The 57,671-nt window shown below is 63.7% G+C and carries 46 protein-coding genes, 3 tRNA genes and 1 pseudogene (1 of these 50 running past the window's edge); 34 read left to right on the top strand and 16 right to left on the bottom strand.

Features of this window, described 5'->3' with window-relative positions; genetic code table 11:
* The 7 genes from LHU53_RS14750 to priA all read left to right on the top strand — a co-directional run.
* Positions 1–307: the 3' portion of a DUF1924 domain-containing protein gene (locus LHU53_RS14750; protein ID WP_227333416.1), read on the top strand. 110 nt of this gene lie to the left of the window's left edge; the window shows 307 of its 417 coding nt (coding positions 111–417); its start codon lies beyond the left edge, outside the window; the stop codon is at positions 305–307.
* Between the two features lie 9 nt (positions 308–316).
* Entirely contained in the window at positions 317–808 is a 492-nt protein-coding gene (locus LHU53_RS14745) for a diheme cytochrome c (protein ID WP_227333415.1), read from the top strand.
* Positions 805–2,001: a cytochrome b/b6 domain-containing protein gene (locus tag LHU53_RS14740; RefSeq protein WP_227333414.1), complete on the top strand. Its 1,197-nt coding sequence runs from the start codon at positions 805–807 to the stop codon at positions 1,999–2,001. The genes LHU53_RS14745 and LHU53_RS14740 overlap by 4 nt, the downstream gene beginning before the upstream one ends.
* Before the next feature lie 77 nt (positions 2,002–2,078).
* The gene (locus tag LHU53_RS14735) at positions 2,079–2,765 is read left to right on the top strand and encodes a response regulator transcription factor (RefSeq protein ID WP_227333413.1); all 687 of its coding nucleotides are present in this window, start codon (positions 2,079–2,081) and stop codon (positions 2,763–2,765) included.
* Positions 2,762–4,177: an ATP-binding protein gene (locus LHU53_RS14730; protein ID WP_227333412.1), complete on the top strand. Its 1,416-nt coding sequence runs from the start codon at positions 2,762–2,764 to the stop codon at positions 4,175–4,177. The genes LHU53_RS14735 and LHU53_RS14730 overlap by 4 nt, the downstream gene beginning before the upstream one ends.
* A 45-nt stretch (positions 4,178–4,222) precedes the next feature.
* On the top strand, positions 4,223–5,335 hold the full coding sequence (hemE, locus tag LHU53_RS14725; protein WP_227333411.1) for a uroporphyrinogen decarboxylase: 1,113 nt from the start codon (positions 4,223–4,225) through the stop codon (positions 5,333–5,335).
* A 570-nt stretch (positions 5,336–5,905) separates the two neighbouring features.
* Positions 5,906–8,062 carry a primosomal protein N' gene (priA, locus tag LHU53_RS14720; RefSeq protein WP_370632324.1) on the top strand — a complete coding sequence of 719 codons (2,157 nt, stop codon included), beginning with the start codon at positions 5,906–5,908 and terminating at the stop codon, positions 8,060–8,062.
* 70 nt (positions 8,063–8,132) lie between these two features.
* Here priA and LHU53_RS14715 read toward each other — a convergent pair whose 3' ends face one another.
* Positions 8,133–8,927 carry a class I SAM-dependent methyltransferase gene (locus LHU53_RS14715; protein ID WP_227333410.1) on the bottom strand — a complete coding sequence of 265 codons (795 nt, stop codon included), beginning with the start codon at positions 8,925–8,927 and terminating at the stop codon, positions 8,133–8,135.
* 187 nt (positions 8,928–9,114) lie between these two features.
* Positions 9,115–10,080 (bottom strand): AEC family transporter, encoded by a 966-nt coding sequence (locus tag LHU53_RS14710; protein WP_227333409.1) that lies wholly within the window; start codon positions 10,078–10,080, stop codon positions 9,115–9,117.
* Positions 10,081–10,217: 137 nt separating this feature from the next.
* Between LHU53_RS14710 and LHU53_RS14705 the strand changes: the two genes are divergently transcribed.
* From LHU53_RS14705 to LHU53_RS14695, 3 genes are all read left to right on the top strand, one after another.
* On the top strand, positions 10,218–11,576 hold the full coding sequence (locus LHU53_RS14705) for an HDOD domain-containing protein (protein ID WP_227333408.1): 1,359 nt from the start codon (positions 10,218–10,220) through the stop codon (positions 11,574–11,576).
* A 79-nt stretch (positions 11,577–11,655) separates the two neighbouring features.
* A complete protein-coding gene (locus LHU53_RS14700) occupies positions 11,656–13,815 on the top strand; it encodes an ATP-dependent helicase (protein WP_227333407.1) in 2,160 nt (719 codons plus the stop codon).
* Between the two features lie 214 nt (positions 13,816–14,029).
* The gene (locus LHU53_RS14695; protein WP_370632313.1) at positions 14,030–14,893 is read left to right on the top strand and encodes a transglutaminase family protein; all 864 of its coding nucleotides are present in this window, start codon (positions 14,030–14,032) and stop codon (positions 14,891–14,893) included.
* Between the two features lie 17 nt (positions 14,894–14,910).
* On the opposite strand, the gene LHU53_RS14690 is transcribed toward LHU53_RS14695, so the two are convergent.
* On the bottom strand, positions 14,911–16,797 hold the full coding sequence (locus LHU53_RS14690) for a hybrid sensor histidine kinase/response regulator (RefSeq protein ID WP_227333406.1): 1,887 nt from the start codon (positions 16,795–16,797) through the stop codon (positions 14,911–14,913).
* The gene (locus tag LHU53_RS14685; RefSeq protein WP_227333405.1) at positions 16,797–17,321 is read right to left on the bottom strand and encodes a hypothetical protein; all 525 of its coding nucleotides are present in this window, start codon (positions 17,319–17,321) and stop codon (positions 16,797–16,799) included. Before LHU53_RS14685 ends, LHU53_RS14690 begins: the two co-directional genes overlap by 1 nt.
* A 93-nt stretch (positions 17,322–17,414) precedes the next feature.
* On the opposite strand from LHU53_RS14685, the gene LHU53_RS14680 reads away from it, so the two are divergent.
* From LHU53_RS14680 to thiL, 4 genes are all read left to right on the top strand, one after another.
* Entirely contained in the window at positions 17,415–18,560 is a 1,146-nt protein-coding gene (locus tag LHU53_RS14680) for a phospholipase A (protein ID WP_227333404.1), read from the top strand.
* Between the two features lie 297 nt (positions 18,561–18,857).
* Complete coding sequence (apaG, locus tag LHU53_RS14675; protein WP_227333403.1) at positions 18,858–19,259, top strand: Co2+/Mg2+ efflux protein ApaG; 402 nt, start codon at positions 18,858–18,860, stop codon at positions 19,257–19,259.
* Between the two features lie 5 nt (positions 19,260–19,264).
* Complete coding sequence (locus tag LHU53_RS14670; RefSeq protein ID WP_227333402.1) at positions 19,265–21,349, top strand: site-specific recombinase; 2,085 nt, start codon at positions 19,265–19,267, stop codon at positions 21,347–21,349.
* The gene (thiL, locus tag LHU53_RS14665; protein WP_227333401.1) at positions 21,342–22,349 is read left to right on the top strand and encodes a thiamine-phosphate kinase; all 1,008 of its coding nucleotides are present in this window, start codon (positions 21,342–21,344) and stop codon (positions 22,347–22,349) included. Before LHU53_RS14670 ends, thiL begins: the two co-directional genes overlap by 8 nt.
* 11 nt (positions 22,350–22,360) lie before the next feature.
* On the opposite strand, the gene LHU53_RS14660 is transcribed toward thiL, so the two are convergent.
* Positions 22,361–23,092, bottom strand: coding sequence for a zf-TFIIB domain-containing protein (locus LHU53_RS14660; protein WP_227333400.1), 732 nt, complete (start codon positions 23,090–23,092; stop codon positions 22,361–22,363).
* A 66-nt stretch (positions 23,093–23,158) separates the two neighbouring features.
* Here LHU53_RS14660 and LHU53_RS14655 point away from each other — a divergent pair, with 66 nt between their 5' ends.
* From LHU53_RS14655 to LHU53_RS14645, 3 genes are read left to right on the top strand one after another with little or no spacing between them, the layout of a single operon-like run.
* Positions 23,159–23,743: a phosphatidylglycerophosphatase A gene (locus tag LHU53_RS14655; protein ID WP_370632312.1), complete on the top strand. Its 585-nt coding sequence runs from the start codon at positions 23,159–23,161 to the stop codon at positions 23,741–23,743.
* Between the two features lie 5 nt (positions 23,744–23,748).
* Entirely contained in the window at positions 23,749–24,252 is a 504-nt protein-coding gene (locus LHU53_RS14650; RefSeq protein ID WP_227333399.1) for a CinA family protein, read from the top strand.
* 40 nt (positions 24,253–24,292) lie between these two features.
* Positions 24,293–24,991 (top strand): nucleotide-binding protein, encoded by a 699-nt coding sequence (locus LHU53_RS14645; protein ID WP_227333398.1) that lies wholly within the window; start codon positions 24,293–24,295, stop codon positions 24,989–24,991.
* An 81-nt stretch (positions 24,992–25,072) separates the two neighbouring features.
* Here LHU53_RS14645 and LHU53_RS14640 read toward each other — a convergent pair whose 3' ends face one another.
* A complete protein-coding gene (locus tag LHU53_RS14640; RefSeq protein WP_227333397.1) occupies positions 25,073–27,145 on the bottom strand; it encodes a molybdopterin-dependent oxidoreductase in 2,073 nt (690 codons plus the stop codon).
* Positions 27,146–27,906: 761 nt separating this feature from the next.
* On the opposite strand from LHU53_RS14640, the gene LHU53_RS14635 reads away from it, so the two are divergent.
* Entirely contained in the window at positions 27,907–29,100 is a 1,194-nt protein-coding gene (locus LHU53_RS14635) for a M20 aminoacylase family protein (RefSeq protein WP_227333396.1), read from the top strand.
* Positions 29,101–29,120: 20 nt separating this feature from the next.
* On the opposite strand, the gene LHU53_RS14630 is transcribed toward LHU53_RS14635, so the two are convergent.
* The 3 genes and pseudogenes from LHU53_RS14630 to LHU53_RS14620 all read right to left on the bottom strand — a co-directional run.
* On the bottom strand, positions 29,121–29,885 hold the full coding sequence (locus LHU53_RS14630; protein WP_227333395.1) for a type III pantothenate kinase: 765 nt from the start codon (positions 29,883–29,885) through the stop codon (positions 29,121–29,123).
* An 89-nt stretch (positions 29,886–29,974) separates the two neighbouring features.
* Positions 29,975–30,346, bottom strand: coding sequence for a rhodanese-like domain-containing protein (locus LHU53_RS14625; protein ID WP_370632323.1), 372 nt, complete (start codon positions 30,344–30,346; stop codon positions 29,975–29,977).
* Positions 30,347–30,385: 39 nt separating this feature from the next.
* Positions 30,386–31,087 (bottom strand): annotated as a pseudogene (locus LHU53_RS14620) (MBL fold metallo-hydrolase); the annotation flags it as partial.
* A 212-nt stretch (positions 31,088–31,299) separates the two neighbouring features.
* Between LHU53_RS14620 and icmF the strand changes: the two are divergent.
* Positions 31,300–34,641, top strand: a complete 3,342-nt coding sequence (icmF, locus tag LHU53_RS14615; protein WP_227333394.1) for a fused isobutyryl-CoA mutase/GTPase IcmF — start codon at positions 31,300–31,302, stop codon at positions 34,639–34,641.
* Positions 34,642–34,870: 229 nt separating this feature from the next.
* Here the strand turns inward: icmF and LHU53_RS14610 are convergent, their stop codons facing one another.
* The 4 genes from LHU53_RS14610 to LHU53_RS14595 form a co-directional block, all read right to left on the bottom strand.
* A complete protein-coding gene (locus LHU53_RS14610) occupies positions 34,871–35,038 on the bottom strand; it encodes a hypothetical protein (RefSeq protein WP_227333393.1) in 168 nt (55 codons plus the stop codon).
* Between the two features lie 114 nt (positions 35,039–35,152).
* Positions 35,153–36,514, bottom strand: coding sequence for a PTS transporter subunit IIC (locus LHU53_RS14605; protein WP_227333392.1), 1,362 nt, complete (start codon positions 36,512–36,514; stop codon positions 35,153–35,155).
* Positions 36,515–36,667: 153 nt separating this feature from the next.
* Positions 36,668–37,744, bottom strand: coding sequence for a homocysteine S-methyltransferase family protein (locus tag LHU53_RS14600; protein ID WP_227333391.1), 1,077 nt, complete (start codon positions 37,742–37,744; stop codon positions 36,668–36,670).
* 22 nt (positions 37,745–37,766) lie between these two features.
* Positions 37,767–39,005, bottom strand: a complete 1,239-nt coding sequence (locus LHU53_RS14595; RefSeq protein WP_227333390.1) for a diguanylate phosphodiesterase — start codon at positions 39,003–39,005, stop codon at positions 37,767–37,769.
* A 312-nt stretch (positions 39,006–39,317) separates the two neighbouring features.
* On the opposite strand from LHU53_RS14595, the gene LHU53_RS14590 reads away from it, so the two are divergent.
* The 3 genes from LHU53_RS14590 (at position 39,318) to recQ (ending at position 45,521) form a co-directional block, all read left to right on the top strand.
* Positions 39,318–40,142, top strand: coding sequence for a DUF3750 domain-containing protein (locus LHU53_RS14590; RefSeq protein ID WP_227333389.1), 825 nt, complete (start codon positions 39,318–39,320; stop codon positions 40,140–40,142).
* Between the two features lie 177 nt (positions 40,143–40,319).
* On the top strand, positions 40,320–43,535 hold the full coding sequence (locus LHU53_RS14585; RefSeq protein ID WP_227333388.1) for an EAL domain-containing protein: 3,216 nt from the start codon (positions 40,320–40,322) through the stop codon (positions 43,533–43,535).
* Positions 43,536–43,667: 132 nt separating this feature from the next.
* Positions 43,668–45,521 (top strand): DNA helicase RecQ, encoded by a 1,854-nt coding sequence (recQ, locus tag LHU53_RS14580; RefSeq protein WP_227333387.1) that lies wholly within the window; start codon positions 43,668–43,670, stop codon positions 45,519–45,521.
* Positions 45,522–45,599: 78 nt separating this feature from the next.
* Here the strand turns inward: recQ and LHU53_RS19825 are convergent, their stop codons facing one another.
* The 3 genes from LHU53_RS19825 to LHU53_RS14560 all read right to left on the bottom strand — a co-directional run bounded on the left by LHU53_RS19825 (position 45,600) and on the right by LHU53_RS14560 (position 49,802).
* Positions 45,600–47,612: a methyl-accepting chemotaxis protein gene (locus tag LHU53_RS19825; RefSeq protein ID WP_304621936.1), complete on the bottom strand. Its 2,013-nt coding sequence runs from the start codon at positions 47,610–47,612 to the stop codon at positions 45,600–45,602.
* Between the two features lie 179 nt (positions 47,613–47,791).
* Complete coding sequence (locus tag LHU53_RS14565) at positions 47,792–47,989, bottom strand: hypothetical protein (RefSeq protein ID WP_227333386.1); 198 nt, start codon at positions 47,987–47,989, stop codon at positions 47,792–47,794.
* A 61-nt stretch (positions 47,990–48,050) separates the two neighbouring features.
* Positions 48,051–49,802: a methyl-accepting chemotaxis protein gene (locus tag LHU53_RS14560; protein ID WP_227333385.1), complete on the bottom strand. Its 1,752-nt coding sequence runs from the start codon at positions 49,800–49,802 to the stop codon at positions 48,051–48,053.
* 361 nt (positions 49,803–50,163) lie between these two features.
* Between LHU53_RS14560 and LHU53_RS14555 the strand changes: the two genes are divergently transcribed.
* The 12 genes from LHU53_RS14555 to LHU53_RS14500 all read left to right on the top strand — a co-directional run.
* Positions 50,164–51,705 (top strand): anthranilate synthase component I family protein, encoded by a 1,542-nt coding sequence (locus LHU53_RS14555; protein WP_255632049.1) that lies wholly within the window; start codon positions 50,164–50,166, stop codon positions 51,703–51,705.
* Positions 51,706–51,708: 3 nt separating this feature from the next.
* Entirely contained in the window at positions 51,709–52,323 is a 615-nt protein-coding gene (locus LHU53_RS14550; RefSeq protein ID WP_227333383.1) for an aminodeoxychorismate/anthranilate synthase component II, read from the top strand.
* Positions 52,324–52,399: 76 nt separating this feature from the next.
* Positions 52,400–53,512 (top strand): GntG family PLP-dependent aldolase, encoded by a 1,113-nt coding sequence (locus LHU53_RS14545; protein WP_227333382.1) that lies wholly within the window; start codon positions 52,400–52,402, stop codon positions 53,510–53,512.
* 9 nt (positions 53,513–53,521) lie between these two features.
* Entirely contained in the window at positions 53,522–54,178 is a 657-nt protein-coding gene (locus LHU53_RS14540) for a LysE family translocator (protein WP_227333381.1), read from the top strand.
* Positions 54,179–54,207: 29 nt separating this feature from the next.
* The gene (gene trpD, locus LHU53_RS14535) at positions 54,208–55,257 is read left to right on the top strand and encodes an anthranilate phosphoribosyltransferase (protein WP_227333380.1); all 1,050 of its coding nucleotides are present in this window, start codon (positions 54,208–54,210) and stop codon (positions 55,255–55,257) included.
* The gene (locus LHU53_RS14530) at positions 55,254–55,421 is read left to right on the top strand and encodes a hypothetical protein (protein ID WP_227333379.1); all 168 of its coding nucleotides are present in this window, start codon (positions 55,254–55,256) and stop codon (positions 55,419–55,421) included. The genes trpD and LHU53_RS14530 overlap by 4 nt, the downstream gene beginning before the upstream one ends.
* Positions 55,414–56,202, top strand: a complete 789-nt coding sequence (trpC, locus tag LHU53_RS14525; protein WP_227333378.1) for an indole-3-glycerol phosphate synthase TrpC — start codon at positions 55,414–55,416, stop codon at positions 56,200–56,202. Before LHU53_RS14530 ends, trpC begins: the two co-directional genes overlap by 8 nt.
* A 33-nt stretch (positions 56,203–56,235) precedes the next feature.
* Complete coding sequence (locus tag LHU53_RS14520) at positions 56,236–56,991, top strand: uracil-DNA glycosylase (RefSeq protein WP_227333377.1); 756 nt, start codon at positions 56,236–56,238, stop codon at positions 56,989–56,991.
* A gap of 78 nt (positions 56,992–57,069) precedes the next feature.
* Positions 57,070–57,155: transfer RNA gene (locus LHU53_RS14515), tRNA-Tyr, on the top strand.
* A gap of 86 nt (positions 57,156–57,241) precedes the next feature.
* Positions 57,242–57,315: transfer RNA gene (locus tag LHU53_RS14510), tRNA-Gly, on the top strand.
* A gap of 35 nt (positions 57,316–57,350) precedes the next feature.
* Positions 57,351–57,425 (top strand) — tRNA-Thr (locus tag LHU53_RS14505).
* 44 nt (positions 57,426–57,469) lie between these two features.
* On the top strand, positions 57,470–57,671 hold a 202-nt coding region (locus LHU53_RS14500), incomplete at its 3' end, for a GTP-binding protein (RefSeq protein ID WP_255631905.1).

Raw genomic sequence — 57,671 nt, 5'->3', positions numbered from 1 at the left:
GGCCAAAACCGAGAACGCCGCGTTCAAGGATTTCAGCGCCGAGGCCGGGAAAAAGTTGTACACCACCCAGGGCCCGAACCAGGTGTCGTGCGCGTCGTGTCACACCGACTCGCCCAAAAACGTCGGCAAACACGCCAAAACCAACAAAGCCATTGACCCGCTGGCGCCCAGCGTGAACGCCCAGCGCTTCACCGACGCGGCCAAGGTGGAGAAATGGTTCAAGCGCAATTGCAACGACGCCTTGGCCCGCGCCTGCACCACGCAGGAAAAGGGCGACTTCATGGCCTACGTGCTGGCGGTCAAATAAGGAGCCACCATGACATTCAGCACATTCTGGCGACTGGCCGCTACCGCAGCGCTGGCTACGATCGCCTTCACCGCGCACGCCAAATACAACGGCGAGGACCGCGGCAAGCCGGTGATGCCGGCCCAGTCGAACGCCCAATGGGCGGCCGAATGCGGCAGCTGCCACCTGGCTTTTCCGCCGGGCTTGCTGCCTGCCGCGTCCTGGAAAAAGGTCATGACCGGGCTGGACAAGCACTTTGACACCGATGCCTCCCTGTCACCCGCAGACAACCAGGCCATCACCGACTACCTGGTCAAACACGCCTCCAACCGCTGGACCGCCAACACCGCACCGATCAAGATCACCGATGGCGAATGGTTCAAGACCAAACACCGCGCCAGCGAAATCGACCCGGCGGTGTGGAAACGGGCGTCGGTCAAGAGCCCATCCAACTGCATCGCCTGCCACCGGGCTGCCGACAAAGGCGAGTTTGACGACGACACCGTGCGTATTCCGAAATGAGCGCGCCTGACCTGGACACCACCGCCAGCCACCAACAACCCACCCTGATCTGGGACCTGCCCACCCGGCTGTTCCACTGGGCGCTGGTGGCCAGCTTCGCGCTGGCCTGGTTGACCAGCGACTCGGACGAATGGCTGGCCGTGCATGTGTTTTGCGGCTACCTGATGCTGGGGCTGATCGGCTTTCGGCTGGTCTGGGGCTTTGTCGGCTCGCACTTTGCGCGTTTTGCCAGCTTCCGCTTCAGCCCCCAACAGGGCATCCAGTACCTGAAAGACGTGGCCAGCGTCAGCGCGGCGCGCTTTGTGGGGCACAACCCGACCGGCAGCCTGGCGATTTACATCCTGCTGGCACTCAGCCTGGCCGTGGGCGCGGCAGGCATCCTGACGCTGGGCGCCGAAGAACAGCACGGCCTGGCGGCGGGCTGGTTCAGCTTTGCCCAGGGCGACCTGTTCAAGGAGGTGCATGAGGTCGCCGCCACGCTGATGCTGCTGGTGGTGGGCGGCCACATTGCCGGGGTGGTAGTGGAAAGTGTGCTGCACAAGGAAAACCTGGCTCGATCCATGGTCAACGGCCTCAAGCAAGCGGCACCGAACACGCCCAAAAGCAAAGCGCGCGCAGGCGTCGCCGTGGTGATGCTGCTGGCCATGCTGGGCTTTGGCGGCTGGTGGTTTGACTACGCGATTCAGCGCCAGCTCGACACCCCGGCGCAGCAGCAAGCGCACCGCGCCGGCGAGCACCACACGCGCCATGTGCCATTTGTCGGCCCCACCCTGGCCGACAACGCGCAGTGGCGCGAGGAATGCGGCAGTTGCCACGGGGTGTTTCACCCGTCATTGCTGCCCGCACGTTCCTGGCAAAAGATGATGGCCGAACAAGACCGCCATTTTGGCGATGACCTGGGCCTGGACGCCACCACCACGGCCAGCGTGCTGGCTTTTTTGGTGACCAACACGGCAGAGGGGCACCCCACCGAGGCGGCATACAAGCTGGACCAATCCATCCCCCGCAACGCCGCGCCGCAACGCATCACCGAGGTGGCTTACTGGATCAGAAAGCACCGCGACATCGCTGCCGCCGACTGGGCCAACCCGCTGGTCAAAGCCAAGTCAAATTGCGCCGCCTGCCACCCCGATGCCGACCTCGGCACCTATGAAGACGGTGCCATGCAGATTCCCAAGCGACCCACCTTGTGAGCCCACCAGGTGGCCCCGTGGTTTTTGGCACTTTTCAGCCGCTACGATGGGGCCCCCGCAAACGCCCGACCCACACCATGCGCATCCTGCTAGCCGAAGACGACCCCCTGCTTGGCGACGGGCTACGCGCGGGCCTGCGCCAGCAGGGTTTTCTGGTGGACTGGGTGCGTGACGGCCTGGCCGCCGAGCGCGAAATCGCCTGCGGCAACCACCAGGCCGCTGTGCTCGATCTGGGCCTGCCCCTGAAAGACGGGCTGGACGTGCTGCAATCCCTGCGGCGGCAAAAAATCAACCTGCCGGTGCTGGTGCTGACCGCGCGTGACGCCGTGCCAGACCGCATCAAGGGGCTCGACCTCGGTGCCGACGACTATGTGGTCAAACCGGTGGACCTGTTTGAGCTGGGCGCGCGCCTGCGCTCGCTGGTGCGCCGCGCCCACGGGCACACGCAGGACCTGCTGACCTGTGGCGCCCTGCAGATCAACCTGGCGGCGCGTACGGTCACGCTGTCGGGGCAACCTGTGACGCTGTCGATGCGCGAGTTCGACCTGCTGCACGTGCTGATGCTCAACGCCCAGCGCGTCATGTCGCGCGAACAGCTGGAGCAGCAGCTCTACAGCTGGGGTTATGAGGTGGAAAGCAACGCGGTGGAGGTGCACATCCACCACCTGCGCAAAAAACTGCAGGCCGACCTGATCCAGACCGTGCGCGGCGTGGGCTACACCCTGGTTGCCGCCAAAGACCCGCTCTGCGGCCCCGTGGCATGAAACTGTTCACGCGCTTGCGCTCGCTGCAGGCGCGTCTGCTGGCGCTGCTATTGGTCATGATCTCGGTGGTGTGGGTATCGGCAGCGGCGCTCACCTGGGTCGATACCCGCGACGAGCTTGATGAGTTGCTCGACGCCCACCTGGCGCAGTCGGCCGCGCTGCTGGTGGCACAGCAGGAGGTTGGCGAGCACCGCGACGAGGGGGCCCGGTCCCGCGGCAGGCGTATTGACGAGGAGGAGGACGACCATCCCGGCGCACCCACCCTGCACAAATACGCCACCCGCGTGGCGTTTCAGGTGTTTCATGAAGACCAGCTGACGCTGCACTCCAGCAACGCGCCCGAGGCCCCCATGTCGACCAAGGCGCGCGGCTTTGCCACGGTGCGTTTCCCCGACGGCCAGGCGTGGCGGGTCTTTGGCGCCCAGGGCAACGAGGGCGATGTCCAGGTCTTTGTGGGTGAAAGAATCAAGTCACGCCAATCCATTTTGTGGGCCGTTTTACAAGGCGTGCTGCAGCCCTTGTTATGGGCCCTGCCGGTGTTGGCCGTGCTGGGCTGGCTGGCGGTGCGCCAGGGGCTGAAGCCGCTGCGCAGCCTGAGCCAGGCGCTGTCCCGGCGCCAGCCACAGGCGCTGGAGCCGCTGGCCATGACCGACACCCCGACCGACATCGCACCGGTGGTGCAATCGCTCAACGCGCTGTTTGAGCGCATGGGCGGTGTGCTTGACGCCGAACGGCGCTTTACCGCCGACGCCGCCCACGAGTTGCGCACCCCGATCGCTGCCATCCGCGCCCAGGCGCAAGTGGCGCTGGGCGCCGGTGACGACGACGCCCAACGCGCCCAGGCCTTGCGCCAAACGCTGGAGGGTTGCGACCGCGCCACGCACCTGGTCACGCAATTGCTGACCTTGTCCCGGCTGGAAGCTGCAGGCGGCCAAGCCGTGGCCGGTGTGGTGAACCTCACCGCCATCACCCAGCGCACCGCCGCCCAACTGGCACCGCTGGCCTTGGGACGGCGCCAGACGCTGGAGCTGGACGCCCCGCAGCCCGCGCTGATCACCGCTGACGACACCCTCACCGGCGTGCTGGTGCGCAACCTGCTCGACAACGCCTTGCGCTACAGCCCCGATGGCGCCCGCGTATCGCTCAGCGTGAGCGTTGCGAAAGGACAGGTGGTGTTGCAGGTGGACGACAGCGGCCCGGGGCTGCCAGAGGCGGAGCGGGCGCGCCTGGGCGAACGCTTTTTCCGCAGCCTGGGCACCACCCAAAGCGGCAGCGGCTTGGGCTGGTCCATCGTGCGGCGCATTGCCCAGGTCTACCAGGCGCAGGTGCACACGGGTGTTTCGGCGTTGGGCGGCCTGAGCGTCACCGTGATCTGGCCAGTTGCGCCAGATCAACGAGCTGCCCAAATTTGATGCAACAAGTGTCAACCTGACACGACAGAATGCGACAATTCGGCCATGACTACCTCCTCCACCCCCACCTTCGCCCCCCTCAAGAACGACACCTTTCTGCGCGCGTGTATGCGCCAGGCGACTGACTACACGCCCATGTGGATGATGCGTCAGGCCGGGCGCTTCCTGCCGGAATACCGGGCCACCCGCGCCAAGGCGGGCAGTTTCATGGGCCTGGCCACCAATGTGGATTACGCCACCGAGGTCACCCTGCAGCCGCTGGACCGTTTCCCGATTGACGCGGCGATTTTGTTCAGCGACATCCTGACCGTGCCCGATGCGATGGGCCTGGGTCTGTCGTTTGCGCTGGGTGAAGGCCCCAAGTTTGCGACCGCCGTGCGTGACGAAGCCGCCGTGGCCAAGCTGGAAGTGCCCGACATGGCCAAGCTGCAGTATGTGTTTGACGCAGTCACCTCGATCCGCAAGGCGCTCAATGGTCGGGTGCCGCTGATCGGTTTTTCCGGCAGCCCCTGGACCCTGGCCTGTTACATGGTCGAAGGCGCAGGCAGCGACGACTACCGTCTGGTCAAAACCATGATGTACAGCCGCCCGGACCTGATGCACCGCATTCTGGAAATCAACGCCGACGCCGTGGCGCTGTACCTCAACACCCAGATTGAAGCCGGTGCACAAGCGGTGATGGTGTTTGACAGCTGGGGTGGTGTGCTGGCCGACGGCGCCTTCCAGGAGTTCAGCCTGGCCTACACCCGCCGTGTGCTGGCCAAATTGCACAAAACCTGGGATGGCGCCACCATCCCGAGCATCGTCTTCACCAAAGGCGGCGCCTTGTGGCTCGACGAGATGGAGCAGCTTGACTGCAACGCACTCGGCCTGGACTGGACCGCCAACCTGACCAAGGCCCGCATCATTGCGGGCGGCAGCAAGGCGCTGCAAGGCAACCTGGACCCGAACGTGCTGTTTGCCCCGCCAGAGAAGATTGAAGCGGAAGTCATCAAGGTGCTCAATGCCTTTGGCGCACCCCACAGCGGCCCGGGCTTTGGACCCACCCACATCTTCAACCTGGGCCACGGCATCAGCCAGCACACCCCGCCCGAACACGTGGCTGCGCTGGTGGAAGCGGTGCACAAACACTCGCGCCTGATGCGCGGCGCCTGTTAACGGCCCTGGCTGAGCCGTCATCGCGGCGGATGCAACATGGTTGTCATGGCGGCCCCGGATCGCGTCCGGGGTGTCAGCACCTGCCATCCTGGCCGTTCGAAGTCATGGATGCCGGGTCGTGGCCCGGCATGACCAGCGGGATGACCGCATCGCGTTTCCACGTTAGGCTTGCCTGGCCGCCTAGCACTTTTCAAGCAGTTTTGACCCACCCAATTGCAAAATTTTTGCTTACTTATGCACAAATTTGGTGTAGCCAAACTGGAACCGGCGACACCGCCCCCAAAGACACTACCAAACAAATAGCAATCGCAAGTGGTTGTTTTATATAGATTTTAATTTTTGCTTCATTTTTGGGCAGGCTAACAAAGGCCTTGATTTACAAGGGCTGGCGGCCACTATTGACGACCTATCAACAAAGTTATCCACAGAAAACTTGGATGACCTTCAAAAGCCCTCAAAATCAACGACTTAAGCTCCATTCCGCAAGTTCACTTGAACAAACCACCCCAAACCGACCCGCAGGTCAACATCCAGATCGCTGTGCTGGTCCACACCCCGGCCTACAGCCAGATGGCCGGGGCACTGACCTACCTGAGCGCGCAACCGCTGCCCGCTGGTACGCTGGTGCGGGTTCCACTGGGGCAACGCGAACTGCTGGGCGTGGTGTGGGAACCGCCCGGCCAACCCGCAGCCGCCGACGCAGCCACCCCAAACACCCTCGACCCGGCCAAGCTGCGCCCGATCGCCGCCGCGCTGGACGCGCTGGCCCCGTTGAGCGCGAGCTGGCGCGCCCTGATCAGCTTTGCTGCCAGCTACTACCAGCGCTCAGCGGGTGAAGTGGCGCTGGCTGCGCTGCCACCGCAATTGCGCGACCTCAGCAGCGTGCAACTGGCCCGGCGCCTCAAAAAGAAAGCGGCGAACCTGAGCAAGGCCCAGGCCGCCAAGGTGAGCCATGGCACCACCAGCGCCGCCTGCCCAGAGGCATCACCAGCGGACCACGCGCCTCCCGACAGCCCCCTGACCACGCCTGATCTGGTCGCCCTCACCCCCGAGCAAACGCAGGCCCTCGACCAATTCCATGCCCAATCCGGGCCGTTCCTGCTGTTTGGCGCCACCGGCAGTGGCAAGACCGAGGTGTTCATGCGCTGCACGGCCGACCTGCTGGCGGGCTCGGACAGTGCCCAGGCGCTGGTGATGGTGCCCGAGATCAACCTGACGCCGCAGCTCGAAGAACGTTTCAAGGCCCGTTTTTGCGCCCAATATGGCGAGGACGCGGTGGTGTCGATGCACAGTGGTTTGACCCCGGCGCAGCGGCTGGCCAGCTGGCTGGCGGCGCACAGCGGGCAGGCGCGCATTGTGCTGGGTACCCGCATGGCGGTGTTTGCGTCGATGCCCCACCTGGCACTGATCGTCGTCGATGAGGAACACGACCCGAGCTACAAAAGCCAGGATGGCGCACGCTACTCGGCGCGCGACCTGGCCGTGTACCGCGCCCGGCTGGACGGCGCCAAGGTGCTGCTGGGCTCGGCCACGCCGTCGCTGGAGAGCTGGTACCACAGCCGCCCGGCAGCGGAGGGTGGGCGTTACCTGCGGCTGGAGATGCCCAGCCGCGTGGGTGCCAACGCCCTGCTCCCCCTGGTGCGGCGCGTGGACATGAACCACCAACCCAAAGGCTGTGTACTCTCGCCACCGCTGCTCGACGCCATTGGCCAGCGCATCACACGCGGTGAACAAAGCATGGTGTTCCTGAACCGGCGCGGTTACGCCCCGGTGCTGAGCTGCGCCGACTGCGACTGGAAAAGCAACTGCCCGCACTGCAGCGCCTTTCGCGTCTTTCACAAGATCGACCGCACGCTGCGCTGCCACCACTGTGGTTTTACCGAACGGGTGCCCCGCGCCTGCCCGGACTGCGGCAGCCTGGACATCGCGCCAGTGGGGCGCGGCACCGAACGGCTGGAGGAACAACTCGCGCTGTTGCTCAGTGACATGCGTCGCCCCGACGGCAGCGCGGTGCGCATTGCCCGCATCGACGCCGACACCACCAAACTCAAAGGTTCACTGGAGAGCCAGCTGGCACAGGTGCATGCGGGCGAGGTCGATGTGCTGGTGGGCACCCAGATGATTGCCAAGGGCCACGACTTTCGCCGCATCACCCTGGTGGCGGCCATCAACCCCGATGGCGCCTTGTTCTCGAGCGACTTCAGATCCCCCGAGCGGCTGTTTGGTCTGCTGATGCAGGCGGCCGGGCGCGCCGGGCGCGACGCCAGCAACACTAGCCGCAGCGAGATGTGGGTGCAAACCTTTCACCCGACGCACCCGCTCTACGAGACGCTCAAGCAACATGACTACCCGGCCTTTGCCGCCTCGCAGCTGGTGGAGCGCCAACAGGCGGGCATGCCGCCGTTCAGCTTCCAGGCCCTGGTGCGCGCCGACGCCCGCACACAAGAAGCCGCCCAGGCCTTTTTGAACAGCGCCAGCAGCGCCTGCGACGGCCTGCCCGAGCTGGCGCCCTGGCGCGAGCACATCACGCTCTACCCGGCGGTACCGATGAGCATCCAGCGCGTGGCCAATGTGGAGCGTGCCCAGATGCTGCTGGAAAGCCCCTCGCGCGCGGCCTTGCAACGCTTTTTGAACGCCTGGCAACCGACCCTGCACGCGATGCGCAGCCAGCCGCAGTGCAAAGGCCTGCTGCGCTGGGCCATCGATGTGGATCCGCTGCTGATTTAACGTGACATTGCGCCGCCGTCATGACTGGCGGTCATCCCGGGCTTGACCCGGGGTCCATTCGGTCGAGGCGTCAGGCCGCTTTGGTGGCCACAATCACCTGGAAATTGCCAAAAAACACGGTGTGCCGCTCGCACGTCACGCCCGGCATGGCCTGCAACTGCCGCACCGGGTCATGGGTGTCCCACAGGGCCAGGCCATAGGGCTCAAACACCTTGAAATACGTCCAGCTCAGCATCCGCAGCAGCCAAGGCCGGGGCCGGTGAAACTCGGCCAGGTACAGCTTGCCGCCCGGCTGCAGCACCCGCATGGCTTCGTTCAACGCGTCAATCTTCAGGTGGTGCGGCAACTCATGCAGCAGGAAAAAGATCACGTTGGCGCTCACCGAGCTGTCCGCCTGCTTCATGGCCACGGCGTTGTCGCGAAAGTAGTCAATCTTGCCGGTGTAGGCGGCCAGCTTGCCTTTGGCGTGGTCGAGTTCGTTCTGGATGAGGTCAGTCACCACCACCTTCGCCACCCCGGCGCTCACAGCCGCCTTAACCACGCGTGGCATCACATTGCCAAACGCGCAAGAGGTGATCAGCACCTTCTTGCCCTTGAGGTCGGTGCGTTTGAGCCCGTGGGTAATGACCGACACCAGGCTGCTGTACTGAAACAGCAGGATGGCGGCAATCACTGGCTGAAAATCCACAATCCGGATCAGCCGCATATTCGAATACAGCGGGTAAACATGGGCCGATGCGTGCTGCATGCGCCCCATGGCGGCCCGCACCAGCAGGGTGCCGCGCGTCAGCACAAAGAAGAAGAGGGCAAAACTGGCCAATGCCGCTACGACACCCAACACGGTATAGGTCATCCAGGGGAACATTTTTTTCCTTTGCGATCAACACTGATCGACGATGCTCTGCAGTTGATAAAGCGTCAGGTTACCCGCTTCTGAGGCCGGGTTACTTGAGTTGTGTCAGGTATTTGCGACATACCCGGGCCATCCAGCTGCCAATCGAGGTCATCCAGCGACCCAAATGGCGACGACGCGCGCCAGGGCGCCGATCTGGTCACTGCAACCAGGCCACCGCCAGCGAAAACGTCACGAATGCGGCCGCGGTGGAGACCAGAATGATGCGCGCCACCCGCCCGTTGTCCGCGCCAAAGCGCTCCGCCAGCAGCGACACATTGCTGGCACTGGGCAGCGCCGCCACCAGCACAATCACCGTCAGCGTCGAGGGCGCCAGCGGCAGCCCAAGATGCATCAGCAGCGACCCCAGCCCCAGCACCAACAGCGGGTGCAGCAGCAGCTTGGTCACAGCCACCGGCAGGTAGTCGCGCAGCAGCGGCACGGGCGCCTGGCCCGCCGCCGCCAGCATGTGCGAACGCGCCAGCACCGCACCGATGGTGAACAGCGCCACCGGCGACGCGGCATCGGCCAGCATGTCCACCACTTTCATCACCGGTCCAGTCAACTCAAAACCCAGCACCGGCACCAGCGCACCGAGCAGAATCGACCACGGCATCGGGTTGGTCAGCACACCTTTGAGGGCATTTTTCAGCGCCTTGGCCACACCGTTCTCGTCAGCGCCATCGAGCCGGGACAGCGCAATACACAGTGAAGTGATGACGATCATGTCAATGACCATGGTCAAAATCGCAGGCCCCGCGGCCTGCGCGCCCAGCAGCGCCACCAGCAGCGGCACCCCCATGAAGCCTGAGTTGGGAAACGCCGCCACCAGCGCGCCAAAGGCCGCGTCGTTCCAGCCGATGCGCGCGCTCAAACTGGTGGCCACGGTGACAGCCACCAACATCAGCCCGCACAGCAACCAGACCAGCGCCACCCATGGGTCCAGCAACTGGCCAATCGGCGTGTTGGCACCAAAGCGGTACAACATACACGGCAACGCAAAAAACAGCACAAACCCGTTCAGCCCGGCGATGACGTCCAAGGGCAGCAGCCGCCCACGCGCCGCCAGGTAACCGCACAGCACCAGCGCGAAAAAGGGGAAGGTGAGGGTGAAAATGTGCAGCACAGGTGAATTGTCGTCGGGCCACTGAACGCGCCCGCCAGCGCACCAGCCCGCTCGGGCAGCGGCCGCACACCGGCCGAACCCGTCAGGGGGTGTGGCACGGTCAGGCCGATATGATGGCCGCTTTTGCGCATTGACCCATGGCTTCTTTTCTTACCCAGGCATGGAACCGCCTGCGCGGCCAACCCCAAGGCGTCAGCCGTGCTGCGCCCCACCACGTTGCTGCCACAGCGCCAGTGGCCGACGCCTCTGCCGCGCCTGCCACGCAGGGCCACGGGGTATCACCGGCGGGCTTGGGCGCGCGCCGCCCAATCATCGCGGCCAGCGGCGGCGTGGTGGGTTTTGAGTTTCGCGTCCATCAGGATGTGCGCCAGCGCTTGGCGCGTGCGCCCAACCCTGGCGCACAAGCCGCTTATGCCACAGCGGTGCTGGCGTCGGCGCGCCTCACCGCGGTTGACCAGCGCCTGGGGCTGGCCCGACTGCCCGCCCACTGGCTGCAAGCCAAGATGGCGGCGCAGGTGGGCCCGGGGGTCATGGTGGCGCTGGAGTCGCCCACACCCACCCAGGCTGACAGCAGCGAATGGCTGCCCGCCATCGTGGCTTTGCGCGAGGCCGGTGCCCGCGTTGGTTGGGCAGCTGACTTGGTGCTGGCGCTCCAGCCAGACTTTGTGCTGCTGCACCAAGGCAGCCAGGACATGGACGCGGTGCTGGCACCCATCGCGCACTGGCCAGGCGATCTGCTGAACCTGCCCAAGGTGCTCACCGATGTCGGGCACCTGGAAGACCTGGAGCTGGCGCTGTCCAGTGGCATCGCGTATGTCTGCGGTGCGCTGGTCCAGCGCACGCCTGCCACCCCCAGCGACGTGCTGCCGCTGCCACCGCAGGCGCGCCGCATCGCCACGCTGCTTCAAATGATCATCAACGGCGCGTCCACACAAGCCCTGGTGGAACACATCAAGGGCGATGTCGGTTTGTCCTTCAGGCTACTCAAACGCCTGAAAGCCGCTGAGCTGTCCCACCTGCAGGACTGCGACAGTGTCGAGCAAGCCGTGCAATTGCTGGGGCGCAACGAGCTGTACCGCTGGTTGTCCATGTTGTTGCTGGGCGCCTCCAGCAAGCGCCGCACCAGCCTGGCGCTGCAAGAGGTGGCGCTGTGGCGCGCCCGGCTGCTGGAGCTGTTGGCCATTCAGCAGCAACAGCCGGCACCCGGCCAGTTGTTTGCACTTGGGCTGGCCTCCATGCTGGGACCGCTGCTGGGCATCAGCCGCCAGGAGGTGGTGGCGACCCTCAACCTGAACGCCCAGGGTCGCCAGGCACTGCTCGACAACAGCGGCCCGTGGGCGCCTTATCTGCAGGTGGTGCAAAGCCTGGAAAGCCACGCCGCCGACGCAGCCAGCCCGTTCGCACAGCCCGCTGAAGGCCAGCCCAGCGTGAGCGAAACCTCTGAACAAGCCTGGCAGTGGGCCAGCGCCAACATGGCACAGGCGCAGAAAAACTGAGTGCACTGGTGTACGCGGCCGCCAAGCCCCGCGGTTGGCATCTGGGTATGATTCGCCCCCTTCTGCGCGTTTCTCCCCCATGTCCACCTCCTTCAATACCGGTCTCAACCTCGCCCAGCAGGACGCGGTGAACTACCTGCACGGGCCCTGCCTGGTGCTGGCCGGGGCGGGCTCGGGCAAAACGCGGGTGATCACGCACAAGATTGGTCGGCTGATCCAGTCCGGCGTGGCAGCCAAACGCATTTTTGCGATCACCTTCACCAACAAGGCCGCCGCCGAAATGCGCGAGCGCGCCAAGGGGCTGATTGGTCGGGCCGCCAAAGACGTGGTGATCTGCACCTTTCACGCGCTGGGCGTGCGGCTGCTGCGTGAAGACGGCGCGGTGCTGGGGCTCAAACCGCAGTTTTCGATTTTGGACAGTGACGATGTCACCAGCATCCTCAAGGACGCTGGAGGCAGTGTTGACGCGGCCACCGCGCGCAGCTGGCAATGGACCATCAGCCTGTGGAAAAACCAGGGGCTCAACGCGGCCAGCGCTTTCGCTGCTGCCGCCAACGACAACGAGCGCATCATCGCCCGCGTGATGGCGCATTACGAAGAACGGCTCGCCGCGTTTCAGGCGGTGGACTTTGACGACCTGATTGGCCTGCCGCTCAAACTGCTACAACAACACGAGCAGGTCAGGCAGAAGTGGCAAGGGCTGGCGGGTCATTTTTTGGTGGACGAGTACCAGGACACCAATGCCACGCAGTACGAGATGCTCAAACTGCTGGTGGGTGGCAACGGCCCCGAGCAGGCGCGCTTCACCGCTGTGGGGGATGACGACCAGTCGATTTACGGCTGGCGCGGTGCCACGCTGGACAACTTGAAGAAGTTACCGATCGACTTCCCCAACCTCAAAGTCATCAAGCTCGAGCAAAACTACCGCTCCACCTCCGCCATCCTGCGCGCGGCCAACAATGTGATTGGCCCCAACCCCAAGCTGTTCCCGAAAAACCTGTGGAGTGACCTCGGCGAAGGTGAGCCGGTGCGGGTGGTCGATGCCGACAGCGAAGAACACGAGGCCGAACGCGCCGTGGCGCGTATCCAGAGCCTGCGGGCCAACGGCCTGCCCCACGCCGGGCCGCAGTTCAAGGAATGGCGCGACTTTGCCGTGTTGTACCGCGCCAACCACCAGGCCAAACCGTTTGAGAAAGCACTGCGCAAAGCGCAGATTCCGTACAAGGTATCAGGTGGCACCAGCTTCTTCGACCGCGCCGAGGTGAAAGACCTGTGCGCCTGGTTTCGGCTGTGGATCAACAACAACGACGACCCGGCGTTTTTGCGCGCGGTGACCACGCCCAAACGCGGCATTGGCCACCAGACGCTGGGGCACCTGGGCGACTTTGCGTCGCGCTACAAACTTAGCATGTTTGGTGCCTTGTTCTCGTCGAGCCTGAGCAGCGTGATCTCGGGCAAGGCGCTGGGCAGCCTGCACGAGTTTGGCCGCGAGGTCAACGACCTGGAGTTCCGCGCGCGCCACACCTTGGGTGCCGAGGCCGCCAAAAGCTTTCTGATGGACTGGCTCAAAGACATTGGCTACGAGCAATACCTGTACGACGGGGAAGACAGCGAACAGGTGGCCAACGCCCGCTGGAGCAATGTGCTCGACTTCATCGACTGGATGAGTGGGCGCTGCGGCGGGCAGATCGACGACGCCTCGGGTGTCAACGCGGTCGGAGAAGTCAAGTCGCTGCTGGAGGTGGCGCAGACCGTGTCACTGCTGTCGACCATTTCCGAGCAGGAAAAAGACCAGAACGTGGTCACACTCTCCACCCTGCACGCTTCCAAAGGACTGGAGTGGCCGCATGTGATGCTGGTCGGCGTGACCGAGGGCATGTTGCCCTTCAAGCTGCGCGACAACCCCGACGCCGAATCGGCCGGACCGACCAGCGCGCTGCAGAAAGCCCAGGCGATGGAAGCCGCCAACGCGTCGCTGACCACCCACCTGCAGGAAGAACGCCGCCTGATGTACGTGGGCATCACCCGCGCCCAGCGCAGCCTGGCGGTGAGCTGGACCCGCAAACGCAAAAAGGGCCGCGAGATGGTGCAGGCCCAACCCAGCCGGTTCATTGAAGAAATGGGCTTGGACCAGGCCACCGTCAAAGAAGACCCACGCGCCAAACTCAAGGCCCTGCGCGCCGAATTTGCCCAGAAGGCCGCCGACGGCGCAGCGGCACGGGCGCAGACGCGCCCCTGACACGCTGATGGGTCCACGCTAGCCCGCCCAACCCGCGCCCGGCGCGATAGAGGGTCAACACCGGGCGCGCGGCCCCGGTGCACCTTGGCACAGTTCTCGCGTGCATCCACCGTGACCCTGTTCGCCAGCGCACAGACCGCTGGCCGGTGCGTTTTTACAGTGTGGCGTCCTGAAAATCCGGCTCCGCCCCGGCTAACCCTTACCTGAGACGACCATGAACGACGACCTGAGCCCCCTTTTCTCGCCAGCCAGCCAGCCGCCGCCCTTGCAAATGCGCCTGGGTTTTGAGATGGTGTACGACTGCCCGGCGCCCACCCCCATGATCCTGGCGCTGCACGTGCACCATTCGCGCGCAGCCGACCTGGTGCGCCCGGACCGGCTGGTGACCCACCCGCCCGTCCCCGTGACGGCTTACCACGATATGTTTGGCAACTGGTGCAGCCGCATCGTGGCGCCGCCGGGCCGCTTTGTGGTCAGCACCGATGCGCTGATCAACGACAGCGGCTTGCCGGATGTGGTGGCGCCATGGGCGATGCAGGTGCCGGTGGAACAGTTGCCCGAAGAAACGCTGGTGTACCTGCTGGGCAGCCGCTACTGCGAGACCGATCAGCTGTCCGAGACCGCCTGGCAACTGTTTGGCCACGGCCCCACCGGCTGGGCACGGGTGCAGGCCATTTGCGATTTTGTCCACCGGCACATCGAGTTTGGCTACCACCACGCCCGGCGCACACGCACTGCCTGGGAGGCCTACAAGGAAGGCCAGGGGGTGTGCCGCGACTATGCCCACCTGGCGATTGCCTTTTGCCGCTGCATGAACATTCCGGCGCGCTACTGCACCGGCTACCTGGGCGACATCCGCATCCCGCCGATACCGGCGCCGATGGATTTTGCCGGCTGGTTCGAGGCCTATCTGGGCGACCGTTGGTACACCTTCGATGCCCGCAACAACACGCCGCGCATTGGCCGGGTGCTGATGGCACGCGGGCGTGATGCCTGTGATGTGGCGCTGGCCAGCACCTTCGGGCCCAACACCCTGATCAGTTTCACCGTCCGGGCCGAGGAAGTCAGCCCCACCTGAACCGCGACCCGGCCACGCTACCCGATCGGGGCGGGTGGTGTCTCGCGCGTCGCCATGTCGGGATGGATCAGGTGGCGCAGCAGCCCGCGTAATTTGGCCGGGCGCACTGGCTTGCTCAGCAGCACCAGCCCGGCCTCGCGCACCCGCTGGGTCACGTGGGGCTGGGTGTCGCCGCTGATCACACAGGCAGGCAGGTCGCGCCCGGACTGCACCCGCAAGGCCTGGATGACGTCCAGCCCATTCAGGTTGCCCGCCAGACGGTAGTCACTGACGATCACATCCGGCCACGGCTTGGCCTGGCACAGCGCCTGCGCCGAGGCCAGGTCTTGCGCCACCCGCACCTGGCAGCCCCAGGCGGCCAGCAACCCGGCCAGCGCATCCCGGTTCATGGCATCGTCTTCAATCACCAGCACAGTGGCATTGGCCAGATCGTTTTTTCCCGTCGCCCCTGCCAGCGGCTCAGGCGCTGCGCTGGGGCGGGGGCTGGCCAGAGGCAGGGTCAGCCGGTAGGTGGTGCCGCAGCCCAGGTTGGAGCGCAAAGTCAACGGCAAATTCAGCAGGCGGCAGCAGCGCTGCACGATGCTCAAACCCACACCCAAGCCCTGGCGCCGGTCGCGCTGCGGGTTATCCACCTGGTAAAACTCCTGAAAGACCCGCTCGTGGTCCTGCGGTGCCATGCCAATGCCGCTGTCGCGCACCTCGATGTGCAACTGCCCGGCGTTTACGGCCTGGCGGCAGGCCACCAGCACGCTGCCATGATGGGTGTAGCGGATGGCGTTGCTGACCAGGTTGCGCAGAATACGCTGCAGCAACACCGGGTCGCTCTGGACCCAGGCGTTGCACGGGCGCACCCGCAAACGCAAGCCTTTGGCGCTGGCCTCGGCGGCGTAACCGTTGCGCAGCGAGGTCAGCACGCCGTTGATGGCAAACGGCCGGATCTGGCTTTGGGTGGACTCAGCGTCCAGCCGGGACAAGTCAAACATGCCGTCCAGCATCACCTGCATGTCGCGCACCGCCTCAAAGGCGCGGTCCACCAGGTGGCGTGCAGGCGGTGCCAGCGGCATGGGCAGCAACTGCGACATGAACAGACCCAGCGCGTGGGCGGGCTGGCGCAGGTCATGGCTGGCAGCTGACAAAAAGCGCGACTTGGCCTCATTGGCCGACTCGGCCATATCCTTTTTGGCTTGCAAAAACGCGCTGTGCTGCTGCTGCAGCCGACTCGCCGTGGCCAGTCGACGCATGGTCAACCAGCCCATGCCCAGGGTCAACACAATCAGCAGCGTCGAGGTCAGCGCGTAAACCAGCGTGAAGCGGCGGATCTCCTGCAGCGAGGCGGTGGCGCGCGCGGTTTCCACATGGTAGGCGTCCAGCGCCAGGCGATGTACCTCGGTGCGCAACCCCTGGCTGTCCTGAAACAGCTGGCGTGCCACCGCGGGGTCCAAAAAGGCCGGCACCTCGGTCAGGTACAGGTCGGCCCGGTCAATGTGGGCATTGGCCGCTGCCAGCGCCGTCTGAAAACTCGGGCGCGATTGCATGACCGTGCCGATGTCAACGCTTTGCAAAAGCTGCACCTGGCTGACAAAGATGTTGTACTGGTTGCTCAGGTCTTCCAGCAACCTGGGCGTGCTGCCCTGGCCCTGCACCTCCCGCAAGGCGGCCTGGTAGTTGCCCAGTTGCAGCTCCAGCTTGGAGAAACCCCAGGCCAGATTGCCCTGGCCTTTGATGGTGGCGCGGGTGACATGGTCAATCTGCTGGTATTGGAACCAGCCCAACCCGGCCACCACCAGCAGGGTGGCAGCGGCCACCACCAGCAGCAGATAGCGGGTGGGTTTCTGAATGCCCTGTAACCAGCCCGACCAGTGTCGGCGCGGGCTCGTCACCGGCTCAGGGGGTGACAGCGACATCACTCCACCACAATGCGTTGGAGCTGCCAGACACTGCGGCTGTAATACACGTCGGTATGCAGCTCGTCGGGGTACTGGTCAAACGGGTACATCAGCAAGACCGGCCCCAGGGTGCGCACCTTGAGCGAGCGACCATCGGCGCGCAATGCAACCATCGGGTTGTAACGCCCGACATCACTCATGGGAACCCGCGCCTCAAAATAGTCCAGCGCGTGCAGATGCAGCGTGCTGCCGCGTGCCCCCACGGCCTTGAGCAGCGTTTTCAGGGCCACCCCCGAGTAGATCACCGGCTGGCTGTGCCACTGGCTGCGGGTGGTGAAGCTCAGCACCGGCAAGGCTTGCAGCATGGCAGCGTCAAACTGCGCGCCCTGGGGCGAGTTACGCTGGGTGATCTGGCCGCTCACGGTCAAAACGATGGGGCCCTGTGGTTTGGCCAAGCCCTGCGCCTGGGCACCCAGGCACAGCATCATCCCAACGATGCTGCACAACCAGCGACCCACACCCTTGCCTCGGCTTGTTTTCACCTGACTCCTTGTTGTTCAATCCTGGCTGAAGTTTACGACCAGCGTGTGCGACCCGACCAGCGCGCACGACGGGTCGGCGATACTGCGGCACCCATGAAACCATCGATCACTTTTCTTTCTATCGCTGCAGGCAGCCTGACGGCCTGGGCTGGCGCCCAAGCTGTCACCAACGATGCCGCCAGCCCGCACGGGCCTGGCTGGCAACACTGCAGCGCCCTGAGTGGCGACAACGCCGCGCGCCTGAGTTGCTTTGACCAGTGGGCAGCGCGGCAGGCCAGCACCACAGCGCCTGCGCTACCAACTGCGCCCACACCCGCCGCGCCGCCAGCCACGCCACCGGTGGTCATCACCATGGTGGCACCCACCGCGCATGACTGCAAAAATCCCCAGTTCTCGGAACTGTCACGCTTTTGGGAGCTGGAAGCCGGCAGCAACTGCGGCACCTTTGGCATCCGTGGCTACAAGCCCATCAGCCTGTCGGTGATCGGCTCCAACAGCGTCAACACCCAGCCCGACTCGGTGCTGCCAGATCACCGTGCCACCAGCAGCCAGGCCTTCAACACCACCGAGACACGCATCCAGCTCTCGGTGCGCACCAAAATCGCCGAGGGCCTGCTGACGCAAAACCAGCCCCTCAAGCGCGACTCGCTGTGGTTTGGCTACACCAACCAGTCCAACTGGCAGATTTTCAGCGGCGACCTGTCGCGCCCGTTTCGCACCACCGACCACGAACCCGAACTGATCTACATCTACCCCACCGACCTGGCGCTGCCCGGCAACTGGCGGCTGCGCTACACCGGCCTGTCCTTCAACCACCAATCCAACGGCCAGCCCTTGCCGCTGTCACGCAGCTGGAACCGCACCATCCTGATGGCGGGTCTGGAAAACGGCGCGCAGTTCCGGCTGCTCGGCAAACTTTGGTACCGCCTGCCCGAAGGCGACGATGTGGACGACAACCCCGAGATCAGCGACCTGGTCGGGCGCAGCGAGTTCACAGGCCTGTGGAACCCCGACCTAAAGAACACCTTTGGCCTGACCCTGCGCCACTCGCTGCGCTCAGACGCCAACGGCTCGGTCAAGCTGGAATGGCTGCGCAAGCTCAACAGCACCGACGGCAGCGGCAAACCCGGCGGCCTGCAGTTGCACACGCAACTCTTCTCCGGCTACGGCGACAGCCTGATCGACTACAACCGCCGCCGCACGGTGCTGAGTGTGGGCTTGAGTTTGGTGGATTGGTAGTACCGTGCAGTCTGGCACCGGCGCTTGGGCGCGCAGCAAGCTTGGGGCGCCGGCCTTGGCCACCGGCTCAAACAGCTCATGGCGGGTGCACAGCGCCTGCGTGCGCGAGTTGTTGCTCACTGACCGCCTGTAGCCGTGGGCTCAGGCCAGGCTCGTGCGTTGATTTGGATTGGGTTTCAAGAGCGCAACCCCTGCACTGTGCAGGTCGATCCCAAGCCCTACCACATGTGGTTTTGCCACCGCACACCGCTGTGCGCGCCCAGGCGAGCAAGCATAATCACCGCACAGGAACACCCCATGACCGCAGCCACCCCCTACCAATTCCACGTCCAGGTCAAACCCCGCTACCAGCCGGAGCGCTCTGACCCCGACCAGGCCCTGTACTTTTTCACCTACACCATCACCGTGCGCAACACCGGCCAAGTGGCGGCGCAGCTGATCTCGCGCACCTGGAACGTCAACGACGCCGATGGCAACCGCGAAAAGGTCAAGGGCCTGGGCGTGGTGGGGCGCCAGCCGCTGCTGCAGCCCGGTGAAGCCTTTGAATACACCAGCGGCACCCGCCTGCACACGCCCACCGGCACCATGCACGGCAGTTTTTTCTGTGTGGCGGAAGACGGCGAGAAGTTTGACGTGGATGTGCCCATGTTTGTGCTGGACGCCCTGAGCGCCAGCGCAGGCCCGCGCGACCTACCCTGAGCCGCATGAAAGCACCCACCAACGACCTGACCGAACTGCTGACCCAGCTTGACCCCGACGCCGAAGATGTGCAGCGCCATCTGTGGCTGATCAAGCTGATGGCCTGGCTGCGCGGTGACGCGCGTTCGGTGGACGCATCCCATGCGCGCCTGACCCTGCTGCTCGATGCGCTGCAGCAGCGCCCAGCCACCCGCGGCCAGTTTCAGAGCTGGTGGCAACGCCTGCTGGGCACGGTGGACGCCACCGCGCTGCTGGCCGACCATGGGTTTGCCATGCGCAGCGCCTTCATCAGTGAACTGGCCGAGCGCCTGCGCCTGAAGCTGTTGCCGGGCACGCCCGAGACCGCCGACGCCTCCACCCTGTTTGCGCTGGCCCTGAACCACCCGTTTGACGCACGGTGGCTGGGCAGCCTGGACGACGCTTTGCTGGCGCGTCTGGCGGACCTGCTGCGCACCGACGAGGTCAAGCCGATCCCATCACCTGGCGCCGACACACCGCCCACCGCCTGGCAGGCGGCGCTGATGGAAGCGGTCGACTTTTGCACCAGCCAGATCCGCGCCACCGGGTTTTCGCCTGAGTTGCGCCTGCGCATGAGCGCGCCTGCCCGCCAATCCGGGCCGTTTCACGCCTTGAGTGCCGAGCTGGAGACACTGGTTGCCGCCTGGCGCGAGAACCCGCAGCAGCCCACGCCGCAGTGCCAGCAGGCGCTGCAGCGTTATGTGAAACAGCTCGACGACTGCCGCCACGCTGCCGCCTCGGTCTACACCCATCTGGAGGCGCACGGCATCTCGGTCAACCTGGTGTTCCAGCTGCGCCAGTTGCGCGAGCGGGTGTTGCGCGTGCGCGCCCTGCTGGACTGCCTGTTTTCCGCCACGCCGCACCACGACACCGCCCACTTGCTGGCGCACCTGGTCAATGTTGGGCAAGAACGTCTGAGCCTGCGTGCGCTGATTGCGGCCAATTCGTCGATGCTGGCCTCCAAGGTGGCCGAGCGCAGCTCCAAAACCGGCGAGCACTACATCACCCGCACCCGCGCACAGTACAAACAGATGCTGCGCAACGCGGCCGGTGGCGGCGCGGTGATGTCGGTCACCACGATGATGAAGTTTGTCGTGATGTCGATGGGGCTGTCGGCGTTCTGGGGGGGCTTTTACGCGGGCATGAATTACGCCCTGAGCTTTGTGCTGATCCAGATGCTGCACTGGACCGTGGCCACCAAACAGCCCGCCATGACGGCACCGGCCATGGCCGCCAAGCTCAAGGAGCTGGGCCACCCCGGCGCCATCGACGGTTTTGTCGACGAGGTGGCGCACCTGGTGCGTTCACAAGTGGCGGCCATTGTGGGCAATCTGGCGCTGGTGGCGCCCATGGTGCTGCTGATCAGCACCGCGCTGTGGTTTGGCCTGGGCCGACCGATGATCGACGCCGCCACCGCCGAGCATGTGCTGCACGATCTGACCGTGCTCGGCCCCACCGCGCTGTTTGCCGCCTTCACCGGCGTGCTGCTGTTTGCGTCGAGCATCATCGCGGGCTGGACCGAAAACTGGTTTGCCCTGCAGCGGCTGGATTCGGCCATCCGCTACAACCCGCGCATCACCGCCTGGCTGGGCGTGGCGCGGGCCGAGCGCTGGGCCACCTTCATGCGCAACAACATCTCGGGCCTGAGCGCCAACATCTCGCTGGGGCTGATGCTGGGGCTCATTCCCGCCTTTGCCGCGTTTTTCGGGCTCGGGCTGGAAGTGCGCCACGTGACGCTGTCCACCGGCCAGCTCGCCGCCGCTGCGGCCAGCCTGGGGGTGGACGTCTTGCGGCAACCCGTTTTCTGGTGGTGTGTGGGTGGGGTGGTGGTGACGGGCCTGCTCAATGTGGGGGTGAGTTTTTACCTGGCCTTCCAGCTGGCTTTGCGCGCCCACAACGTCACCGGCGTGCAGCGCGACAACATTTATGCTGCGGTGCGCCAGCGCCTGCGCCACCGCACCCGCAGCTTCTTCTGGCCCGAGCCCGAAACCGCCGCACCGCCTGCCAGCGCCGCCCCCGTGGCGCCGACTGCGGTGACGCCCACCGCCAAAGACGACAGTGCCCATGGGTGAGTTCGACCTGATCGCGCGTTATTTCAAGCGCCCGGTGCGCCGCGCAGCACTCGGTGTGGGTGACGACTGCGCCCTGCTGTTGCCCCGGCCCAGCACCCAGATCGCCATCTCGACCGACATGCTGGTGGCGGGCCGCCATTTTTTTGCTGACACCGACCCGTGCCGCCTGGGCCACAAGTCGCTCGCGGTGAACCTGAGCGACCTGGCCGCCTGTGGTGCCAAGCCGCTGGCCTTCACGCTGGCGCTGTCGCTGCCCGGTGTGGACGAACCCTGGCTGGCCGCTTTTGCGCACGGGCTGTTGGCGCTGGCCGACGCGCATGGCTGCGAGCTGATCGGCGGCGACACCACCGCCGGGCCGCTGAACATCTGCATCACGGTGTTGGGCGAGGTGCCGGTGGTTGATGGCCGCTCGCAGGCACTGCTGCGATCCGGCGCCAAGCCGGGTGACGACCTGTATGTGAGCGGCACGCTGGGCGATGCCCGGCTGGCGCTGGACGCGCTGCTGGGCAAGATCACGCTGCCCGATGCAGTGCTGGCTGCCGCCCGAGAGCGGCTGGAGCAACCGACGCCCCGCGTTGCGCTGGGCCTGGCATTGCGCGGGGTCGCCAGTGCCGCGCTGGACGTGAGTGACGGCCTCATCGGTGACCTGGGTCACATTCTGGAAAGCTCTGGCGTCGGCGCCACGGTGGATGCGGATGCCGTGACCACGCTGATCGCCGCCAACCGCTCAAGCACGCTGGGCAGGCCAGCCGAAGGCCCATCGGACCTCTCACTCACACAAGATCAATGGCGCACCCTCGCGCTGTCGGGCGGCGATGATTACGAACTGCTGTTCACCGCGCCCGTGCATCTGCGCGAGGCGGTGGCGCAGGCCAGCCGCAGCAGCCAGACCGCGGTGACGCGCATTGGCCAGATCGACGCAACAGCGGGGCTGCGCCTGGTCGATCAGCGCAGCCAGCCGCTGGCCAACCGCTACGCCTCGTTTGACCACTTTGCCTGAATAACCTCGGCTCAGTTCAGCACCTTCCACACCAGCGCCAGTCCGGCCACCCACAGGTCGACCGAGCCGTCCGACCCGGGCAACACCAGCTGCCCACTGCGGTCCGCTTTGGCCTCGCGCTCGGCCTTGAGGCGGTCACGCTCCAGCATCACCAGCGCGTCGGCCAGGTTGGGCAGATCGATCTTGCCCGCGCTCTCGGCCGCTTTGGCGTAGCCCGCCAGCGCCCGCTCCACCGCCTGCGGGTCCAGCAACGAGAGTGCCGATCGGCAATGGGTGCAAGCGTGTTCGGTGCGCAGATTGACCGGCGCGCCGCAGTTGCTGCAGTTGATCACGCCCAGGCGCTGCGCCATGTCGTCAATTTCAGCCACGGTGAGTTGTCGCACAAAGCCTTTTTCAATCATGAACGAGGCAAAGGTGCTGAAGCGCCCGTGCCGCTGCGGGCAGCGGTGGGTGATGTAGCGGCCGCTTTTCACCACGTCAAACCCCTGCGTCAGGGCCAGACTGCAGCGCGGGCAGCTCAGCTTGTGCGGCAGGCTCTGCACGCCGTCAAAGCGGTGTTCGTGCAGCTGGCGAAACAGCGCCAGCACCGCCGAGGGCATCAGCTTCAGGTTCTCCAGCGGGTCAAACCAGATACCGCGGCAGGCAAAACACAGGTCAATCTCCACCAGGCCGCCCGCCGCACTGGCGAGCTTTTGCGCGGTCATCGGGGCGCGGCACGACGGGCAGTGGGGGGTGAGCGACATGGGCGGGGCAGGCAAATCAGGTGGCGGACAGCGCGCATCTTAATCTTGCGCCGGATAATCACCCGCATGATCCAGGACCCTTCAGACGTGCAAGACGTTCCCTACCGCACCGCGGTCGAACCCGGTGCGCCGGTGGCCCCCACCGGGCGCTTCATGATGGCGCACCCGGCCCATGTGCTGGCGCTGGGGTTTGGCTCGGGCCTGAGCCCCAAGGCGCCCGGCACGGTCGGCACGGTGTGGGCGTGGGCCACATTTGTGCTGCTGCAACACCATCTGGATGATCTGCAATGGGGTGGGTTGATCTTGGCGAGTGTGCTGGTAGGCTGGTGGGCCTGCACCCTGACCGCGCGCCACATGCGGGTGATGGACCCGGGCAGCATCGTCTGGGACGAAATCGCCGCCTTCTGGCTGGTGCTGTGGCTGGCCAGCCCGATGGGCTTTTGGGGCCAACTGGCGGCGTTTGCGCTGTTCCGGTTCTTTGACGCCGTCAAACCCGGCCCGGTGGCCTGGGCCGACCAGCTGTTTCACCACGTGAACCCGGCCACCGACCCGCACGCCTGGCGCAAAGCCGGCTGGGGCATCATGCTCGACGACCTGGTGGCGGCGTTTTGCACGCTACTGGTGATCGCGCTGTGGCGCGTGTGGTGGTAGCTGTCATGTCTGAAGAACTGACAAATCAAGCGCTTCCCAGCCAGTTGACAGTTGGTCTGCTGGCCGATGTATTGGTCAAAAAACACTGGCAACTGGCCACCGCCGAAAGCTGCACCGGCGGCCTGATCGCCGCCGCCTGCACCGACCTGGCGGGCTCCAGCGACTGGTTCGAACGTGGTTTTGTCACCTACTCCAACGCCGCCAAAACCGAGCTGCTGGGCGTGGCACCGCAACTGATTGAACAACATGGCGCCGTCAGCGAGGCGGTGGTGCGCGCCATGGCAGCCGGGGCATTAACTCACTCCCAGGCGCAGGTGGCGGTTGCCGTCACCGGCATCGCCGGACCCGGCGGCGGCAGTGCCGCCAAGCCGGTGGGCACGGTCTGGCTGGGCTGGGCCACGCCCGCTGGTATCACCAGCGAAGTGCAGCACTTTGGCGGTGACCGCGCCGCGGTGCGCACGGCGACCGTGCACCATGCGCTCACGCGGCTGGTGACGCTGCTGGCCTGAACCAGTCAACTGCTATGCTTTCCTTTTTTCTGGAACCTGTATGAACACCCTGCACGCATTCACCCTGGCTGGCCTGCTGATGACGGCCCCGCTCTCTGCCACCTGGGCCGCCGGTCCGAACGCCGCACCCGCCCGCGCCAGCAGCGTGTTGAGCGGTGAAGTGCTGGAGGTGCAAGACGTTGACGCCTACACCTACCTGCGCCTCAAAACCAAAGACGGCGAAACCTGGGCCGCGGTGAGCAAGGTCGCCCTCAAAAAAGGCGCCAAAGTGAGCTTGGAGGACACCATGGTGATGGACAACTTCGAGAGCAAATCGCTCAAGAAGACTTTCAAGACCATCGTCTTCGGCACCCTGGTGGGCGGGCCCAACATGATGACCGGCGCCCAGGCCAAAGCGGTGGACCTGGGCCCGATCCAGGTCGCCAAGGCCAGCGGCGCCAACGCGCGCACGGTGGCCGAGGTGGTGACGCAGGCGGCTGCCCTCAAAGACAAACCGGTCAAGGTCAGCGGCAAGGTGGTCAAGTTCAACGGCGACATCATGGGCAAAAACTGGCTGCATCTGCAAGACGGCAGCGGCAGCGTGGCCGCCAAAACCAACGACATCCTGGTCACCAGTGCCGCGCAAGCCAAGGTGGGTGACGTGGTCACCGTCACCGGTGTGGTGCGCAAAGACAAGGACTTTGGCGCCGGCTACAGCTACCAGGTGTTGATTGAAGACGCTACGCTGACACGGCCCTAAAGTCCAGGGCAGGCCGATCGGCCCTCCAAGAGGTCAGGGATGCCTGGATTGCGGGTCAAGCCCGCAATGACGACGCCCGGTTCACGCCGCCTGCACCTCCACCAGACAGTCGTAAAACGTGGGCGCATGGCCCAGATCGGTCAAGGCCTGGCTGGTGAGCTGGTTCACGTTGGTGCCGTCCAGCCCAAACTTGCGCCACCACACGCCCAGGCCATTGACCACGCCGGGCCGGGCACGCTGGTTCAGGCTGACGCGGCAGCGGTACGTGCCCCGGGCGTTGAAAACACGCACCACACTGCCGTCCTGAATCTGCCGCGCCGCGGCATCCTGCGGGTGCATTTCCAGCAGCGGTTCACCCTCAGTAGCGCGCAGGCTGGTCACGTTGACAAAGCTCGAATTGAGGAAGTTGCGCGCGGGTGGCGAGATCATGGCCAGCGGGTAGGCGCTGGCGCTGCCCGGCACCTCATGGTTGGGCACGTGGTCGGGTAACCCGTCGAGCCCCCGGTCGACCAGGCGCTGGCTGAAAAATTCACATCGGCCTGACGGCGTGGGGAAGTTGCCTTGGGCGAACGGTGCGTCTGGCATCGGTAACGTGGCAAAACCCTGGTCCAGCAGCACGTTGAAATCGACGTTATCGCCGTAAGCCTGGCGACACAGCGCTTCGTCGGTGTCGGCAAAACAGGCCTCGGTGAACCCCATGTGCGCCGCCAACGCCCGAAAAATCTGCGTGTTGGGCTTGGCTTGCCCCAGCGGCGCAATCGCCGGGCGGTTCAGCAGCGCATCGGTGTGGCCGTAGCTGGAATGCACATCCCAATGTTCCAGCTGGGTGGTGGCGGGCAGGATGTAGTCGGCGTAATCGGCGGTGTCGGTCTGGAAGTGCTCCAGCACCACGGTGAACAAATCTTCACGCGCAAAACCCGCCACGACACGGGCCGAATCCGGCGCGATGGCCACCGGGTTGCTGTTGTAAACCATCAGCGCCTGCACCTTCGGGCCAAACTCGGGCGAGGCCTCGCGCAGCAGGTCGTCGCCGATGGTGGCCATGTTGATGGTGCGTGGTGTGCGCCCGGCCAGCAAATCGGGGCGTTGCAACGCCGCTTTTTGCACCGGAAACGCCCCTGAACTCGACAGCAAAACGCCCCCGGCACGGTGCCGCCAAGCGCCAATCAGCGCGGGCAACATGGCGATCAGCCGCACCGCGTTGCCACCGCCGTGCACGCGCTGCAGGCCATAGTTCATGCGAATGGCAGCAGGCTGGCCGCTGTTGGCAAAAGCACCGTAGTCGCGCGCCAAAGCTTCGATTTGCGCCGCTGTGATGCCACACACCGCTGCGGCGCGCTCGGGCGGCCACTGCAGCGCGCGCTCACGCAGCTGCCCCCAGCCCAAGGTGTAGCGCGCCAGGTAATCATGATCGAGCCAGTCGTGCTGGATCAGCTGCTGCATCAGCGATAGCGCCAGCGCCCCGTCGGTGCCAGGTAACAAGGCGATGTGTTCGTGGCATTTGTCGGCGGTTTCGCTCTTGCGCGGGTCGATGCAGATGAGTTTGGCGCCCAGTCGTTTCGCCTCATTGGCGTGACGCCAGAAGTGCAAGTTGCTGGTGATGGAGTTGCTGCCCCAGATGATGATCAGCTTGGACTCGGCAAAAAACTCGACCCGCATGCCCACCTTGCCGCCCAGCGTGTGCACCAGGCCCTCGCCACCCGCGCTGGCGCAGATGGTGCGCTCCAGCAGCGAGGCGCCCAGCTTGTTGAAAAACCGCGCCGCGATGCTTTCGCCCTGCACCAGGCCCATGGTGCCGGCGTAGCTGTAGGGCAGGATGGCCTGGGGGTCCACTGCGGCGATGGCTTGGAGGCGGGTGGCGATGTCTGCCAAGGCCGCGTCCCAACTCACCGGCGCGAATTGCCCCGAACCTTTGGGGCCGATGCGTTTGAGCGGCTGCAGGACGCGCTCGGGGTGGTAGGTGCGCTCGGTGTAACGCGAGACCTTGGTGCACAAGCTGCCAGCGGTGTGCGGGTGTGCCGGGTTGCCCTGCACTTTGATCGCCACGCCGTTTTCCACGGTGGTGAGCAGCGAGCAGGTGTCCGGGCAGTCGTGCGGGCAGGCGCCGCGGATCTGGATCATCTGGGCGCCGGGGCTGGTTGGGTTGTGGGGCATGTTGGTTTGCTCGGTTTTGTCTCAAGGGGTCAATGAGCATATCGCGCTTTGAAATGCTTACCTCGGTGTGCGTCAGTTCCGTTCTTAAGCCTACGGTCTTGGATGGAAGCGGGGACGTTGGAGCCGAGGCCTCTGTCGGACGCTCAGAATTTGCAGCGTTGTACGGCGCGGCGACTGGGTCAGGTGCATGCGGTTTTGGGGTGCAATCACGCGCGGGGATGGCTGATCAGCACGCCAAGGCCGCTGGACGCGCGCCTTGCACCCCAAAGCCCGGTCACCTGACCCAATCACCACGCCTTGACGGTGTTGGATCGGCGGACGACAAGAGGCGGATCAAGGGCACGGCGCGATGCCGCAGCCTTTCCCACCATGATGAACGTTCCAACAGGCACACCCGGCAAGCTCACTTGGAGGGACGACTTGAACCCATTTTGTTAGCTGCCAGCCCCTATTCCAAAATGACTGCAGCCTGCCTTGTCATCAAGCCTGTTGTCCAACAGCGCGAGGCAGGGTGATTGGGTCAGGCGACCGGGCTTCGGGGTGAAAGGCGCGCGCCAACCGTCGCGGGCGTTCTGATTCGTCAGTTTCGCGCGTGATTTCACCCCGAAACCGCATGCGCCTGACCCGGTCGCCGTGCCGGGTTTGACATGAAGCGTTGACTTCGCCAACAACCACAACAGCACCACCCACCCAATGGATTCCCACCCCACTTCATAATGCCACTGCAACCCCCAGCCCCCAGATCACCTGAGCAAACCGCTATGAAACTGATTGACGCCATCGCCCAAAATGCACCCGACATCGCCGCCCTGCGACGCGACATCCACGCGCACCCGGAACTGTGTTTCAAGGAGGTCCGCACGGCTGATCTGGTGGCGGGCAAGCTCACCGAGTGGGGCATCCCGATCCACCGCGGCCTGGGCACCACCGGGGTGGTGGGCATCATCCACGGGCGTGACGGAGGAAAAAACGGGCGCGCGCTGGGACTGCGCGCCGACATGGACGCGCTGCCCATGCAAGAACTCAACACCTTTGCCCACGCCAGCAAAGAGCCCGGCAAGATGCACGCCTGCGGCCACGACGGCCACACCGCCATGCTGCTGGCCGCCGCCCAATACCTGAGCACCCACCGCGACTTTGACGGCACGGTGTATTTGATCTTCCAGCCCGCCGAAGAAGGCGGTGGCGGCGCGCGCGAGATGATCCAGGACGGCCTGTTTGAGCAGTTCCCCATGCAAGCCGTGTTTGGCCTGCACAACTGGCCCGGCATGGCCGCGGGCACCTTGGCCGCCAGCCCGGGGCCGGTGATGGCGTCGAGCAACGAGTTCAAAATCATCATCCGCGGCAAAGGGGGCCACGCCGCCATGCCGCACAACGCGCTGGACCCGGTGCCGGTGGCGTGCCAGCTGGTGCAGGGCTTTCAAAGCATCATCAGCCGCAACCTCAAACCCGTTGACGCGGGCGTGATCTCGGTCACCATGATCCACGCCGGTGAGACCACCAACGTCATCCCCAACAACGTGGAACTGCAGGGCACGGTGCGCACCTTCTCGGTGGCCGTGCTGGACCAGATCGAGCAGCGCATGCGCGACATGACAGCGCAGCTGTGCGCCGCGTTTGGCCTCACGGCTGACTTTGAGTTCCACCGCAACTACCCGCCCACCATCAACAGCACGGCCGAGGCCGAGTTGTGCCGCCGGGTGATGGCCGACATCGTCGGTACAGACCATGTGCTGGCGCAGGAGCCCACCATGGGGGCTGAAGACTTTTCGTACATGCTGCTGCAAAAGCCGGGGTGTTACGCCTTCATTGCCAATGGCGACGGCGACCACCGCGCCTTGGGCCACGGCGGCGGGCCCTGCATGTTGCACAACCCGAGTTACGACTTCAATGACGCGTTGCTGCCGCTGGGCGCCACCTACTGGGTGCGGCTGGCCCAGAGCTGGCTGGGGTGAAAGAGCGAGCCACCCGTTTTTTAGATAAACCGTCGCGCCGCCATTTCCAGCAGACCGTCAAACAACAGGTTGTCCACCAGCTCAAACGGGGTCGACATGCTGGGCGCAATCTTCCAGCCAGCGCCGCCGGTCATCATGCAACACGGCTCGGCGCCGCAGCGCTGGCGCACATGCGCCACCATACGCTCCACCGCCCCGGCAATGGCAAAGGTGCCACCGCTGGTGAGCGCGTCGCTGGTGTTGGTGGGGAAATCGACCACGTTGCCGGTGGGCACATGCAAGCCAGCCGTGCCGGACTCCATGGCGCGCAGCATGATGCCGTGGCCCGGCAAGATCAAGCCGCCCAGAAAGCGGCCACTGGCGTCGATGGCATCGACCGTGACGGCGGTCCCCACCATCACCACCACCATCGGCCGCGCCGGGCCCTGCGCCAGGCAGCGGTGCCAGGCACCGATCATGGCCACCCAACGGTCCGCACCCAGGCGCGCCGGGTAGTCGTAGCCGTTGGTCAGGCCGGCCTCCTGGCTGCTGGCCACCACCCACTGGGCTGACACGTCCCACAGCTCCATTTGTTCTTCGACCCGGCGTTTGACCGCATCACCCGCCACCAGGCAGCCCAGCACATAACGCGGTGGCGTGATGCGCGCCCAGTCGCCCTCGCCCAGCTTCTCGATGTTTTCCAGGAACTCCACGCCCTGCGCCAGGATCGGGGCGTCGCGCCGGGGCGCTGCATGCAAGGCCCATTTCAGGCGGGTATTGCCAACATCAATAGCCAAAAAAGTCATGCCGGGCATTATCGGCACAAAAGCCGGGCCAAACGCCCTCAAACGGTGCCCCCCGCCAATGCAACTGCGGATTGAACCGCGACCCGGCTTTACCCCTGTCGCCAGGGCAGGCCGTTGAAGCGCCAGCCACCGCGCCGGTTGCGCTGGGCGTGCTCATTGGGGTCGCCTTCAAAACCTTCGAGGATGTTGTACGCCTGCAGGCCTAGTTCGGTGGCGCGCTTGGCAGCGGCCACGGAGCGCACGCCGCTGCGGCACAACAACAGCACTTTTTTGCCTTCGGGCACGGCGGCCTGAAGCTGCGCATCAAAGTCGGGGTTCATGGCCATGCCGGGCCACTGCTTCCAGGCCACCGGCACCGCGCCGGGCACAAAACCAACCCAGGCGCGCTCGGCGTCGGTGCGCACATCCACCAGCACCGCGTCGCCGGCCTCAAACCACTGGTGCGCCAGGGTGACCGACACATCCCCGGCGTAACCGTCCGCATGGCGCTGCACCAGCGCATGCGGCAGTGGCGCATCGTGGCGCAAGCCCGAATGCAGGTTGGCGGGCACGGCTTCAAGAATGCGTTTGGGCGGCGGCAGGTTCAGGGCGTCCATGATGGTCGTGAACTCGGCCAGCGTTTTGCCCGCCACGCGGGCGTTGCCGGCCTTTTCCTGACCGATGCTGGAATGTGTACGGCCCTGGTAGTCGTGCCCGGGCCAGACGGTGGTGGTGTCGGGCAGTTTGAACAACACTTCGGTCAGGCTGTGGTACATCTGCGCGGCGCTGCCGGACTGGAAGTCGGTGCGGCCACAGCCGTTGATGAGCAGCGTGTCGCCGGTGAACACATGCTCGCGCCAGACAAAACACATGCTGCCCGCGGTGTGGCCCGGCGTGTGCAAGGCGCGGATCTGCTCGGCACCAAAGGTCAGCACATCGCCATCCGCCAGTTGGACCGAGGCAGTGCTGATGCCGCAGCCCGCCGGTGCGGCGGTTTTGGCACCCGAGAGTTCTGCCAGCTGGCCGGCGCTGGTGATGTGGTCGGCATGGGCGTGGGTTTCCAGCGACCAGATGAGCTTGAGGCCGTGTTCGCGCAGCACCTGCAAATCACGCTCAAGCTGGGTGTCCACCGGGTCGATGATGACCGCCTCGCGGCTGGCTGGGTCAAACAGCACGTAGGTGTAGGTGCTGGAGGCGGTGTCAAAAAGCTGGATGGGTGTCATGGCGTCTGGTGTCCCGGTTGGCGATGGATGTGCAGCCCGCAGGGCGCACAGCTGCAATGTAAACCGAAAGCCCAAGGGTTGGTCCCCGTGGCAATTTGGGGCGATCACGTTAAGATCGCAGACTAAATTGACGTTTACGTCAACGTCAAGTCAGCTCAACCCGTTCTGATGCTGGATTAAGCGAAAAAAACGACCCGACTGGAGACCCCCACATGACCGATTTGTCCGCCGACTTCAAGGCCCTGGCCACCTACCGCCCCACCCACAAGGTGCGTTTTGTCACCGCGGCCAGCCTGTTTGACGGGCACGACGCCGCCATCAACATCATGCGCCGCATCCTGCAGAGCATGGGTGCCGAGGTGATTCACCTGGGCCACAACCGCAGCGTCGACGAGGTGGTGACCGCCGCGCTGCAGGAAGATGTGCAGGGCATTGCCATCAGCTCGTACCAAGGCGGGCATGTGGAGTATTTCAAGTACATGGTGGATCTGCTGCGTTCGCGCGGCGGCGAGCACATCCAGGTCTTTGGCGGCGGCGGCGGCGTGATCGTGCCCAGCGAGATCGCCGAGCTGCATGCCTACGGCGTGCAACGCATCTTCAGCCCGGAAGACGGTCAACGCATGGGTCTGGCGGGCATGATTGGCGAGATGGTGATGCGCTGCGACCAAGACATCAGCGGCTTGGCTCCCACCACCCTCGACGCCATTCAGGGCCACACAGAGATGAGCTGGCGCGCGCTGGCGCAACTCATCACCGCGCTGGAGAACGAAAACGCCGCGGGTGTTGGCAAAGGTGAGCTGCCTGAATCTTTCAAGGCGCTGGCCCTTGAGATACAAAACCTGGCAGCCCAAAAGAAGACACCTGTGCTGGGCATCACCGGCACCGGTGGCGCGGGCAAATCGAGCCTGACCGACGAGCTGATCCGCCGCCTGCGTCTCGACCAGGACGATGCGCTGCGTGTGGCGGTCATCAGCATTGACCCGTCGCGCCGCAAGAGCGGTGGCGCCTTGTTGGGTGATCGCATCCGCATGAATGCCATCAACCCATGGCAGAACGGCCCCAAAGTGTTCATGCGCAGCCTGGCCACGCGCGACTTTGGCAGCGAAATCAGTGCCGCCCTGCCCGATGTTATTGCCGCCTGCAAGGTGGCGGGCTTCGATTTGATCATTGTGGAAACCTCGGGCATCGGCCAGGGCGACGCGGCCATCGTGCCGCATGTGGACGTGCCGCTGTACGTGATGACACCCGAGTTTGGCGCCGCCAGCCAGCTGGAAAAGATCGACATGCTTGACTTTGCCGAGTTTGTGGCCATCAACAAGTTTGACCGCAAGGGCGCCAGCGACGCCCTGCGCGACGTGGCCAAGCAGGTGCAGCGCAACCGCGAGGCCTTTGGTGTGCCGCCCGAGCAGATGCCGGTGTTTGGCACCATGGCCGCGCGTTTCAACGACGACGGCGTGACCGCGCTGTACCAGGCCTTGAAAGTGCGCCTGGCTGAACTCGGCCTGTCGCTGAGCGAATCGCACCTGCCCACCGTCAGCGTGCGGCACAGCACCAACCAAAGTCCGGTGGTGCCCGCCGCGCGCACGCGTTACCTGGCCGAAATCAGTGACACGGTGCGTGCTTACAAGGCCAAAGCCCGCGCCCAGGCCCGGCTGGCGCGCGAGATTCAGCAGCTCAACGCCACCGCGCAAATGCTGCTTGAACACGCCCCGTGCCAGGACAGCAGCGACCCGTCTGGCACTGTGGGCGCGGTCCAGGCGCTGGCCGCCGCACGCGCCGAGCGTCAGGACCCCGCCGCCCACAAACTGCTGGCCCAGTGGCCCGAGATGCAGCGCGCCTACGCCGGTGACGAATATGTGGTGAAGATCCGCGACAAGGAAATCCGCACCGCGCTCACCACAAAAACCTTGAGCGGCACCACCATCCGCAAGGTCTGCCTGCCGCAGTATGAAGACCATGGCGAGATCCTCAAATGGCTGATGCTCGACAACGTGCCGGGCAGCTACCCCTACACCGCCGGCACCTTTGCCTTCAAGCGTGAAAACGAAGACCCAACCCGTATGTTCGCCGGCGAAGGTGACCCGTTTCGCACCAACAAGCGTTTTAAATTGCTCAGCTCAGGCATGCCCGCCAAACGCCTGTCGACCGCGTTTGACTCGGTCACCCTCTACGGCAACGACCCCGATCCGCGCCCGGACATCTACGGCAAGGTCGGCAACTCAGGCGTGTCGATTGCCACCATTGATGATCTGAAAGTGCTGTACAGCGGCTTTGATTTGTGCAGCCCCAACACCAGCGTGAGCATGACCATCAATGGGCCAGCACCGAGCATCCTGGCCATGTTCATGAACGCGGCCATCGACCAGAACCTGGAAAAGTTCGCCACCGACAACGGCCGCGAACCCACCGATACCGAAGCCGCCAAGATCCGCGAATGGGTGCTGGCCAACGTGCGCGGCACGGTGCAGGCCGACATCCTGAAAGAAGACCAGGGCCAGAACACCTGCATCTTCAGCACCGAATTCAGCCTGAAGGTGATGGGCGACATCGCCAGCTACTTTGTGCACCACAACGTACGCAATTTCTACAGCGTGAGCATCAGCGGTTACCACATTGCCGAAGCCGGAGCCAACCCGATCAGCCAGTTGGCGTTCACCCTGTCCAATGGCTTCACGTTTGTGGAAGCCTACCTGGCACGCGGCATGCACATCGATGACTTTGCGCCGAATCTCAGCTTCTTCTTCAGCAACGGCATGGACCCCGAATACACCGTGATGGGTCGGGTCGCGCGGCGCATTTGGGCGGTGGCGATGAAGGAAAAGTACGGCGCCAACGAGCGTTCACAAAAACTCAAGTACCACATCCAGACCAGCGGCCGCAGCCTGCACGCGCAAGAAATCCAGTTCAACGACATCCGCACCACGCTGCAGGCGCTGATCGCCATCTATGACAACTGCAACAGCTTGCACACCAACGCGTTTGATGAGGCCATCACCACGCCGACCGAAGATTCCGTGCGCCGCGCGATGGCCATCCAGCTCATCATCAACCGCGAATGGGGCCTGGCCAAGAACGAAAACCCGTCACAAGGCGCGTTCATCATCGAAGAGCTGACCGAACTGGTCGAAGAAGCCGTGCTGCTGGAGTTCGAGCGCATCACCGAGCGGGGCGGTGTGCTGGGTGCCATGGAAACCGGCTACCAGCGCGGCAAGATTCAGGACGAATCGATGCACTACGAAATGCTCAAACACACCGGCGAGTTGCCCATCATCGGTGTCAACACCTTCCGCAACCCGCATGGCGACCCGGTCAATGACAAGCTGGAGCTGGCGCGCAGCACCGACGACGAGAAACAAAGCCAGTTGCAGCGCCTGGCCGATTTCCACGCCCGCCACGCGGCTGAAGCCCCGGCACAACTCAAACGCCTGCAGCAAGCCGTGATCGACAACCAGAACGTGTTTGAGGTGCTGATGGACGCGGTGCGCTGCTGCTCACTCGGTCAGATCACCAACGCACTGTTTGAGGTGGGCGGGCAGTACCGAAGAAACATGTGACTTGCAGCCTCGGGTTGTCATTGCGGGCCACGACCCGCAATCCATGGCCCCGGGGTTCATGCCCCTGGGTCGAGGCCCACGGCAGGCGCCCCGAGTCCGAGATGACAGCCGAGGATTTTTCAGAGTAAGAAAGAAACACCACATCAAGCAAAACGGCCCAAAAGGGCCGTTTTTGCGTTGCGCACCGCAACGCGCGGTCAGCTGTCGGCTGCCCGACACCCGGTGGCGATCAGCCGCCTTTTCTGCAACGCTTGCCGGGGTTTTTCTTGTTGTTGGTCGACACGCCACGCTCCAGGCTGCGCATCTGGCCGTGGCCAGCGGTGTAGCACACGCCTTTGGGGGCAACAGGACGGGGCGTCGCTTTGCGATCAGCTTCGGTACGAAATTCTTTGGCCATGATGAAGGGGCTCCGGCAGGTTGGTAAAAGGGTCGATTATCCTATTTTTTGGCGACACCATCGCCCGGCAATGCGCAAGACCTCTGCGTCCACCAAAACCCGTGTGACGACCCCTCACTCTGGGGCGCTGGCCCGGAAACGGCGCCACACCATCACCATTGCGCCTAGCAGCAACGGCAACACCAGCATCGCCCACACTTCACCCCGGTACAGCGAATAAATCAGAAACCGCAGTTGGTGGCCACCGTCGGTGAACGCGGTGATCTGGCCCAGCCCCTCGGCGTTGAACGACGGCGTCTGGCTCGCCAGCTGGGTGTAGAGCGGCGCCAGGTTGGAGGCAATCAGCAAAAATGTGATGATGACCGGCACACCGGCCAGCACCGCGCGAAACACATTGCCGCGAAAAATCAGCACCGACAAGGACATGACCGAGATCAGGTTGGGCAAATCACCCAGTGGCAGCACTTTGTTACCCGGCAGCACCAGCGCAATCAGCACCGCCAGCATCATCAGGATCAGCCCGGTGACCATCACCGACTTGTGGTGCATCAGAAAACCGGTGTCCATCGCCACAATCAGGTTCTTGCGGTGCGGGAAAAAACGCGTCACCTGGTCGCGCAAGGCCACGGTCACCGGCATCATGGCGTCACCGATCAGCCCGGCGCTCTTGGGCAGCAAAAACATCACCGCCGCGATGTGCACCGCCAACTCCAGCGTGGCACCCGTGCTGTAGCCAGCAGCCAGGGCCAATGCCAGCCCCATCAGACCACCAATGATCATCGGCTCGCCCAGCAGGTCAAAACCACTGCCAACCGACGGCTCGTCGCCCTTGCTGTGGGGGTTGTAGTTCAAGCGCTTGATCACAGGAAGACGGTCCAGCAACCAGTCCACACATACCGCGTAGGGCACCAGCCCGTTGACCGACACGGGTGAGGCAGAAATACCCACCAGACCCGTTTCACGCTCCACATCCGGCGCGGTCCATTCGGTCATCTTGAAGCAGTACACCGCAATCAACAAAGCGGCTGACAAACCCAGCGCCATGCTGCCGGTGACCGCCATCACCAGCGCACCCATCAGCGCAAAGTGCCAGTAGTTCCAGATGTCGATGTAGATGGTGCGGGTCCAGCCCAGGGCCAGCATGAGCAAGTTGGCCACCAGCACCAGCGGGATGGAGATCGCCGCCAGCGGCGAGGCCCAGGTGATGGCGGCCAAGGGCGGCCAGCCCACGTCCAGCACCGGAAAATTGAGCCCGCGCACGCTGGTGAGCTGCTGCACCGCCGGACTGATGTTGGCCACAAAGAAGTTGAAGGCGATGAACACCCCGGCAAAACCGGCCGCCAGACTCACCGTGCTCAGCACCACCTGGCGCAGCGGCAGCCGCACCGCCAGCGCGATGAAAAAGATGATGATCGGCAGCATCACATAGGCCTTGAAGCTGAAAAAGGCCGTCAAAAAATCTTGAAGTGACTGCATGGTGTGGGGTGCTTGTGTCAGGGGGGTGAAGCAGCTTACGCGCGGGGTTGGCCAGGCAGCCTGCAAGGCCAGCCTGGCCGGGGGTCAGTTCGTTCTTCCGGCGCTTGCTGGGATGACTAGGCGGCTGTTGGTGACCGCCCGGTGCCAACCAACCTAAGCAGCGTCCTTGTAAAACACGTTTTTTTGCAGCTTGCGGCCAGCCAACGGGGCCACCGTGTCGTGGATCGCGCCGATGTGGTCCGGCGTGGTGCCGCAACAGCCGCCCACGATGTTGACCAGACCGTCCCGCGCAAACTCGCCCACCAGGCGGCTGGTGACCTCCGGGGTTTCGTCAAAACCCGTGTCACTCATCGGGTTGGGCAGGCCGGCGTTGGGGTAACAGCTGATGAAGGTGTCGGGCGCCGCCTTGTTCAGCTCTTGAATATAGGGGCGCATCAGCGCCGCACCCAGCGCGCAGTTCAAGCCGATGGCCAGCGGTTGGGCATGGCGCACGCTGTGCCAGAAGGCGGTCACAGTCTGGCCGCTCAGAATCCGCCCGGAGGCGTCGGTCACCGTGCCGCTGATGATGATCGGCAGGCGCTCGCCGCTGGCTTCAAAAAACTCGTCAATGGCAAACAGCGCGGCCTTGGCATTGAGGGTGTCAAAAACGGTCTCCACCAGCAGCACATCGGCGCCACCCTGCACCAGCGCGTCCACCTGCTCGTAGTAGCTGGCGCGCAGTTCTTCAAACGTCACATTGCGTGCGCCGGGGTCGTTCACGTCCGGGCTGATGCTGGCGGTTTTGGGCGTGGGACCCAGGGCGCCGAGCACAAAACGCGGTTTGTCCGGGGTGGAAAACTTGTCGCAGGCGGCGCGGGCTAATTTGGCCGAGGCCAGGTTCATCTCAACCGCCAGGTCAGCCATGTCGTAATCCGCCTGGGCGATGCGTGTGGCGCCAAAGGTGTTGGTCTCGATCATGTCGGCCCCGGCGGCCAGATAGCGCTCGTGGATGTCGGTGATCACGTCCGGGCGGGTCAGGCTCAGCAACTCGTTGTTGCCTTTGATGTCTTTGGGAAAGTCTTTGAAGCGCTGAGCTTGGCCGCCAGGCCCAGCGTACCCGGCTCCCCGGTACTGTTCTTCCGTCAGCTTGAAGCGCTGGATCATGGTGCCCATGGCACCGTCGAGCACCAGGATGCGTTTGTCAAGAAGGGCGGGCAGCGCCTGGGCGCGGGTGTAGGTGGGATGGCTCATGCCCCCATTGTAGAAAGCAGGGTCAGGCCCGGCTGACCGCAAAGTCCACACCCGGTAGCCCGTTAAGCAACGGCCGGGCAAAGACATAACCCTGAATCAGCGTGACACCGGCGCTTTGCAGCCAGGCCAGTTCTTCCGGCTCCTCCACCCCTTCGGCCACCACCACGATGCCCAGGTGGTAACACACGTCCACAATCGCGCGCACGATGGCCTGGCGTGGCCCGTGGGTGTGGATGCCGGTGACGATGCTGCGGTCAATCTTGAGTTTGTCCGGCTGAAAGTCGGCCAGCAGAGACAACCCGGCATGACCGGCCCCAAAGTCGTCGATGGCCAGGCGCAGCCCCGCCTCGCGCAGCTGGCTGATGGCGGCGAAAAACGGCTTGGGGCGCGTGATGATTTCTTCTTCGGTCACCTCCAGAACAATCTGCGCGGGATCGAAACCGGTTTGCGCCAGGCAACGCAACAGCGTGGGCACGGCCTGCGGCTGGTAGGTCAGCGCGCCGGGCAAGAAATTGAGCGACAGCATGTCTTTCAAACCCAGGCGCGCCGCAGTCTGCAGCGCCCACAGTTTGGAGTGCAGGTCGAAAGCGTACAAGGCCTCCCCCTGCAGCCTGCCCAGCAACTCTGCGGGCGACTCGCCCCGTGGCCCGCGCACCAGCGCCTCATACGAGCTGATACACCGGCGGTAGGTGTCCACAATCGGCTGGAACGCAAAAAACGCCCCGTTGTCCGCCATGGCGCCAAGGTCGGCGGCCGGCAGGCGCACCTCTGGCAATGACCGGGCCGCCACAGGCGGCGCCAGCGGGCTGGGGATATCAGCGCGCCAGCGCCCGTGGGTGAAGGCATGAAAAATGATCTTGAAGCGGTGGTCGTCCAACTCATACAGCTGACGCGCAGCCAGGTTCAGGTAATGGCGCTGGTCGTCGCTGACCTCCCGGTCGGGCATCATGTCCATCGCCGGGCCCAGCGCCACCAAACCCATGCTCCACTGGGCGAAATAACGCGCCCGAATGGGCTCGGCCACCAGGGTCACCACCTGATGGTGCCGCGGGTCTTGCCGAATGCGGGCGTAGAGGGTTTCAACCACCTCGCGCTCACCCTCCAGAATTTGCAGGAAGTACTGCCCGTCACACACCAGCAGGCCGGTCACGCCCAGGGTGCGGTTCCGGTCTGCGGCCTGGCAGCTGAGGTCCGACACCTGCTGGGGGTTCCAGGGTGCACTCTGACGGCTACGGTAAATCAAATGAAACAAACGAGTCATGGCTGGCGGCAGCGTCAAATCGGGCATCGGAAAGGCCAAAATTTTAATGTTCCAGCAGGCTGTTTAACCAGCTTGGGGCGCTTGTATCAGCCGCGTTTGTGCGGCCGGATGGCAAGACCCGGCGTGGTGCCCAGCGTGCTGACCCAAGCCGTCGCTGCCTACCAACTGGCCAGATTGATCCACGCCATGCCCACCCCGGTCAGGTGTGCAGTGACAATGGACATGTGTTTTTTGCAAGACGCACCGGACGTCGGACCGAGTCAAGTGGGTGACCGGTGACGATGCCAGCCACACCTCCTGAAAGCTACACCGATGCGCATCCCGTTTTTGTTCAGCCTGCTCCTGGCGACGCAAGTCACGCTGGCGCAAGAGCACCCACCCACAACCGATACACCGCCGAGAAGCTGGGCCACGGCCGCCCGGCACTCGGCAGGCATCGCGCCAGACCCGGCGCAGTTCGTCGACGAGGCCATCGTCCAGGTGTATGCCGCCCCCACCTACGGTTGGCGGGGTTTTCTGGCGGTGCATCCGTGGATCATTTACAAGCGCCCGGGTGAGACGGCCTACACCCGTTACGACGTGGTGGGCTGGCGTGCGCCGCAGGTGGTGCAGCGCAATTACGCCGTGCCGGATGGTTTGTGGTACGGGTCCACACCGCAGCTCCTGGTCGACCACCGGGGTGACCACGTGCAGGCCATGATTGACGACATCGAGACCGCGGTGGCCAGCTACCCTTATGCCAACACCTACCGCAGCTACCCGGGCCCCAACAGCAACACCTTTCTGGCGCACATCGGTCGCCAGGTGCCTGCGCTCAAGCTGGACCTGCCCGCCAACGCCATCGGCAAGGACTACCGGGCGCTGACCGACCCGGTGGGGCTATCCACCACCGGCAGTGGTGTGCAGGTGAGTCTGCTGGGCTTGCTGGGTGTGGCTGTGGGCTGGCAGGAAGGGCTGGAATTCAATGTGCTGGCGCTCAATTTTGGCCTGGATCTCAACCCGCCGGCATTGCGGCTGCCGCTGCTGGGGCGTTTCGGTTTCACCGACATCAGCACCTCCATCACCACCCCGCCAATCCGGTCAACATCGCCGACGTCAACCCTCCTGATACAACCCTCAACCCCCATCGCCAGATAAAGAGGGTTAAACTTTGGGCGGATTCACCCTGCCAATACGGGCACGGTCAACCGCCACACTCACACCGGGTCACCCCGGGCGAACGCTTAAGCTGGTTCACAGCACGCCTTTCACGCGTTGTTCTGACGCGTATGCATCAAGGCATGAGCTACCCCATCTATTTCATCCAACGGATTTATGACTTCCAAGGTTTCCCTATGGCGCTCCCTTAAAACCCGCATCATTGTGTTGATGCTGGTGGTGTTTGCGCTTGGCATCTGGTCACTCGCCTTCTTCGTCAACCGCAGCCTTCAAACCGACATGGTGCGCAAGCTCGGCGAGCAACAGTTTTCGGTTGTGACGACCGTGGCCAACGAGGTCAACAGCAACTTGGCCGAACGCCTGCAGGCGCTGGCGTCCGTTGCCAAACTGGATGCGGATCTGTTGAGTAACCCGGCGGCCTTGCAAGCCAGCCTGGAGCGGCATCCGGTGTTGCTGCAGCAGTTTAACGGCGGGTTTTTTGTGGCGGGTCCGGATGGCACTGCCATTGCCGACGTGCCGCGGTCGGCCAATCGGCTCGGCGTCAATTTCATGGACAGGGATTACCTTGTGATCCCGCTGAAAGAGGGTCAGTCGACCATCAGCCGCCCCGTCGTGGGCAAGCAGACCCAAACCCCTGTGTTCGCCATGGCCGTGCCGATCCGCGACGCCCAAGGCAAGGTGATCGGTGCGATCGTGGGGGTCACCAACCTGGGCCAACCCAATTTTCTGGATGAGCTGACACGGGGCAGCTACGGCAAGATGGGAGGCTATGTGTTGGTCGCGCCGCAGCACGAGCTCATCGTCACGGGATCGGATGCCACGCGCATCATGCAGCAACTCCCACCCCGCGGCGTCAACAAGATGTTTGACCGTTTCTTGCTGGGCTATGAGGGCCACGGCGTGGCCATCAGTTCCAGAGGCGTGGAGCATATTGCTGCCGCCAAGGGCGTCCCGGTCGCGGGTTGGTTTTTGGCGTTGATGATGCCCACCGCAGAAGCCTTTGCCCCCTTGCATGAGCAGCAACAGCGCTTGCTCTGGGCCACGCTGGCGTTGACCCTGGTAACCGGTGTCATGACTTGGCTGGTGTTGCGGCGCCAACTCGCACCGGTTGTGCAGACGGCACAGGCGATGGCAGCGCTGGCCGATTCAACGCATGTGCCACACCCCCTGCAGGGCACGCAGCACGGCGAGATTGGGCTGTTGGTGACTGGCTTCAACCGCATTTTGCAGACCTGGACACAGCGCCAGGCTGACCTGCAAACCAGCGAGCAGCAATACCGCTCCCTGATTGAAAATCTCGCGTCGGGGGTGGTGGTGCATCGAGCCGACGGCTCGGTCAGCCTGGCCAACCCGATGGCGGCCTTGCTCCTGGGATTGACCCAGGAGCAACAAGAGGGCAAGACCGCCCTGGACCCGGACTGGTGCTTCGTTCAGGATGATGAAACGCTCACGCCGCTGCAGGAGCACCCGGTGAACCGGGTGTTGGCGACAGGCCAGCCCCTGCAAAACCATGTTCTTGGCGTGCGTCACCCGGGGCGCACTGAGCCGACGTGGTTGATTGGCAATGCCTTTCCGATGCGGGATGCACAAGGCAAGATTTTTCAGGTGGTGGTGACGTTCACCGACATCACCAGCCTCAAGCTCGCGCAGGCCGAACTGCATCTGGCTGCGGGTGTCTTCACCCATGCGCTCGAAGGCATCATGATCACCACGGCCGATGCCACCATCGTGGATGTCAACGATGCATTCACCCAGATCACCGGTTACAGCCACCAGGAAGCCGTGGGGCAAAACCCGCACATGCTCCATTCCGGGCGGCATGACCGCCCGTTTTTTGCGGCCATGTGGCGCGCCCTGGCGGCGTCCGGCCATTGGCGAGGTGAAATCTGGAACCGGCGCAAAGACGGCGTGGTGTTTGCCATGCTGATGACCATCAGCGCCGTGAAGGACACGCAGGGCAACACGCAACACTACGTGGCACTGTTCTCCGACATCACCGCCCTCAAGGAACATCAAAGCCAGCTTGAACGCATGGCCCATTTTGACGCGCTCACCAGCCTGCCCAACCGCGTTTTACTGGCCGACCGCCTGCAGCAAGCCATGCGCCAGGCCAAACGGCGCCAACAGCAGCTGGCCGTGGCCTACCTGGACCTGGATGGTTTCAAGGCCATCAACGACCACCACGGCCATGAGGTCGGCGACCAGGTGCTGGTCGCCCTGACCCATCGCATGAAAGAAGCGCTGCGTGTGGGCGACACCATGGCGCGCCTGGGCGGTGACGAGTTTGTGGCAGTGCTGATCGACCTGGATGACGCTTCGGCCAGCTTCCCGCTGCTGCAGCGGCTGCTCGGGGTTGCTGCACTGCCGGTGCAGCTGGGCGACCTGAACTTGCAGGTGTCCGCCAGTCTGGGCGTCACGTTCTACCCACAGGCGCAGGACATCGATGCCGACCAACTCCTGCGTCAGGCCGACCAGGCCATGTACCAGGCCAAGGTGGCGGGCAAGAACTGCTACTGCGTGTTTGATGCGGCGCAGGACAGCCACATTCGCGAACACCACGAAAGCCTGCAGCGCATCCGCCTGGCGCTGGAGCGTCGCGAGTTTGTGCTGCACTACCAACCCAAGGTCAATATGCAAAGCGGCAAGGTCACCGGTGCCGAGGCACTGATCCGCTGGCAACACCCTGACAAAGGCTTGTTGGCGCCAGCCACCTTCTTGCCCGTGATCGAAGACCACCCGCTGGCGGTGGAGGTGGGCGAGTGGGTCATCGACGCCGCCCTGCATCAGGTGGCGCTCTGGCGCGCTGCCGGGCTGGACCTGCCGGTCAGCGTCAATATCAGTGGACGCCAGCTGCAGCAAGCTGACTTTGTGGCGCGTCTGCAGGCCATTCTGGCCAGGCACCCCGACGTCAACCCGACCAGCCTGGAACTCGAAGTGCTGGAAACCAGCGCACTGGACGATATGGACCAGGTGTCGCAGGTGATCGACGCCTGTCACGCCATGGGCGTGAAGTTTGCCCTGGACGACTTTGGCACCGGCTACTCGTCGCTGACTTACCTCAAGCGTTTGCGCGTGGCCATGCTCAAGATTGACCAGAGCTTTGTACGCGACATGCTCGACGACCCCAATGACCTGGCCATTTTGCAAGGTGTCATCGGCTTGGCGGCGGCCTTCAAGCGCGAGGTGATTGCCGAAGGCGTCGAGACGGTGGCGCACGGCACCGCGCTGCTGCACCTGGGCTGCGAGTTGGCGCAAGGTTACGGCATTGCCCGCCCCATGCCCGCAGACCAGTTGCCGGCCTGGGCCGCCACCTGGCAGCCCGCGCCCGAGTGGTGTGTTTTACCCTGGCTGGGGGGATTCGATCACGGTTGAGTCGGGCCCAATGGGACAATGGCAGCCCCCGTCACCCACAACCCAAGCTGCCCTGTCAAACTTGTGAGCCCTTCAAGCTTCCAGCCACAGCATATTCAGCACCGGCAGCTCTTACATTTATAGTCATTTAACTTGTCTATCGCATCCATTCTCAGTGAGGTTTTTGGCTACCAGGCCTTTCGCGGGCCGCAGCAAGCCATCATTGAACACGTGACCGGTGGTGGTGACGCGCTGGTGCTGATGCCCACCGGCGGCGGCAAAAGCCTGTGTTACCAGATTCCCGCCATTGCCCGCCAGGCCGCGGGCAATGGCATCACGGTGGTGATCTCGCCGCTGATTGCGCTGATGCACGACCAGGTGGGTGCGCTGCACGAGGCCGGTGTCAAGGCCGAGTTTTTGAACTCCACGCTGTCGTTCGAGCAGGCCAGCCAGGTGGAGCGGCGCCTGATGCAGGGCGACATCACCCTGCTGTATGCCGCGCCCGAGCGGGTGACCACGCCGCGCTTTCTGGCACAGCTTGATTCGCTGCAGGAGCGCGGGCTCTTGAGCCTTTTTGCCATTGACGAGGCGCATTGCGTGAGCCAATGGGGCCATGACTTCCGGCCCGAATACCGGGCGCTCACCGTGTTGCACGAGCGCTACCCGACGGTGCCGCGCATCGCCCTGACCGCTACCGCCGACGCGCTGACCCGCGCCGACATCATCGAGCGGCTGCAACTGCAGGATGCGCGCCTGTTCATCAGCAGTTTTGACCGACCCAACATCCGCTACACAATTGTCGAAAAGCGCGAGGCCACGCAACAGTTGCTGCGCTTCATCCAGGACGAGCACATGGGCGATGCGGGGGTGGTGTATTGCCAGTCGCGCAAAAAGGTGGAGGACACCGCCGAGCTTCTGTGTGACCACGGCATTGCCGCCCTGCCCTACCACGCCGGGCTTGCGCCCCAGGTACGCCAGGCCAACCAGGACCGGTTTTTGCGCAGCGAAGGCATTGTGATGGTGGCAACCATCGCCTTTGGCATGGGCATCGACAAGCCCGATGTGCGTTTTGTGGCGCACCTGGACATGCCGAAAAACATCGAAGGCTACTACCAGGAAACCGGCCGCGCCGGGCGCGACGGACTGCCTGCCGACGCGTGGATGTGTTATGGCCTGCAAGACGTGGTGAACCAGCGCCGCATGATCGACGAGAGCCCGGCCGAGGAAGAATTCAAACAGGGCCTGCGCGGCAAGCTCGACGCGCTCTTGGGTTTAGCGGAAGCCACCGACTGCCGCCGGGTGCGGCTGCTGCGCTACTTTGATGAAGCCAGCACCGACTGCGGAAATTGCGACAATTGCCTGCACGCGCCGGAGGTGTGGGACGCCACGGATGCGGCGCGCAAGCTGCTCTCCACCGTGTACCGGGTGCAGCAGATGAGTGGTTTTGGCTTTGGCGCCGGGCACATCGTGGATATTCTGCGCGGCAAGGTCACCGAGAAAGTCACGCAGCGCCGACATGACACCCTGAGCACGTTTGGCATTGGCGCCGATTTGTCAGAAACCCAATGGCGCGCCGTGCTGCGCCAGCTGCTCGCGATTGGGGCGGTGGCGGTGGATGCGCAAGCGTTCAATACGCTGGCGCTCACCGAGGTGTCGCGCGCCGTCCTCAAGGGCGAGGTGCCGATCCGGCTGCGCACCAGCGCGCCCAAGGCTGCCACACGCAAAAGCCGCCGCACCAGCCAGGTCGCCACACCCAAGGTGGCGGCGGTGCTGGATGGCGCCGAGCAGCAGCGTTATGCCGCCCTGAAAGCCTGGCGCGCCGAAGTCGCCAAGGAACACAACCTGCCCGCCTACGTGATTTTTCACGACGCCACGCTGGTGGCCATCGCCCAATCCGCACCACGCTCACGGCTGGCGTTGCAAGGCATCAGCGGTCTGGGTGTGCGCAAGCTGGAAGCTTATGGCGATGCGGTTCTGGAGGTGATCGAGGCCTCCTGCACGCCCTGACTTGAGCCGAGCTGTGGCTTGCAGCCTCTTAGAAACAACCGCGCATCACGATCCATCACACAGCGTTTGGCTGCGTGATCAGAAGGTTTCCCAGTCCGAATCACTGGTGGCTTGAGCGGCTGGCGCAGCCAGCTTGGCGGGTGCCGGGCTGGGTGTTGCGCGCGCCGCAGCGCCCTTGGCAACACCCGCGGCACGGCGATCCACCCCCTTGAACGCGCTGGGCTTGGCAGGGTGCGCGCGAACCTTGGCCCCTGACAAGGCGCTTGCGCCAGCAAAGGTATCACCGCCCAGCTTGAACACGGCCACCGTTTGCACCAACTCCAGCGCCTGCGTTTTCAGGCTGTCTGCAGCAGCGGCCATTTCTTCCACCAGCGCGGCGTTTTGCTGCGTCACCTGGTCCATCTGTGTCACGGCTGCGCCAACTTGGGAGACCCCATGGCTTTGCTCCTGGCTGGCGCTGCTGATCTCGCCCATGATGTCGGTCACCCGCCTGATCGAGGCGACCACCTCGGTCATGGTACTGCCCGCTTGGTCGACCAAGGTGGTGCCTTGCGCCACCCGTTCCACGCTGGCGTTGATCAAGCTCTTGATTTCTTTGGCCGCTTCAGCGCTGCGGCCCGCCAGGCTGCGCACCTCGGAGGCCACAACCGCAAAACCCCGCCCTTGCTCGCCAGCACGCGCGGCTTCTACCGCCGCATTCAGCGCCAAAATGTTCGTCTGGAAAGCAATGCCGTCGATCACGCTGATGATCTCGCTGATTCTGCGGCTGGCTTCGTTGATACCCTTCATGGTGTCCACCACTTGAGCCACCACCTCTCCCCCCTGCACCGCCACCGTGCTGGCGCGCATGGACAGTTGGTTGGCCTGGCTCGCGCTGTCGGCATTTTGTTTGACGGTGTCATTGAGTTGCGCCATGCTGGAGGCGGTTTGCTGCAACGCGCTGGCTTGTGACTCGGTGCGCGTGGACAAATCATTGTTGCCAAGCGAGATTTCAGCACTGGCCGTGGCGACACTTTCGGCGTTTTGGCGCACCTTGATCAGAACCGCCTGCACTTTTTCAGCAAATTGGTTGAATCCGGCAGCGATGGCGGCCAATTCGTCTTGACCGTCCACCGGCAGGCGATGTGTCAGATCACCGTCGCCCGAGCCAATGTTGTGCATCACGTCGCGCAGCATCGGCAAACGCCGCAGCAGTTGGGTCAAGACGGCGCCAAGGATCAACACGGTCACCAAAGCAATGACCAAGCTGCTGACGATCGACGACCACATCATGGCGCTGATGCCTGCCAGCGCCTCGTCAGGCGGCAGCGCAATGATCAACGTCCAATCGGTTCCCGTGATCGCCTCGGCCTGCAGCAAGCGCTTGTCGTTGCCGACCACAAACTCTTGCAAGCCGTCGGCTGACACCAGCGACCCCACGCTGACATTGGCCAGTGCCGGTACCAAATCGGTGATGGGCTTGAGCACCACAGAGGCGTCTTCATGAACGATGATTTTGCCGCTTTTGTCAACAATCATGCCGTAGGCGCCGGGGGTTGGCCGGATGGCGGCGACATTGCGAACCACACCGTCCATAAAGACGTCGGCGGCGGTCACGGCGATCAGCTGGCCCTGGTCCATCACGGCCGAGGCGAAGGTAACGACGAGTTTTTGGCTGCCAGCATCGACGTAAGGCTCGGTGATCACCGGCCCGCTGGCCGCAGCGGCCCCTGTGTACCAGGGCCTGCTGGTCGGGTCGTAATCCGGTGGCAGGTTCTGTACTTCAGAAAATGCCGTGCGCTTGTCCGGGAAACCGAGATAGACCGAGTCCACCGCGCCCGCTGCCTTGGCGACTTGCAAAAACGGTATTGGGTCGGCTTCTCCCACCTTGCCAGCCACTGACTTGACCACCTGGTGGCGTGCGCTGACCCAGTCCGCAACACCCGCCGCATGCGAGCGCAGCAACGAGCGGGTTTGATCCGTCAGGGCGGCCATCGCGTTGTGCCTGGCCGTGAGCAAATTGGTGCCCGACACCAGCAACTGCCCAAAAAGCACCAGCGCCCCGGTCACCAACACCACTTTTCCGCGCAAGGTATTCATGAAACTGAACATGTCTTTTTTCCCCAAATGTGACATCGGTCAACCGGCTATTCCCGTGTGCAAGCGCCAACAACTTGCACGCGCCAACTGTAAACGAGCGCCATGGCCCGTGGCTGCTTTTTCGCCAACGCGGTGCCGCCTCAGGAGATTGCCCAGTCCGAGTCATGGGTGCTGCTGACCTTGAGCTCGTGTCAGGCGGGGGTTTCCTCTGGTTGATGACGGTTTTGGCGTCTTCGCTGGCAGCCCCCCCGAGCCAGCACCTTGTCCTGGGCGGCAGCTTGCTTTGCCTGGGCAAAGACCTTGTCGTCATCAACTTGGGCCGTCTTCAGGCGCTCAAAAGCCTTGGGGGTTGGCAGATCCAGCCGGATGTTGCGCAAGGTCTGGCGCATGTGCACATCCGTAGCGGGAGAGATCAAGCACGGCAGCGGGCCTGATCTGTGCGGGAGGTGGCTAGAAGGTTTCCCAATCCGCGTCAGAGGTGCCACTGGCAGGTGCGGGTGCTGCCAGGGGCGCCGGGGCAAGCTTGGCAGGCGTGGCGGCACTTCGGGCGGCCGCGCCTTTGGGCACACCACCGGCGCGCCGGTCAACCCCCTTGAAAGCCACCGGTTTGGCAGGATGGGCACGCACGGCCGAGGTGGGAAGCGGTCGCGCCGCATCATGATCACCCACACCGAGCTTGAACACCGCCACCGTTTGCACCAGCTCCTGCGCCTGGGCCTTGAGGCTGCTGGCAGCGGCGGCCATTTCTTCTACCAGGGCGGCGTTTTGCTGGGTGACCTGGTCCATCTGGATCACCGCTTCGCCCACCTGGCCCACGCCCAGGCTCTGCTCATGGCTGGCCGCGCTGATCTCGCCCATGATGTCGGTCACACGTTTGATGGACGTCACCACCTCTTGCATGGTGACGCCGGCTTGGTCCACCAGCGCGCTGCCGCTCTCAACCCGCTCCACGCTGGCGCTGATCAGCACCTTGATTTCCTTGGCCGCCTCAGCGCTGCGCCCGGCCAGCGAACGCACCTCGCTGGCCACCACCGCAAAACCACGGCCCTGTTCACCGGCGCGGGCGGCTTCCACGGCCGCGTTCAGCGCCAGAATGTTCGTTTGGAAAGCAATGCCGTCAATCACGCTGATGATGTCGCTGATCTTGCGTGACGCGTCGTTGATGCCGCGCATGGTGTCCACCACCTCGGCCACCACCGCGCCACCTTGCTCAGCCACGTGGCTGGCACTTACCGCGAGCTGGTTGGCCTGGCGCGCGTTGTCAGCGTTTTGCTTGACCGTGGAGCTGAGTTCTTCCATGCTGGCAGCAGTTTGCTCCAGCGCGCTGGCTTGCGATTCGGTGCGGCTGGACAGGTCGTTGTTGCCTTGGGCGATCTCGGCGCTGGCGGTGGAGACACTCTCACTGCCTTGACGCACCTGTTGCACCACGCCAGCCAGGCTGGTTTGCATCTTGGCCAGCGCTTGCATCAGATGGCCAATTTCGTCCTTGCCGTCTTGCGGCAGTACCTGGCTCAAGTCACCCTCGCCAATGCGCCGCGCCGCCGTGCTGGCCAGGTCAATGCCTTTGGCGATGCCTCTGGAAATGCTCCAGCTGGCAAACACCGCAATGCCGACGCACAGCACCAACAAGACACCGCCCAGCACAAACAGCTGGCTGAACATGGCCTCGATAGCGGCGCGCGTGTCGCGCACGTTGGCCAGTTCGCCGTCCACCAGCGCCTGGGTCACGCGGATGTAATCTGTGGTGGCGGGCAGCAGTTTGTCACGCACGACCGATTGGGTGCCAACTTCGTCACCCGCAGCTTTCAGGGCATTGGCCTCCTCGCGCACGGCCAGCCAGACCTTGCGCACGTCACCCACGGCTTGTGCACGCTTGCGCGATTCTTCGTCCGTGGCCAGTTCCAGAAACTTCTTTTGTGTGGCTGTGGTGCTGGCACTGGTGGCCGCCATGTCGGCCTTGAAAAAATCAAACAGGGCAGGCCCGGGCGAGTAGGCCACGGCCAGTGAGCGCGCAGAGTTCTGCCGCACGTCGCCCTGCCACTTGTCCGCCAGGTCCAGCAACTGCGTCTGCAGTTCCATGCGCTCGGCGGCGATGGATACCTGCTGGATGCGCCAGGCCGTGATGGCCGACAACACCAGAAAAGCCAGCGTGATGGCAGCGAAACCAAGCGTCAGCCGGGTGGAAATCTTCAAATGGTTCATCGCAGAGCCCTATGGTGCGGAAAACGGTGATCTGAATCATAGAGTCATTCAGCACCGGCAAAACGCTCAAACAAGCCCGCAAAGGCCTGCCTTGTCAACGCCGACACGGCGCGCGAGCCTGACCCAGCCTCGCCGATGGCAAAAGGTCTTTGCTACACTCAATTGATGTTCATCCATAAAACCACCATCACAGGTTGTAGCGACCGGGGAGCCTGGCCCTGGCGTCCGCTGCACACGTCGTCGGCCCTGCGCTGACACCCTTGTCCTGTTTGTATGAACCGCAGCTCCGCGCTGCCGCCGGATGGTTTTGATGCTTTTGCCCTTGTGTCTTTGACGGGGCGGCTCAGACCAGCGGCATTTGATGGAAAGAACCTCTCCTGTGATTTCTCAATCCGAATTTGATGAACTGGCAGCCCAGGGCTTCAACCGCATTCCGGTCAGCGCCCAGGCGTTTGCCGATCTGGAAACGCCGCTCTCTCTGTACCTCAAACTCACCCGCAGCGCCGCCTGCAGCTTCCTGCTGGAGTCGGTGGTGGGGGGCGAACGCTTTGGCCGCTACAGCTTCATTGGCCTGCCCGCACGCACCTTGCTGCGCGCCAGCGGCTTTGGTGAGCAAGCCCGTACCGAGGTGGTGACCGACGGTGTGGTGGTGGAAACCAGCCAAGCCAACCCGCTCGACTTTATTGCCGACTACCAGAAGCGCTTCAAAGTCGCGCTGCAGCCCGGCATGCCGCGTTTTTGTGGTGGTCTGGCGGGTTATTTTGGCTACGACGCGGTGCGTTACATCGAGAAAAAGCTGCAAGCCACTTGCCCGCCCGATGAGCTGGGGACGCCCGACATTTTGCTGCTGCAGTGTGAGGAGCTGGCCGTCATTGACAACCTCTCAGGCACCCTGCACCTGATGGTCTATGCCGACCCAGCCCAGACCGATGCTTATGGAAAAGCTACCAAAAGACTAGCGGAGCTCAAGGCCTTGCTGCGCGAGTCGGTGCAGGCGCCCGAGATTCTGCCCAGCACCAGCCAGAGCGCTCAGCGCGACTTTGCCAAAGCCGACTACATCGCCGCCGTGGAGCGCGCCAAGGAGCTGATCGCCGGTGGCGACTTCATGCAGGTGCAGGTCGGCCAGCGCATCAAGAAGCGCTACACACAAAGCCCTTTGAGTCTGTACCGCGCGCTGCGTTCGCTCAACCCCAGCCCCTATATGTATTACTACAACTTCAGCGGGGCAGTGCAGGGCGGGGCGGACTTCCATGTGGTCGGTGCCAGCCCCGAGATTCTGGTGCGCCAGGAGCAGGTCACGGTGGCGGGCCAAACTGCCCAAAAAATCACCATCCGCCCGCTGGCGGGGACGCGCCCACGCGGCGCCACGCCTGAGCTGGACAAGGCCGCCGAAGTCGAATTGATTCACGACCCCAAAGAGCGCGCTGAACACGTCATGCTGATTGACCTGGCGCGCAACGACATTGGCCGCATCGCCCAGATTGGCAGCGTCAAGGTCACCGACGCGTTTTGTGTCGAGCGCTACAGCCATGTGATGCACATCGTCAGCAACGTCGAAGGCACGCTGCTCGATGGCATGAGCAGCATGGACGTGCTCAAAGCCACCTTCCCGGCTGGCACCCTGACTGGCGCGCCCAAGGTGCACGCGATGGAGCTGATCGACCAGCTGGAGCCGACCAAACGCGGCCTCTACGGCGGCGCCTGTGGTTACCTGAGTTATGCGGGCGACATGGACGTGGCGATTGCGATCCGTACCGGCATCATCCTGGACCAGATGCTCTACGTGCAGGCGGCAGCTGGTGTGGTGGCCGATTCGGTGCCCGAGCTGGAATGGAAAGAAACCGAAGCCAAGGCGCGCGCCTTGTTGCGGGCGGCGGAACTGGTGGAAGAAGGTCTGGAGTAAATCATGAGCCAACCCATCCAACTCCTGATGATCGACAACTACGACAGCTTCACCTACAACATCGTCCAGTACCTGGGCGAGCTGGGGGCGCAGGTCACGGTAGCGCGCAACGACAAAATCACGATTGAGCAGATCGATACGATGCTGGCGGCAGGCCAGCTCGACCGGCTGGTGATCTCGCCCGGCCCGTGTTCACCGGCCGAGGCGGGTATCTCGGTGGCGGCGATCCAGCACTTTGCTAATCAGCTGCCGATTCTGGGTGTCTGCCTGGGCCACCAGGCGATTGGCGCGGCTTTTGGCGGCACCATCATCCGGGCGCAGCAGCTCATGCACGGCAAAACCTCCACCATCAGCACCACGCAGGAAGGGGTGTTTGCAGGTTTGCCCGCGCAGTTCACCGTCAACCGTTACCACTCGCTGGCGATCCAACGTGACAACTGCCCCGCTTGCCTGAAAGTCACCGCCTGGACCGACGACGGTGAAATCATGGGCGTGAAACACACCAGTTTGGACATCGAAGGCGTGCAGTTCCACCCAGAAAGTATCCTGACCGAACACGGCCACGCGATGCTGAAGAACTTCCTGGCCCCGCGCCCCGCCGACAGTCAGCGCGCTTGATGCGTCGGAATGCTTCGGCAAACATAGCTACTGGTCCTTATTCAATAAGGGCCGGTGGCGTCAAAGTCTTGTAACCATGATCAAAACCGTTGACCTCCGTAGTGACACCGTCACCCAGCCCACCTCTGCCATGCGCGCCGCCATGGCCGGTGCACCCGTGGGTGACGATGTGTTTGGCGACGACCCCAGCATCAATGCCTTGCAAGACAAGCTGGCCAACATGCTGGGTTTTGAAGCTGCGCTGTTTGTGCCGACCGGCACACAAAGCAACCTGTGTGGCCTGATGGCGCACTGCCAGCGTGGTGACGAGTACATCGTGGGCCAGATGGCGCACACCTACCGCTGGGAGGGCGGTGGCGCGGCGGTGCTGGGCAGCATCCAGCCCCAGCCGCTGGAGCACCAAGCTGACGGCACATTGGCGCTGGCCGACATAGAAGCGGCCATCAAGCCAGACGATGCCCACTTTGCCCGCACCCGGCTGCTCACGCTGGAGAACACCTTTGGTGGCAAGCTGCTGCCGCTGGACTATGTGCAAGCAGCGACCGACTTGGCCAAAAACCACGGTCTGGCGCGGCACCTGGACGGCGCGCGGCTGTTCAACGCGGCGGTGGCGCAGGCCACGCAGTCGGCTGAAGGGTATGCGTCTAATCGGCCTCAAGCCCTCATGAATAAAGGGCCTGAAGCTATCACTTATGACGCCATCGTTAACGAGGCACGCCGCATTGCCCAGTGTTTTGACAGCGTGTCGGTGTGTCTGAGCAAAGGCCTGGGCGCACCGGTGGGCTCTGCCCTGTGCGGCAGCGCCGACTTCATCACCCGCGCCCACCGCATCCGCAAGATGGTGGGTGGCGGCATGCGTCAGGCCGGGATGCTGGCCGCAGCGGGCAGCTACGCGCTGGATCACCATGTGGCACGGCTGGCCGACGACCATGCGTTGGCGCGCCGTCTGGCCGACGGGTTGCAGGGCCTGCCCGGGGTGGTGGTGGAGCCGCCACAGACCAACATTGTGTTTGTGGATCTGGTGGATACCGCCAAGTCCCGTGGGGCAGAGCTGCTGCCGTATTTGACCTCGCACGGGGTGCTGGCCACCGGCCTGTACCGTCTGCGTTTTGTCACCCATCTGGATGTGGATGCCGCGGGCATCGACCACGCGGTGTCGGTGATACGTGCCTATTTTGAGCACCACTGAGCGCGCGCCATGCCTGACACCCACCAGTTGCTGCTGTTCATCGCCGCCGGTTGGTTGCTGAACCTGACACCCGGCCCCGATGTCCTGTACATCGTGACGCATGCGCTGCGCAGTGGTGCGCGCGCGGGCATCGTGGCCGGGCTGGGCATCACCACCGGCTGTTTTGTGCACATCTTTGCCGCAGCGCTGGGTGTGGGCGCCTTGCTGGCGGCCTCGGCCACTGCGTTTAACCTGCTCAAGTGGGCCGGGGCGGCCTACCTGTTGTATGTGGGTGTTCGGCTGCTGTTCTCGCGTGCTCAGGGGAACGTGTTGCCCAGCGCGGGTGCAGAAGCCAAAGCCCCGGTACCCGCCGATTTGTGGCGGGTGTACAGCGGTGGTTTCTGGACCAATGTGCTCAACCCCAAGGTGGCGATCTTTTTTCTGGCCTTTGTGCCGCAGTTCATCACGCCCGGCACAACACAGACCACCTGGGTGTTTCTGGCACTCGGTGTGCTGTTCAATGTGAATGCCATTCCAGTCAACACCGGCTGGGCGCTGGCAGCGGCCTGGATGGCGCGCCGGTCCAGCCAGGTGCAGCGTGGCATGCACTGGCTGGACCGCGTCGCTGGCGCCCTGTTCATCACCTTCGGCCTCAAACTGGCCCTGACCGACAATCCCGTCTCGTAGATTCTGCATCGACCGCACCAGGAGCGCGCATGACACACACCATCAAAATCACCCCGCAGGAAGCGCTGTTGCGCACCATCGAACACCGTGAAATTTTTCACGACGAGATGCTCTACATCATGCGTCAGATCATGGCTGGCGAATGGTCCCCAGTGATGCTGGCGGCCTTCATCACCGGCCTGCGTGTCAAAAAGGAAACCATCGGCGAGATCACCGCCGCCGCGCAGGTGATGCGCGAGTTCGCCACCAAAGTGGACGTGGCCGACAAAACCCATCTGGTGGACATCGTGGGTACCGGAGGTGACAGTTCGCACACCTTCAACATCTCGACCTGCGCCATGTTTGTGGCCGCAGCCGCAGGTGCCAAGGTCAGCAAACACGGCGGGCGCAGTGTCAGCAGCAAAAGCGGCAGCGCCGATGTGATGGAGTCGCTCGGTGTCAACATCAACCTCAAGCCGGAGGCGATTGCCCAGTGCATCGCGCAGGTGGGGGTGGGCTTCATGTTTGCGCCGAACCACCACCCTGCTATGAAAAACGTGGCGCCGGTGCGCCGCGAGATGGGTGTCAAGACGATTTTTAACCTGCTCGGGCCACTCACCAACCCGGCTGGCGCACCCAATATTTTGATGGGCGTGTTTCACGCGGATCTGGTAGGTATCCAGGTGCGTGCGCTGGAGCGCCTGGGCACCGAACACGCGGTGGTGGTGTACGGCAAGGACGGCCTGGACGAGGTCAGTCTGGGTGCTGCCACCTTGGTGGGTGAACTCAAAGACGGCAAGGTCACCGAGTATGAAATCCACCCCGAAGACTTTGGCCTGACCATGGCCAGCACCCGCGCCTTCAAGGTTGAGACACCCGAGCAGTCGCGCGCCATGTTGTTGGGTGTGCTGGACAATGTGGACGGTCCGGCCAAAGAGATCGTGATCTTCAACGCCGGTGTTGCGCTGTATGCGGCCAATGTCGTGGACTCGATGGCAGCCGGTATCCAGAAAGCACGGGCTGCTCTTGAATCAGGCGCTGCCAAGGCCAAGCTTGATCAACTGGTGACGGTAGCCCACAGCTTGAGCGCTGTCGGATGATGCAGCTGCTCCATACCGACGGCGCTTGGATTGCTATCGGCATTTCGGTCTTTTTTATCGTGGTCGGGGTGTTGATGAAACGTGTGTTTGTCAACATCCTGAAACAGGGCGCCACCCCTACCGACTCTTTTTCTGCCACCCCTGAGGCATCCCAACATGACTGATATCCTGAACAACATTGTGGCGGTGAAACACGAAGAAGTGGCCGCCGCCAAAAATCGCAAACCACTCGACATGGTGCGCGCCGACGCCGAGAGCCGGGTGCTGACCCGCGACTTTGTGGGTGCCCTGCGTACCAAGATCGCGGCGGGCCAACCAGCGGTTATTGCCGAAATCAAAAAAGCCAGTCCATCCAAAGGCGTGATCCGTGCCGACTTCATCCCGGCCGACATCGCCCAGAGTTACGCCGAATTTGGCGCCGCCTGCCTGTCGGTACTGACCGACCAGCAGTTCTTCCAGGGCAGCGTGGACTACCTGAAACAGGCCCGCGCCTCTTGTCAGCTGCCGGTGTTGCGCAAAGACTTTATGGTGGACGCCTACCAAATTTATGAGTCTCGCGCCATGGGGGCCGATGCGGTGCTGCTGATCGCTGCCTGCCTGGATGACGTGCAGATGAAAGAGTTTGAGGCCATCGCCCGCAGCCTGGACATGGCGGTGCTGGTGGAGGTGCACGATGCGGTGGAGCTGCAGCGCGCGCTCAAGCTCAGAACGCCATTGATTGGTGTGAATAACCGCAACCTGAAAACCTTTGAGGTGTCGCTTGACACCACACTGACGTTAATGAAAGACATCCCGGCGGATCGCCTGCTGGTGTGTGAAAGCGGCATCCACACCCGCGACGATGTGTTGCGGCTGGGTGCGGCGGGTGTCAACGCCTTTTTGGTCGGTGAAGCCTTCATGCGTGTGCCGGAGCCGGGTGAGGCACTGGCGGCGCTGTTTGGATAACGGCTCACTCACACCCTTTTGACATCGGTGTTTATGTCAACAAGCGCCCAATTGGCATCAGCCCACCCCTCTGACTGGCCGGTCGATCCCGGCTGGCAAGGACTGGTCACTCATTTTTTTGAGTCTGCCAAAGGACAGGCGTTGCTGGCTTTTTTGCACCGTAGGCTGCAGGAGGGCGCGGTGATCTTCCCGCCCACCCCGCTGCGTGCGCTGGAACTGACACCCCTCGACAAAGTGCGCGTGGTCATCCTGGGCCAGGACCCGTACCACGGTCGGGGTCAAGCTGAAGGGCTGGCGTTTTCTGTGGCGCCTGGTGTGGCGTTACCGCCGTCGTTGCGCAATATTTTCAAAGAGTTGCAGCGCGATCTGGGCGAACCACCACCCACATTTCCCATCCCTGGCGGTAGCCTGGTGCGCTGGGCTCGCCACGGCGTGCTGCTGCTCAACACGTGTTTGACGGTTGAAGAAGGCCAACCCGCCAGCCATGCCAACCGTGGCTGGGAGGTCTTGACGGACGCCATCATCCAAGCCGTCTCGCAAAACGCGGCGTCTGTGGTTTTCATGTTGTGGGGCAGCCATGCCCAAAGCAAACGTCCACTGATTGATGCATCGCGCCATTTGGTACTTTGCGCCAACCACCCCTCACCGCTGTCGGCCTTGCGCCCACCAGCGCCGTTCATCGGCTGCGGCCATTTTTCGCAATCAAGAGCCTGGCGTGAACGGCATCAAAGCAACACACAAGCCGCGACTCCCAACTTGGCGATCGCACCAAAAGGAGCACAGCCCTAACTATTTGTTGTCGAACCATCAAAAAGTTCTGGTTTACGCGACAAAAGCAAAACTCCATGGCATAATTCTGCGTTCACTGGAGAGGTGGCCGAGTGGTTAATGGCAGCAGACTGTAAATCTGCCCTCTTACGAGTACGGTGGTTCGAATCCACCCCTCTCCACCAGTGACAGATTGACTGTTAGATAGCCGTTGGGGTGCGTGCTCAAAGGCGCAGGAGCTCTGCAACGGTAGCTTGCAAGGCAGGCCTGTGCGGGGTTCGTATAGTGGTAATACCTTAGCCTTCCAAGCTAAAGCGAGGAGTTCGATTCTCCTACCCCGCTCCATAGCCTGCGCAGTTTGATCGGTTAGACAAGATTCAGCCCATTTGGCTCAGTGGCAGAGCACTCCCTTGGTAAGGGAGAGGTCCCGGGTCCGATTCCCGGAATGGGCACCAGATTTGTTTTAGTTTGACGGTTCTTTCCTTTTCGGAGTCACAAAATGGCAAAAGAAAAATTCACACGTACCAAGCCCCACGTCAACGTGGGCACCATCGGTCACGTTGACCACGGCAAGACCACCCTGACCGCAGCCATCACCACCGTGCTGGCAGCCAAGTTTGGTGGCCAGGCCAAAGCCTACGACCAAATCGACGCAGCCCCCGAAGAAAAAGCCCGTGGCATCACCATCAACACCGCCCACG

The organism is Rhodoferax sp. U2-2l, from assembly GCF_020594515.1.
Taxonomy (GTDB): domain Bacteria; phylum Pseudomonadota; class Gammaproteobacteria; order Burkholderiales; family Burkholderiaceae_C; genus Rhodoferax.
The sequence above is the reverse complement of the archived record's forward strand: the minus strand, read 5'-3'. Positions and strand labels throughout refer to the sequence as shown.

Excerpts from the sequence above, each read along its gene's own strand:
- LHU53_RS14745 (WP_227333415.1), top strand. The coding sequence starts at position 317 with ATGACATTCAGCACATTCTGGCGACTGGCCGCTACCGCAGCGCTGGCT.
- LHU53_RS14740 (WP_227333414.1), top strand. The coding sequence starts at position 805 with ATGAGCGCGCCTGACCTGGACACCACCGCCAGCCACCAACAACCCACC.
- LHU53_RS14735 (WP_227333413.1), top strand. The coding sequence starts at position 2,079 with ATGCGCATCCTGCTAGCCGAAGACGACCCCCTGCTTGGCGACGGGCTA.
- LHU53_RS14730 (WP_227333412.1), top strand. The coding sequence starts at position 2,762 with ATGAAACTGTTCACGCGCTTGCGCTCGCTGCAGGCGCGTCTGCTGGCG.
- hemE (WP_227333411.1), top strand. The coding sequence starts at position 4,223 with ATGACTACCTCCTCCACCCCCACCTTCGCCCCCCTCAAGAACGACACC.
- priA (WP_370632324.1), top strand. The coding sequence starts at position 5,906 with ATGGCCGGGGCACTGACCTACCTGAGCGCGCAACCGCTGCCCGCTGGT.
- LHU53_RS14715 (WP_227333410.1), bottom strand. The coding sequence starts at position 8,927 with ATGTTCCCCTGGATGACCTATACCGTGTTGGGTGTCGTAGCGGCATTG.
- LHU53_RS14705 (WP_227333408.1), top strand. The coding sequence starts at position 10,218 with ATGGCTTCTTTTCTTACCCAGGCATGGAACCGCCTGCGCGGCCAACCC.
- LHU53_RS14700 (WP_227333407.1), top strand. The coding sequence starts at position 11,656 with ATGTCCACCTCCTTCAATACCGGTCTCAACCTCGCCCAGCAGGACGCG.
- LHU53_RS14695 (WP_370632313.1), top strand. The coding sequence starts at position 14,030 with ATGAACGACGACCTGAGCCCCCTTTTCTCGCCAGCCAGCCAGCCGCCG.
- LHU53_RS14690 (WP_227333406.1), bottom strand. The coding sequence starts at position 16,797 with ATGTCGCTGTCACCCCCTGAGCCGGTGACGAGCCCGCGCCGACACTGG.
- LHU53_RS14680 (WP_227333404.1), top strand. The coding sequence starts at position 17,415 with ATGAAACCATCGATCACTTTTCTTTCTATCGCTGCAGGCAGCCTGACG.
- apaG (WP_227333403.1), top strand. The coding sequence starts at position 18,858 with ATGACCGCAGCCACCCCCTACCAATTCCACGTCCAGGTCAAACCCCGC.
- LHU53_RS14670 (WP_227333402.1), top strand. The coding sequence starts at position 19,265 with ATGAAAGCACCCACCAACGACCTGACCGAACTGCTGACCCAGCTTGAC.
- thiL (WP_227333401.1), top strand. The coding sequence starts at position 21,342 with ATGGGTGAGTTCGACCTGATCGCGCGTTATTTCAAGCGCCCGGTGCGC.
- LHU53_RS14660 (WP_227333400.1), bottom strand. The coding sequence starts at position 23,092 with ATGTCGCTCACCCCCCACTGCCCGTCGTGCCGCGCCCCGATGACCGCG.
- LHU53_RS14655 (WP_370632312.1), top strand. The coding sequence starts at position 23,159 with ATGATCCAGGACCCTTCAGACGTGCAAGACGTTCCCTACCGCACCGCG.
- LHU53_RS14650 (WP_227333399.1), top strand. The coding sequence starts at position 23,749 with ATGTCTGAAGAACTGACAAATCAAGCGCTTCCCAGCCAGTTGACAGTT.
- LHU53_RS14645 (WP_227333398.1), top strand. The coding sequence starts at position 24,293 with ATGAACACCCTGCACGCATTCACCCTGGCTGGCCTGCTGATGACGGCC.
- LHU53_RS14640 (WP_227333397.1), bottom strand. The coding sequence starts at position 27,145 with ATGCCCCACAACCCAACCAGCCCCGGCGCCCAGATGATCCAGATCCGC.
- LHU53_RS14635 (WP_227333396.1), top strand. The coding sequence starts at position 27,907 with ATGAAACTGATTGACGCCATCGCCCAAAATGCACCCGACATCGCCGCC.
- LHU53_RS14630 (WP_227333395.1), bottom strand. The coding sequence starts at position 29,885 with ATGACTTTTTTGGCTATTGATGTTGGCAATACCCGCCTGAAATGGGCC.
- icmF (WP_227333394.1), top strand. The coding sequence starts at position 31,300 with ATGACCGATTTGTCCGCCGACTTCAAGGCCCTGGCCACCTACCGCCCC.
- LHU53_RS14610 (WP_227333393.1), bottom strand. The coding sequence starts at position 35,038 with ATGGCCAAAGAATTTCGTACCGAAGCTGATCGCAAAGCGACGCCCCGT.
- LHU53_RS14605 (WP_227333392.1), bottom strand. The coding sequence starts at position 36,514 with ATGCAGTCACTTCAAGATTTTTTGACGGCCTTTTTCAGCTTCAAGGCC.
- LHU53_RS14600 (WP_227333391.1), bottom strand. The coding sequence starts at position 37,744 with ATGAGCCATCCCACCTACACCCGCGCCCAGGCGCTGCCCGCCCTTCTT.
- LHU53_RS14595 (WP_227333390.1), bottom strand. The coding sequence starts at position 39,005 with ATGACTCGTTTGTTTCATTTGATTTACCGTAGCCGTCAGAGTGCACCC.
- LHU53_RS14590 (WP_227333389.1), top strand. The coding sequence starts at position 39,318 with ATGCGCATCCCGTTTTTGTTCAGCCTGCTCCTGGCGACGCAAGTCACG.
- LHU53_RS14585 (WP_227333388.1), top strand. The coding sequence starts at position 40,320 with ATGACTTCCAAGGTTTCCCTATGGCGCTCCCTTAAAACCCGCATCATT.
- LHU53_RS19825 (WP_304621936.1), bottom strand. The coding sequence starts at position 47,612 with ATGTTCAGTTTCATGAATACCTTGCGCGGAAAAGTGGTGTTGGTGACC.
- LHU53_RS14565 (WP_227333386.1), bottom strand. The coding sequence starts at position 47,989 with ATGCGCCAGACCTTGCGCAACATCCGGCTGGATCTGCCAACCCCCAAG.
- LHU53_RS14560 (WP_227333385.1), bottom strand. The coding sequence starts at position 49,802 with ATGAACCATTTGAAGATTTCCACCCGGCTGACGCTTGGTTTCGCTGCC.
- LHU53_RS14555 (WP_255632049.1), top strand. The coding sequence starts at position 50,164 with ATGGAAAGAACCTCTCCTGTGATTTCTCAATCCGAATTTGATGAACTG.
- LHU53_RS14550 (WP_227333383.1), top strand. The coding sequence starts at position 51,709 with ATGAGCCAACCCATCCAACTCCTGATGATCGACAACTACGACAGCTTC.
- LHU53_RS14545 (WP_227333382.1), top strand. The coding sequence starts at position 52,400 with ATGATCAAAACCGTTGACCTCCGTAGTGACACCGTCACCCAGCCCACC.
- LHU53_RS14540 (WP_227333381.1), top strand. The coding sequence starts at position 53,522 with ATGCCTGACACCCACCAGTTGCTGCTGTTCATCGCCGCCGGTTGGTTG.
- trpD (WP_227333380.1), top strand. The coding sequence starts at position 54,208 with ATGACACACACCATCAAAATCACCCCGCAGGAAGCGCTGTTGCGCACC.
- LHU53_RS14530 (WP_227333379.1), top strand. The coding sequence starts at position 55,254 with ATGATGCAGCTGCTCCATACCGACGGCGCTTGGATTGCTATCGGCATT.
- trpC (WP_227333378.1), top strand. The coding sequence starts at position 55,414 with ATGACTGATATCCTGAACAACATTGTGGCGGTGAAACACGAAGAAGTG.
- LHU53_RS14520 (WP_227333377.1), top strand. The coding sequence starts at position 56,236 with ATGTCAACAAGCGCCCAATTGGCATCAGCCCACCCCTCTGACTGGCCG.